Here is a 56,490-nt window from a genome sequence, read left to right on the forward strand (position 1 = left end):
CGCCCGATGATCGTCCCGACGGTCATCCCGGTCTAGCTTCCGGTCTTCGTCATGAGGGGCCCCGCATGGACTTCACGTCCATGAGGGGCCCCTCATGGCTTTCCGGCGCACCACCTTGGCCAGCCCGAGGGCGAAGGCGATGGTGGCGGTCTGGCGGAGCAGGGCGCGGCGTGCCCGGCGCTGGTCGGCTCGTGTCGGTTTCATGCTTACCCCCAAGCGGTCGGGCTCCAGTGTCGCGCGCGGGCCGGGCGCGGACATCCCACTTCAGGCCACTGGCTCATCCCACCCGGGTATGAGCGGCCGCTGTTAGGCCGTCTGGACCACGAGCCGGTGGATTGCCGGGCGCTAACCTTGATCCCCACCCCGCCTCGCCGAAGAGAGGCCGCGCCGATGGGACGCCACTCGCCGGACGGACGACGACGCCGGCTGCTCGTGCCCGCCCTCGCGACCGGTCTCGTGGTCGTTCTCGGGGCCGCGGCCTGGGTCACCGTCTCGGCGGTGCGGTCCCGGCCCACGTGCGAGCAGCCCGCCAAGGTCCTCGTCGCCGCGTCCGCCGACATCGCGCCCGCGCTTTCGATCGTGGCGCGTGGTCTCGACCTCCGCTGCGGCAGCGTCGAGGTCCAGACCAGGGAGGCGGCCGCCGCGGCCGAGCAGCTCGCCCTGTCCGACGGCAGCCCGCGGCCGCAGGTGTGGGTGCCGGACTCGACCCTCGCGCTGCGCCGCGCCCACCAGCTCGGCGCGGCCGACGTCCCCGAGTCCGGGGCGTCGATGGCCAGTTCGCCGGTGGTGCTGGCCGTCGCCGAGGACGTCGCGAAGGGCATCGGCTGGCCCGACCACCAGCCCACCTGGGCGGAGGTCCTGGGCGCGCAGGGTGCCGTCCCGGGGATGTCGGACCCGGCGCGCGACTCGGTCGGCGCGATGGCGCTGCTCGGCTTGAAGGAGAGCGTCCGCGCGGCCACCGAGCCGGCGGGCGCGTACGTCGCAATGCTGCGGCGGGTCTCGGCCAACACGCTCGGCGCGGAGACGGACCTGATCGCGCGGCTGCCGGGCTCGGGCGCCACCGGCGGCACGGCCGCGGTGACGATGTTCCCCGCGTCGGAGAACTCGGTGCTGCGCCACAACATCGAGGACGCGACGTCGCCGCTCGTCGCCGTCTACTCGACCGCGGTGCCCACATTGGACTACCCGTTCGCCGAGCTGGGCGGGATCACCCCACAGCAGCGGCCGATCATCGAGGCGCTCCGGGAAGCGGCTCTCGGCGACGCGGGCGCGGACGCCATCGCGAAGACGGGCCTGCGCGCGGCGGGCGGCCAGGCGCTGCGCGACCACGACGACGACCGGAGGGTGTCGACGTCCGGTTTCCGGGCGGCGAACCTGCCGGCTGCGGGAGCCGTCGACGAGCTGCTCAACCAGTGGGCCGGGATCAACCTGAGCGCGCGGGTGCAGGTGCTCGTCGACGTGTCGGGGTCGATGAACGCGCAGGTGCCGGGGACCGGGCTGAACCGGATGCAGCTGTCGATGCAGGCGACGGCGAAGGCGCTGCACCTGTTCAAGCCCACGACCCAGCTGCGGATGCTGGCGTTCTCGACGCGGCTCGACGGCGACAAGGACTACCGCGAGCTGCTGCCGATGGCGTCGGTGGCCCAGCACCTGGCGACCGGTGCGCTGGACAAGCTGGCCCAGGTGAAGGCCACCCCGAACGGCGGAACGGGGTTGTACGACAGCGTCCTGGACACGTACCGCACCGCGCGCCGCGAGTGGGAGCCGGGCCGGCTCAACCTGGTGATCGTCCTGACGGACGGCCGCAACGAGGACCCACACGGAATCGCGCGCGCGGACCTGCTGGCCGAGCTGGCGAAGCTCCAGGACCCCCACCGCCCGATCCCCCTGATCGGCGTGGGCATCGGCCCGGACGCGGACAAAGCGGAACTGGACCAGCTGACCAAGGCAACGGGCGGCCAGGCGTTCGTGGCCCCGGACCCGGCCAAGATCACGGACGTGTTTTTCGGAGCCCTGAGCCGAATCGCCGGCGGCTAGGGCGTGTCTGCTCGTTATTCGACCTCTTGGGCCGAGGATGGGCGACGTGGCACGGCCGACAGCTCGGGTACTGACGTTGCTCGAGTTGTTGCAGTCCGGTGGCACCCGTACCTCTGCCGAGCTGGCCGAGCGGCTGAACGTGGATGGACGCACGGTGCGCCGCTACGTGGAGCACTTGCGTGACCTCGGCATTCCGGTGGATTCCGTGCGTGGTCGTTACGGCGGCTACCGACTGGCGCGCCACTACCGGATGCCTCCGTTGATGCTCACCGACGAGGAAGCGCTGGCGGTCGTCTGGGGGCTTCTGCTGACAGGCCGGCCGGGGTCCGGTCCGGCCTCGATCGGTGACGTGGAGGCCGCCACCTCGAAGGTCCGCCGGGTACTGCCCCCGGCCCTGGCACGGCAGATCGACGCAGTGGTCGAAACCGTGAATTTCACCGGCGGCCGGATCGGCGAGGCCGAGCGCACCGGGGGTGGCGAGGAGGCAAGCGCGAGAGTGCTTCTCGGACTGGCGCAGGCGGCGCGGGACCGGCGTCCGATCGCCTTCGACTACCTGCCGCGGCACGGACCCGCACGGTCGCGCACCGTTCATCCGCACGGCATCGTTGCCGTGCACGGGCTGCTCTACCTCACCGGCCACGACGTCGGGCGCCAGGCGGAGCGGACGTTCCGCCTGGACCGCATCGCCGGTCTGCGCCTGCTGGAGGGCACGTTCGAGGTGCCGGACGACCTGAACCCGGTGCAGCGGGTCGTGGGCCCGCTCGGGGCGGGTCCCGGGCGACATGAGGTGTCAGTGCTCGTCGACGCCGAGGCAGTGCAGGTGCGAGCGTTGTTCCCGGAGACGCTGGCATCGGTCGAACCGGTAGCCGGCGTCGCCGGAAATGGTCGGTGGCTGAGAATTTTCGTCCGTGCGGAACGTCTGGAATGGGTCGCGGGAAGGTTGGCCGCGCTCGATCGGCCGTTCGTCATCGAGCAGCCGAAAGCTCTGCACGGAGTCGTTGCCGCGCTGGGACAGAAGCTGATCGCCGCGGCGATCGTCGATCCCGGTGGCGACTCGAGCTAGGACCGCGTGGGCGGTGGCATCTGGGGTGTCCGGTTCTGCTGCAGTTGCCGCGCCTGCGGCGTGACCGGCGTGTAGAGGTTGACGAGCGACCCTTCGGGGTCGCGGATCAGAACGGACATGTTGCCCCAGGGCATCATCGTGGGCGCCTGCACGACGTCGAGGCCATCGCCGAGTTCGGTCTTCATGCGGGCAAGCAGGGATTCGACGTCCTCCACGACGAACTCGACGATGGCGGTGCGGTTGGCGGCCGCTCGCGGTGGGTTGTCCGTGATGAAAGCGACCCGCTCCGGCGCGCTGAGCGCGAATGTCGCGGACGGTGTCACCAGCTCGACGAAGTCGTCGGTCAGGTACTGCGGGGTGGCGCCGGTGAGGACCTCGTAGAAGCGGACGAGTCGCGGTAGGTCGTCGGTGATCACGCGGACGGAGGCCAGTTGGACGGTGTTCGTTGTCATGATCACGACGCTATCGCGAATACCGGACACAACCTGTCCGGCTTCCCGGCACGGTCAATCACTCGTGACGCCCGATCGCCGGCGGCTGATGAAGGCGTACACCGCCAAGATCACCGCCAAGCTGACCAAGCTCAGATACAACTGGGCCCGCGTGTCCTCGTCCACGAACAGCATCGACGCCACCACGACCAGCGTCATGGCCAACGTCAGCCAGCTCAGCCACGGATACCCCCACATCCGCAGCTTCAAGAGCTCAGGCGACGAAGCCTCCAGCTGCCGGCGCATTCGCAGCTGGGAGCCGCAAATGATCGCGTACACGAACAATGCCACCGCGCCCGCCGAATTGATGATGAAGTAGAAGATCTTGTCCGGGGACACGTAACTCATCACCACCGCCACGTACCCGATCGAGGTGGACGCCAGGATCGCCTTCCACGGCACCCCGCGTGCGTTCGTGTGCGCCACCCACGTCGGGGCCCAGCCGTGGCGGCGCAGCGCGAACAACATCCGGGATGCCGTGTACAGCCCCGAATTCAGCACCGACAGCGCCGCCGTCAGGACGACCGCACTGACCACTGTGGACGCCGCCGGGACGCCGAAACGGCCGAACGCCGCCGCGAACGGGCTCGTCTCGCTCGGGATCTCGCGCCACGGGGTGATCATCACCAGCAGGGCCACCGAACCCACGTAGAACACGATCACGCGCCAGACGATCGTCGACGTCGCCTTGCGGACCGCCGTCTCCGGCTGGTCGGACTCGGCCGCCGCGATCGTCACGATCTCCGCGCCGAAATACGAAAAGATCACGATGACCACGCCGTGGACGACCGAAAACCCGCCGTGGGGCACGAAACCGTCGAGGCCGATGTTGCCCACCGAGAAATGCGCGCCCGGCCAGAGCCCGAGCACGAACAGCAGGCCCAGTACCAGGAACACCACGATGGTCGCGACCTTGATCGACGCCAGCCAGAACTCCGTCTCGCCGAACGACCGCGCCGACGCCAGGTTGGTCGCCGTCAGCAGCAGCATCAGCGCCAGCGAGAACACCCATTGCGGCACACCGGGAATCCAGCCCTGCAGGATCTTCGCGCCGGCCACCGCTTCGAACGCGACCACGCCGACCCAGAAGTACCAGTACAGCCAGCCGATCGTGAAGCCCGCCCAGCCGCCGAGCGAGTCGCGCGCGTACTCCATGAACGAGCCGAGCGCCGGCGCCGCCGTCGCCATCTCGCCGAGCATCCGCATGACGAGCACCACGAGCAGCCCGCCCAGCGCGTACGAAAGCACGGCCGCCGGGCCGACGGTGCTGATCACCGCGCCGCTGCCGATGAACAGGCTCGCGCCGATGATGCCGCCGAGGGCGATCATCCGGACGTGCCGCTGCCGCAGCTCGGGCCGCAGCCCCGACGTCGTCATGGTGTGGAATTCTCGCATTCCGACGTCACTTCGTGAAGAACTCAGCTCGTCAGGATCGCCGACTTCCGCTGCACCAGGAACGCGCCGGCCAGCAGGATCGCCGAGCCGAGCAGCTGCGGCCAGGTGAGCTCCTCGCCGAGCAGCGCCCACGCCGTGACCGTGACGATCACCGGCTCGACCAGGCCGAGCACGCTCGCCACCGACGCCGGCAGGTGCCGCAGCGACGAAATCCCGAAGACGTAGGCCAGCACGGTGGCGACCAGCACCAGCAGGACGAGCAGGAGCCACACCGGCGGGCGCCAGGGGCCGAACGCGACGTCCGTGCCGAGCAGCCCGACCGGCCACGTCCACGGCGGCGCGACCAGGCTGACCAGGACCGCGCCGATCACCATGCCCCAGGTGACCAGGCCCAGCGGGTCGATGTCGGCCACCGCGCGCTCGCCGAGCAGGAAGTACCCGGCCGAGCACAGCGCCGCGCCGAGGCCGGCGAGCAGTCCGAGGCCGTTGAGCGTGACCCCCTGCCAGACCTGGGCGACCAGCGACAGCCCCGCCATGGCCAGGGCGATGCCGCCCCACACCGACCGCGGCAGCCGGTGGCCCCGCACGAACCGCACCCACAGCGCGATGAGCACCGGCGAGATGAACTCCAGCAGGATCGCGATGCCGACCGGGATCCGGCCCGCGGCGACGAAGTACAGCAGCTGCACGCCGGCGACGCCGAGCAGGCCGTACCCGGCCAGCACAGGCAGCTCGCTCCGGCGCACCCGCAGCTTCCGCGGCGCCACCAGCGCCACCCCGGCGAGCAGCACGAGCCCGGCGACCCCGATCCGCATCGCGGCCACCTGCTCCGGGCTGAACCCGGCGGACATCGCGGACTTGCCCAGCGTGCCCGACGTGCTGAAGAACAGCGCCGCGAGCAGCACGAGCGTGGTCCCGCGGCCGCGGTGGGCGACCCGGGGAGGTGCGAGGACGGGCAGCTCGGTGGTCACCACCGCGACTCTAGGGCCCGCGGCGTGACTACCGAAACGGGTTTTCCGGTTATTCCGCCCGCTTCAGCCCGGTCGCGACGTGCGTCGTGATCGTGGCCAGCCGCCGCCCCTGGACGCGCAGCGCGCCGAGGGCCAGGTCGTCCGGCGCCGCCGACTTGCGCGACACGAACGAGCCGCCGTACGGGTTGCCGGACTCCATCAGGTGCGGGTCGGTGTAGCCGAGCGGGACGACGATCGCGCCCCAGTGGTAGAAGACGTTGTTGATCGCCAGCAGCGTCGACTCCAGGCCGCCGTGCCGGGTGGACGCCGTCGTGAACGACGTCGCGACCTTGTCGGCCAGCTTCCCCTTCGCCCACAACCCACCCGTGCTGTCCAAGTAGGACTTCAGCTGGGCGGCCGGGCCGCCGAACCGGGTCGGGCTGCCGAAGGCGAGGCCATCGGCCCACACGAGGTCGTCGAGCGTGGCCAGTGCGTGGTGCGGGCCCGAGTCGATCCACGCCTGCCAGCGCGGGTTCTGCGCGATGGCCTCGGCGGGCACCGTCTCCGGCACGGTCCGCACCCGCACCTCGGCCCCGGTCTCGCGGGCGCCCGCGGCGAGCGCCTCGGCGAGGGCGGCCGTGTTGCCGGTCGAGCTGTAGTAGACGACGAGTATCCGTGTGCTCACGTCCGCCGACTCTAGGCGTGCCGCGGCGGGCGTCTCAGGATCCGGACTTGGGCTTCCACGGGCTGACGGTGTCGGTGGGCCGCGTCGGGTCGTGGAACCGCGGCCGGTCCAGCTCGCCCGCGCGCAGCGGGACCAGGCCGTCCGTGATGGCCTGCATGATCTTCGCGTGCGCGCGCACGCCGGCGCCCGGGCGCTCCGGCTCGACGTCCGACAGGTCGACCGGGTCGCCGAAGTGCACCCGGAACTTCGGGCGGCGCAGGGGCGCGCTGAGCCCGGAGCGGGCGAGCGGGAGCAGGTCGGCCGGGCCGTTGACGGTCTCGGTGCCCCAGTAGACGGCCTCGTGCGCGCCCCACTGGCTGATCGGGATCACCGGCACGCCCGCGGCCAGCGCGAGCCGCGCCGCGCCGGTCTTGCCGCGCTCGGGCCACAGGCCCGGGTCGTGGCTGATCCGGCCCTCCGGGTAGACGATGATCGGCTCGCGCGTGGTCTTGAGCGCTTCGACGGCCTCGGCGAACTGCCCGACGGCGGTCGCGGCGATCTTCCGGTCGACCCGCAGGTGGCCGCTGACCCGCAGCGCCGGCCCGATCACCGGGGCGTCGAGGATGCCGCCGGCCAGCATGAACCGCGGGTTGATGCCGATCCGCTTGCACGCGGCCATCAGCACGAACGCGTCGAACACGCCGATGTGGTTCGCGGTCATCAGCAGCGGCTTGCCGCGCAGCTGGGCCGGGATGCGCCCGCTGACGGTCAGCCGCCCGACGAGGTTGACCAGTCCCCGGTCGATGTTCAGCATGGTCCGCCAGAGGGCGGGGGCACGGCGGGGCGGTTCGTCGGTGCGCAGCGCGAGCATGGGGCAGAGCATGGCAGACGCCGATTTCACCCGATTGCGCACTGGCCGGATCGGTTCACCCGGATGGCCGCTCGTGCCCGGGTGTGAGGCAGAAGTTCACCCTGCGCCGAGAGTGGCGCATGTGACGAAGGGCCACGGCCGGTTACCGTGGAACGCATGGCTGGGTCGGCGACGAGGAAGCGAAGTACGGGCAGCGGCGCGAAGGGGGCAGCGGCGCGTAAGCCGCGTACACCCGCGAAGCCACGTACGTCCACCGCGCGCAAGCCCGCCCCCCGCTCGCGCCGCAAGACGCCGGGGCTCTTCGGCAAGGGCGTCCGCGGCACCTGGAACCTGCTGGCCAAGGGCATCGGCACGCTGGCCAGGACCGTCGGCCGCACCCGGGAGCTGGAACCCGAACACCGCCGTGACGGCCTCGCGCTCGGGCTGATGGCCCTGGCCATCGTCGCCGCGGTGGGTGTCTGGTGGCGGGCGGCCGGGCCGATCGGGGCCGGGGTCGAGATCGCCACCCGGACCGTCCTCGGCGCCGGGGCCGTCACGCTGCCGCTGGTGCTGGTCGTCGTCGCCGTCGCGCTGATGCGGTCCGAGCCGCACCCCGAGACGCGGCCGCGGATGGTGATCGGCACCATCATGGTCGTCCTGTCCGTGCTCGGGATGCTGCACATCTTCACCGCGCTCCCGGACACCAACGACGGCCGGATGTACGCCGGCGGCATCATCGGCGCCTTCTCCGGCGGCCTGCTGACCATGGGCGTCACCACCTGGGTCGCCGTGCCGCTGCTCATCCTCGCGCTGGTCTTCGGCGTCCTCGTGTTCACCGGCACCCCGGTCCGCGAGATCCCGCACCGGCTGCGCAACTGGGGCCTCGACGAAGAAGAGATCGCCGAGGCGGACCAGAAGGCCGGTTTCGCCACCGACGAGGAGGCCGTCACCGAGGCCGACCCGAAGGCCGCGCGCCTGCGCAAGCCGTCGCGCCGCCGCCAGAGCAGCGCCGATCACGAAGGCGAGCAGCTCGACCTCGACGCGATGCTGGCCGAGGCGCCGACCCCGATCAAGCCGCCCAAGGCGAGCACGGTCGTGCCCAAGCCGGCCGAGGTGCCCGAGAAGAAGCCCAAGAAGGCCCCGGAGCCGCCGCTCGCGGTCACGCGGACCGTCGAAGGCGACTACCTGCTCCCGCCGCCCGACCTGCTGAAGCTCGGCGACGCGCCGAAGTCCCGCAGCAAGGCCAACGACGCCATGATCGAGGCGATCACCGGCGTGCTGGAGCAGTTCAGCATCGACGCGCAGGTCACCGGCTTCACCCGCGGCCCGACGGTCACCCGGTACGAGGTCGAGCTGGGCCCGGGCGTCAAGGTCGAGAAGATCACCGCGCTGACCAAGAACATCGCCTACGCCGTGGCCACCGACAACGTCCGGCTGCTGGCGCCGATCCCGGGCAAGTCCGCGGTCGGCATCGAGGTGCCGAACTCCGACCGCGAGATGGTCCGCCTGGGTGATGTGCTGCGCGCGCCGTCCACGGTCAAGGACAACCACCCGATGGTGATCGGCCTCGGCAAGGACATCGAGGGCCACTTCGTCACGGCGAACCTGACGAAGATGCCGCACCTCCTGGTCGCCGGTTCGACCGGTTCCGGTAAGTCGAGCTTCGTCAACTCGATGCTGGTGTCGCTGCTCGCGCGGGCGACGCCGGACGAGTGCCGGATGATCCTGATCGACCCGAAGATGGTCGAGCTGACGCCGTACGAGGGCATCCCGCACCTGATCACGCCCATCATCACCCAGCCGAAGAAGGCCGCCGCCGCGCTGGCCTGGCTGGTGGAGGAGATGGAGCAGCGCTACCAGGACATGCAGGTCAACAAGGTCCGGCACATCGACGACTACAACAAGAAGGTCAAGTCCGGCGAGATCACCGCGCCGCCCGGGTCCGAGCGCGAGTACCGGCCGTACCCGTACATCATGGCGATCGTCGACGAGCTCGCCGACCTGATGATGACCGCCCCGCGCGACGTCGAGGACGCGATCGTCCGGATCACCCAGAAGGCCCGCGCGGCCGGCATCCACCTGGTCCTCGCGACGCAGCGGCCGTCGGTCGACGTCGTCACCGGCCTGATCAAGACCAACGTGCCCTCGCGGCTGGCCTTCGCGACGTCGTCTCTGACCGACTCGCGGGTCATCCTCGACCAGCCGGGCGCGGAGAAGCTCATCGGCATGGGCGACGCTCTGTACCTGCCCATGGGCGCCGGCAAGCCGGTCCGCATCCAGGGCGCGTTCGTCGGCGACGAGGAGATCTCCGCCGTCGTCAACTACGCGAAGGAGCAGGCGCAGCCGGACTACCAGGACGGCGTCACCGCGCAGAAGGCCGGCGAGAAGAAGGAGATCGACCCGGACATCGGGGACGACCTGGACGTCCTGCTTCAGGCGGCGGAGCTGATCGTGACGTCCCAGTTCGGCTCGACGTCGATGCTCCAGCGCAAGCTGCGGGTCGGGTTCGCCAAGGCGGGCCGGCTGATGGACCTGCTGGAGAGCCGGGGGATCGTCGGTCCGTCGGAGGGCTCGAAGGCCCGCGACGTGCTGATCAAGCCCGAGGAGCTGGAAGGCGTCCTGTTCATGATCCGCGGCGGCGACCCGGTCCCGGCCGACCCGGACGACGAGTAGTGCAACCCGCGGCCGGGCTCGTTCCGTCCTGAGCGCATGGACCCGCAGCGCTTCGCAGCCGGACTGTTCGCCTTCGCCGTTGTCGCGGCGGGTGCCGGGAGCTCGGTCGCGGCCGGGCAGCCGATCCCGGCCCGCCCGGCGGCGCCCTCGACCGTCAACGCCGCGCCGCGGGGTGACGTCACCTTGCGTGTCGGGGAGGAAGCCGCGATCCAGGGGAAGGATCTGGCGGTCCGCTACCTGCGCGTCGTCTCCGACTCGCGGTGCCGCCCGACCATGACGTGCGTCTGGCAGGGCGAGGCGACGCTCGCGTTCCTGCTGAGCGAACCCGGCCGCGGCGAGAGCACGACGGCCGAGCTGCACAGCGGCCCCCGGACCGGCCCGCAGGCGACCTCCTTCGCCGCCGGCCGCGTCGAGCTGGTGTCGGTGAGCGAGGACGGCCTGGCGGCGACGGTCCGGGTCAGCTGAGGGGCGTACCCCAGTGGTCGAGGAAGGCCACTTCGGACAGCGGTGTGCGCGGCGCCGGCTTGAAGTCCGGCACCGTCGTGTACGCCACCGGCAGCAGCCCGACCTGCGTGTGGCCGTCCGGGATGCCGAGGATCTCCGCGGCTTCGGCCTCCCGCGCCAGGTGGTACGTCGTGAGCGTCGAGCCCAGCCCGCGCGAGCGCAGCGCCAGCTGGAAGCTCCACACCGCCGGGAAGATGCCGCCGTAGAAGGCCGCGTCGACCGCGTTGTTGCCGGTCGGGCGGCCGGCCACGACCGGGATCACGAACACCGGGACGCGCTCGATCACGTCGATCAAGTGCCGCCCGGAGGCCAGCGCCCGCGAAGGCGCGGCACTCGCCCGTTCCGCCAGGTAGGCCTCGCCGACTTCGCGGAAGATCGCGCCGAGCCGGTTCTTCACGTCCTGGTCGCGCACCACGAGCCAGCGCCAGGCCTGGACGTTGCCGGGCGTCGGCGCCTGCAGCGCCAGGTTCAGGCACTCCTCGATGACCTCGGGTTCCACCGGCCGGTCGAGGTCGAGCTTCCGGCGGACCGCGCGGGTCGTGCTGAGCAGGTGGTCGATGTCCATGCACCCATCCTGACGGGCCCGGGCCGGTTGCGCGGCCCGGGCCGCCGGCTCAGCCGCCGAACTTGCGCACGGCCTGGTAGTACGTCCAGGCCGCGCCCTTGCAGGCGATGTTCGAGCCGCACACGCTCTTCAGGTCCGAGTACAGGTTGTCGTCGATCTTCAGGCGGTTCGCCTCGGTGAACCGGCCCTGCTTCTTGTAGTTGCGGTAACCGAAGTCGTGCCGGTGGCAGCCGGGCAGGAACTTCCAGCCGAACGGGTTGTCCGGCGCCCACGAGCAGCCGTCCGAGGACCAGTCGAGCTGGCCGTTGTAGGGCGCCTGGCCCCGGATCGTCTCGAAGTTCGAGAGCGACGTCGAAAAGAGGTACTGGTCGGTGACCGTCGGGATGTCGACGGCCGCCGCGGTGCCGGCGCCCAGCAGGGCACCTCCGCCGACAGTCGCGGCCACCGCGATGGTGGCCCCCAGGTTCCGCAGAGTCGTGCGCATTTTGTGCGTTCCTCGCTGATCAGGTGGGGAATTGACCTGATCATCGTGGGACACCCAGGTGGCGCGCGTCACCGCCCGGAAGGATGTTAAGGGGAAACCTTCAGAATCCGGGCGGTGAATAGGGGTGGTCAGAGCTCGAGCAGCATCCGCGAGTTGCCGAGGGTGTTCGGCTTGACGTACGGCAGGTCGAGGAACTCGGCGACACCGGTGTCGTGCGAGCGCCGCATCTCCTCGTAGACCTCGTGCGAGACCGGCGTTCCCTGGATCTCCACGAAGCCGTGCCCGGTGAAGAAGCTCGTCTCGAACGTCAGCACGAACAGCCGCCTGAGACCCAGCTCACGCGCCTCGTCGATCAGCCTGCTCACCAGGACCCGCCCGACCCCCTGGCCGCGGACGGCCTTGTCGACCACGACGGTCCTCAGCTCGGCGATGTCCTCCCAGAGCACGTGCAGCGCGGCCGCGCCGGCGACCTCGCCGTCGACCTCGGCGACCCAGAACTCCTGGACCGCTTCGTACAGCGTGACCAGGTCCTTCTCCAGCAGGACGCGGCCGGCGTCCGAGTCGACCAGGGCCTTGATCTTGCGGACGTCGGCGATCCGCGCGCGGCGGACGGCGGGGGAGGCGGACGGCACGATCGTCAACACTGCCACATCACCCGGCGCCGGCTTCTCCGGCACGACCGGGCCACGCCGTCGTCGGCCCGCCCGGGACCGGCGGCTACCCTGAACGTCGTGCCTTCTCCTGCCGTTGACCCTGCCGCCACCCGACGCGTCTCCCTGCTGACCCTGGGCTGCGCCCGCAACGAGGTCGACTCGGAGGAGCTGGCGGGCCGGCTGGCGGCCGGCGGCTGGGAGCTGGCGGCCGATCCGGAGGACTCCGACGTCGTGGTGGTCAACACCTGCGGCTTCGTCGAGTCGGCCAAGAAGGACTCCGTCGACACGCTGCTGGCGGCCTCGGACACGGGCAAGAAGGTCGTCGCCGTCGGCTGCATGGCCGAGCGCTACGGCCACGAGCTGGCCGACAGCCTCCCCGAGGCCGACGCGGTGCTGGGCTTCGACCACTACGCCGAGCTTTCCGACCGGCTCGACGACGTCGTCGCGGGCCGCAAGGTCGCCTCGCACACGCCGGGCGACCGCCGGAAGCTGCTGCCGATCAGCCCGGTCCAGCGGCCCGCCGCGGCCGAGACCGTCGAGGTCCCGGGCCACGCGCAGCACGGCTGGGGCCCGCGGGTGCTGCGCACGCGCCTCGACGACTCGCCGGTGGCCGCGCTGAAGATCGCCTCCGGCTGCGACCGGCGCTGCTCGTTCTGCGCGATCCCGTCGTTCCGCGGCTCGTTCGTCTCGCGGCAGCCCGACGAGATCGTCGCCGAGGCGATGTGGCTGGCCGAGCACGGCGTCAAGGAGCTGTTCCTGGTCAGCGAGAACTCGACGTCCTACGGCAAGGACTTCGGTCGCGACGGCGCCACCGCGCTGGAGCGGCTGCTGCCGAGGCTGGCCGAGATCGACGGCATCGAGCGCGTCCGCGTCTCCTACCTGCAGCCGGCCGAGACGCGCCCGCAGCTGGTCAAGGCCATCGCGACCACGCCGGGGGTCGCCGAGTACTTCGACCTGTCGTTCCAGCACTCCAGCGAGCAGGTGCTGCGCCGGATGCGCCGGTTCGGCTCGACGGACTCGTTCCTGGCGCTGACCGAGCAGATCCGCGAGTACGCGCCCGAAGCGGGCATCCGCACCAACGTCATCGTCGGGTTCCCCGGTGAGACCGAGCACGACCTCTCCGAGCTGGAACGCTTCCTGACCGGCGCGCGCCTCGACGCGGTCGGCGTCTTCGGCTACTCCGACGAGGACGGCACCGAGGCCGAGACCTTCGACGGCAAGCTCGACGCCGACGAGGTCGCCGCGCGCGTCACCCGGATCTCCGCGCTGGTCGAGGAGCTGACCGCGCAGCGCGCCGAGGACCGGATCGGCACCTTCGTCGACGTGCTCGTCGAGCTGGACGACGACGGCGAGCTCACCGGCCGCGCCGCGCACCAGGCCCCCGAGGTCGACGGCGAGTGCGTCATCCTCGACGCGCCGGAGAAGACCGAGGTCGGTGACTTCCTGCGTTGCGAGGTCGTCGACTCGGCGGGCGTGGACCTGGTGGTCCGCGCGGTACCGGACGCCGACCGGTGAGTGCGCTCCCCAGCGACGCCGCCGACGAGGGCCTGACCCACGCCACCGGCGACGCGCCCGCGCAGGTTCCCGAGCCGACCCCGGTCCCGACCCTGAACCTGGCGAACCTCCTGACGCTCTCGCGCCTGGTGCTGGTGCCGCTGTTCGTCGTCGCGCTGTTCACCGGCGACGGCCACGACACCACCTGGCGCGCGATCGCCACCGGCCTGTTCGCCGTCGCCTCTTTCACCGACCAGCTCGACGGCTGGGTGGCGCGCCGGTACGGCCTGATCACCGACTTCGGCAAGATCGCCGACCCGATCGCGGACAAGGCGCTGACCGGCGCCGCGCTGGTGGGCTTGAGCGTTCTCGGCGAGCTGGGCTGGTGGGTCACGATCGTCATCGCGGTCCGCGAAATCGGCGTCACGCTGCTGCGGTTCTGGGTGATCCGCCACGGCGTGATCCCGGCCAGCCGCGGCGGCAAGGCCAAGACGATGGCCCAGATCGCCGCGATCACCGCCTACCTGCTGCCGCTGCCGGCCGGTGCCGACCCGGTCCGCTGGGCGCTGATGGGCCTGGCCGTGGTGCTGACCGTGGTGACCGGCGTGGATTACCTGGTCCGGGCGGTGCGGCTGCGCGCGGCCGGGCGTCGCGTCACCGGGAGCTGACGGTGCCCGACGTGCCGCGGACCCCGGAGCGACCGGGCTCCGCCGACGAGCAGGCCGCCGCGCTGATCGCGGCGCTCACCGGGCGGGGCGAGACCGTCGCGGCCGCCGAGTCGCTGACCGCGGGGCTCGTCTGCGCCACCCTGGCCCGGGTGCCGGGGGCGAGCGCGGCCCTGCGCGGGGGACTGGTGGTCTACGCCACCGAGCTGAAGACCGCGCTGGCCGGGGTCGACGCCGCGCTGCTGGCCGAACACGGCGCCGTCCACCCGGAGGTCGCCGCCCAGCTGGCCGAGGGCGCCCGCGAGCGGTGCGGCGCGACCTGGGGCCTCGGGCTCACCGGCGTGGCCGGGCCGGCCGCCCAGGACGGCGTCGAGCCGGGCACCGTGTACGTCGGGCTCGCCGGGCCGGGAACACGCCCACCGCGCGGAGCCTCGTTTGTCACAGTCCGTACCCTGGCCCTGCGCGGCGACCGGGAGATGATCAGGACCGAATCGGTCCGGGCCGCGTTTTCCCTGCTCGGGGAACATCTGACGTGAATCGGGCGTTCGCCCTTGGCGTACGGGCACACCAACTCCTGCGCTCGGGGCGCCGCTCTGGGTAACGTAGGGGGTACTTGTACGGAAGGGAGGCGCGTGATGACCGTGCTGTTGCGTGAGGCGATCGGTGATCGGCTCCGTCATGCCCGCACCAACCAGCGTCGTACGCTGCGCGACATCTCCCGCGCCGCCAGGGTCAGCCTCGGCTACCTCTCGGAGGTGGAGCGAGGCCAGAAGGAAGCGTCGAGCGAGCTGCTCGCGTCCATCTGCCAGGCCCTGGACCTTCCGCTCGGCGAGCTGCTGCACAAGGTGGCAGCGGACGTTTCGGCCCTCGACAACGTCGAGGTCGCACCGGTCGACGAGCGGATCGGGGACGGCGCGCCCCGGGAGAAGGTGTCCGAGCGGGGCGCCAAGGCCGCCGCGGCCGGCATCGAAGGCGGCCGCCTGATGTCGGAGCTGATCGGCAACGACCTCGCCGACCTGCGGGTTTCCCCGGCGCCACGGATGAACACGACGCTGCGGACGACGATCGGACAGCCGAAGCTGGCCTCAACCATCGCCGCGTAAGTCATACGCACACGACCGACGGCCCCGGGCAACCCGCCCGGGGCCGTCGGCGTCGGGCGGTGCTCGTCGGCTCTTCCGGCCCGCTGAGCTGGCCTTTCCGGCCGCTGAACCAGCCTCTTCCGGTGGCCCAAGCCCTTCCGGCCTGCCGCTCGTGCCTCCCACCGGGCCCGGTTTCCGGCTACTCCGCCAGACCGGATTTCGGGCGTCGGCGCCGGGCAACCCGCCCGGGGCCGTCCGCGTTACCTACGGGGGTGATCAGGGGCGAACCCTGAAATCCCCCGGGGTCGCCTGGAACGGACGTGGCCGACCTGACACGATGGAACCCAACGCCGGGGTCGGTGCGTTGCATGTGCAGGGGAGCGACGCCCCACCCCGAGTACCTAGGCCCGTGGGACGCAAGAAGGCAGGCGGAGGAGATGGCCAACCCGTTCGTGAAGTTCTGGAAGTACATGATGGCGGCGTTCTCGTCGAAGATCGACGAACACGCCGACCCGAAGGTACAGATCCAGCAGGCCATCGAGGAGGCGCAGCGCAACCACCAGGCGCTGACGCAGCAGGCCGCCTCCGTGATCGGCAACCAGCGGCAGCTGGAGATGAAGCTCAACCGGCAGCTCGGCGACGTCGAGAAGCTGCAGGCTTCCACCCGCCAGGCCCTCGTCCTCGCGGACGAGGCCCGCTCGAAGGGTGACGAGCAGAAGGCCGTCGAGTTCGAGAACGCCGCGGAGAGCTTCGCGACGCAGCTCGTCACGGCCGAGCAGAACATCGAGGACCTGAAGACGCTGCACGACCAGTCGCTGCAGGCGGCGGCCCAGGCCAAGAAGGCCGTGGAGCGCAACTCGCAGATGCTGCAGCAGAAGCTGGCCGAGCGCACGAAGCTGCTCTCGCAGCTGGAGCAGGCGAAGATGCAGGAGCAGGTCTCCGCTTCGCTGAACCAGATGAGCCAGCTGGCCGCGCCGGGCAACACGCCGTCGCTGGAAGAGGTCCGCGACAAGATCGAGAAGCGCTACACCACGGCTCTCGGCTCCGCGGAGCTGGCGCAGAACTCGGTCCAGGGGCGCATGATGGAGGTCCAGGCCTCCACCACGCAGCTGGCCGGTCACTCGCGGCTCGAGCAGATCCGCTCGTCGATGCGCGGTGACTCGGTCGCCCAGGTGACCGACGGTGGCGCGGCTCAGAAGCCGGCGAGCAGCAGCTCGGCCGACATCCAGCGCGAGATCCAGGCGCGCGTGCAGGCCGAGCAGGGCAAGAACCCGGCCTGACGCGGGCCGTCGAGTTCGGAGGGGCGAGCATGGGGCAGCAGGGCAGGCGACGCGACTTCGGCGAGTTCAGCGCGAAGCTGGAGAAGCACATCGAGAAGCTGCCCGACTACGCCGTGCGCGCCCAGGAAAAGCTCCAAAAGGTGCAGAAGTACTTCCCGCCGGCCGACCAGGCCGGCGGGAAGGCCGCACCGCCCCAGCGTGCCCGGCCCAACCCGCTGCAGCGGCCGCCGGTGCGGCGGCCCGACATGTCGGCGACCTTCTCGTCGGTGGCGAACCAGGTCCCGGCCTTCGCCGAGGCCCGGGCCAAGTGGGACCGCTGGAACCACCCGGCCGCGAAGCACGAACGCCGCAAGCGCCGGACGTCGCGCGCGATGACGCTGTGGATCCTGCTGACGATCCTGTGCGGTGTCCTCGCCGTGTCCGCCGGGCTCGGCTGGATGAGCGCGACCGGTGCCCCGATGATGCCGCAGGCGATCATGGCGTTCGCCGGCGCCGTCGTGTTCGGCACGTTCGGCGTCCGAAGCGGACTCAAGCTGCGGGAACTGAAGCGCACCCCGCTCCCGGCCGCGCCGGCCGGCCCGCCGCCGCTGCCGCCCGCGGGGTCCGCCGCGCGTGAGCCGATGGAACGGCTGGCGGAGTGCGAGGCTTCTTTGGGTGAGCTGCTGCGTCAACTTTCCGTGCCGTCGTCGGTGGGCACGGCACCGGTGTCCGAGGTGTCCGTCGCGGACGCCGGGCAGACCGCGACCGAAGCCGCCGCCGCCCTGCGCGGCCTGGCGGCCCGCATCCAGGCGATCGAGCGCGGCCGCAACTCCGCCCCGGCCCGCGAGCAGGCGGCCCTGGACGCGGCGGTCGGCAAGCTCCGCGAACAGCTCGACGACGGCCTCGAGGGTTTCCGCGGCCTGGTCGCCGCGGCCGGCCACACGGTCGCCGCGTCGAGCGACGGCCTCGTCACGTCCAAGCAGGCCCTCACCGACGCCACCGACCGCCTGGCCGGCCTGGCCATGGCCCTGCGCGAACTCTCCTGACCCCCGCCCCGGCGTGATCCCGGGGCCGACACGCGTGATTGCGGAGTCGACACGCGTGATCGAAGGGTCGACACGGCAAGACGGGCACAGCCGCGGCGTGTCGACCCCCTGATCACGCGTGTCGACCGCCCAATCACGCGTGTCGACCCCCTGATCACGCGGATTCCGCCTTCGCTGGGCCGTTGGAGTTTCAAACTCGGCCGTTCGAGTGCCGCATCCGGCGGAATCGGGACTTCGTCACCCGGCGTGCGTGATCGTGCGTTTCACCCCGGCGTCGCCCCCTGTTCACCTGTGGGTGCCGAAACCCGCGCGTAATCGGAAACACCTGCCTACGGAAACGTCGACCGCCTAACGTTTCTGTCATGCATGCAGAGGTGTCACTCGCCGGGAGGCCCGCCGTGCTTTGAGGATCGCCGGTGCCGACCGTACACAGTGGACTTTCTCGACCGCCGAGGAAAGGACGCCCCGTGAACACGCTCCCGCCGGACTCCGATCCCGCACCGCCGACCCCGCCCACCGCCTCCCAGCGCGTCATCGCGGCCTTCGAGCGCCTCACCGAAGCCAACCGTCCCGAGCTCTGGTCCACCCTCCGCGCCGTCGAAGACGTCCTCGTCGACGCCAAGGCCGTCGAAGAACGCGTCCAGGCGGGGGAGGACCTGCCGCTGGCGGGCACCGTCTTCGCCGTGCCGGAGCTGATCGACGTCGCCGGGCAGCCGTCCGGCCGCTCGGTCCCCGAAACCAGCGCCACGATCGTCGCGCGGCTGACCGCGGCCGGCGCCGTCGTGCTCGGCAAGACGGGCGCGGCCACCGTGGCTTCGGCCTGGGACCGCACCAAGACCGGCGGCCGCGGCGCGGCGGTCGCCGTCGCGCTGGGCATCGTCGACCTGGCGTTGAGCACCGCGGGGCCCGTCCCGGCGGCCCTGAACGCCGTCGTCGCGCTGAAGCCGACCCGCGGCCTGCTGCCGATGACCGGTGTCCGCTCCTCCGAGGCCGTCTCGGTGTACGCGACCGGCCTGGTCGCCGGCCGCCGCGCGCTCGCCCTGATGACCGGACCGGACGGCATCTCCGCGGCCCGCACCTGGCCCGCCGACGTCCGCCTCGGCGCCGGCGAGCACCCCCGCGTCGCCTACGCCCGCGGCCTGCCCCTGGGCCCCGCCGCGGCCCTCGCGTTCGAGAACACCGTGAAGCTGCTGACCGCGGCGGGCGTCGTCCTCGAACCCGTCACCGTCTCGGGAGGGGTGCCGGACGGCTTCGACGCGCTCCTGCTGCCCACCGTGCCGGACCACCCGGAGCTCGCCGAGGCGCTGGCCGACCCGGCCGCCGTCCACCACCGCCTGGCCGGCTGCACCGCCTTCGCGAACCTGCTCGACGTCGCGGCGGTCACCGTCCCGGTGCTGCCGGGCGACAAGCGGCCGTTCGGCGTCACGTTCCTGACGCGGGCGTTCGAGGACCAGATCGGCTTGGACCTCGCGACGGTCTGCACGGACGAGCCCATGACGCCTTACCCGGAGCCGGGCGAGGACGTCGTCGTGTTCGGCGCGCACCTGCGCGGCCAGCCGCTCAACGCCCGGCTCACCGAGCTCGGCGCCCGGTTCACCCGGCCGGTTCGGACCACCGAGAGCTACCGGATGGTGTTGCTGGACACCGAACCGCCGCAGCCGGGTGTGCTCGACCACGCCGAGGGCAGCAGCCTCGACGGCGAAAGCTGGCGGCTGTCCCCGGCCGCGTTCGAGCGGTTCGTCACGACGTTGAAGGAGCCGTTCGTGCTCGGCCGCGTCGAGCTCGACGACGGCTCCCGGCCCTTGGCGGTCCGCTGCGCCGAGACGGCGGACGGGACCGGTCTGGACCGCTACGAATCCTGGCGCGGCTACGTCCGGTTCACCTCTACCGCCGGGCTGCGAGCCCCCGGCTGACCCGGCGCACCAGGCCCGGCCCGTGCAGCGCGAACCCGCTGTAGAGCTGCACGAGCGACGCCCCCGCGTCCACCAGGCGGACGGCGTCGTCCGGGCCCATGATCCCGCCGACGCCGATGATCGGCAGGTTCCCGCCGGTGTGGTCGTGCACGAAGCGCACGACCTCGGCCGCGCGGGCGGTCAGCGGCCGGCCGGACAGTCCTCCCGCCTGTCCGGCCAGGCTGCTCTCCGCGGGCGAGATGCCGTCGCGGGCGAGCGTCGTGTTCGTGGCGATGATCCCGGCGACGTCGTGCTCGAGCGCGACCTCGAGGAGCTCGGCCAGGGCGTCGTCGGTCAGGTCCGGCGCGACCTTCACCAGGACCGGGGTCGGCGTGCCCGGGCCGGCGAGCTCCGCGGACGTCGTGCGCAGCTCGCCGAGCAGCTCCCCGAGCGCGGCGCGGTCCTGCAGCTGCCGCAGCCCCGGGGTGTTCGGTGAGCTGACGTTGACGGCGAAGTAGTCGGCGTAGGGGTGCAGCGCGCGCAGGGAGAAGCGGTAGTCCTCGACGGCGTCTTCGAGGGGCGTGACCTTCGACTTGCCGATGCTGATCCCGAGCGGCACGGCGGGTTTCCCGTCGCGGGCGAGCTTGGCCGCAAGCGCTTCCGCGCCGTCGTTGTTGAAGCCCATCCGGTTGATCACCGCGTCGCTGGCGGGGAGGCTGAACAGCCGCGGCTTCGGGTTGCCCGGCTGGGCCAGCCGCGTCACCGTGCCGACCTCGACGAAACCGAAGCCCAGCGCGGCCCACGCGGGCAGCGCGCGGCCGTTCTTGTCCATCCCGGCGGCGAGGCCGACGCGGTTGGGGAACCGCAGGCCCAGCACGGTCACCGGGTCGTCGACCCGCAGGGCGCCGCCGAGCGCGGGTGCGGCCTTGCCGAGCCGGGCGAGGACGCGGACCGTGCGCTCGTGCACCAGCTCGGGGTCGTGGTAGGACAGCCGGTACAGCGCCGGGCGGACGATCTTGTCGAAGAACACGTCCCCATGCTGCCAAATCGCGTGAACCGCGCGACCGGAGCGTCACGTCCGCGTGAAGCGGGCCACTACTCGCCGGCGGCCTGGAGGTCCTTCCACTCGTCTTCGAGCATCGCGTAGACCAGCTCGTCGGTCCACTCGCCCTTGACGATCTCGTTCTCCCTCAGGTGCGCTTCCCGCCGCATCCCGAGCCGCTCCATCAGGGCGGCGGACGCGCCGTTGCGGCCGTCGCACCGGCCGATGATGCGGTGCAGCCCCAGGTCCTCGAAGCCCAGCCGCAGCAGTTCCGTGGTCGCTTCAGCGGCCAGGCCCTTGCCGTGGTGGTCCGGGTGGAAGACGAAGCCGATCTCGCCCTGCCGGTGCTCGCTGCTGAGCCACTCCAGGTTCAGGTCGCCGATCAGCTGGCCGGTCGCGGCCAGCTCGACCGCCACGGCCAGGAACTGCCCTTCCTTGGTCAACGTCGAGCTGTGCACCCGTTTCGCGAGCGCCGCGGCCGATTCGGCGCGGCTGCGCGGGCCCCAGTAGAGGTAGCGGGCGACGTCGGCGCGGGACTGGAAGGAGTTCAGCGCGTCGAGGTCGTCGGGCGTGAACGGGCGCAGGAGCAGCCGAGCCGTGGTGACCGGGTAGTCGGGCCTGAGCATGCTTCCAGGCTAGCGACCTTCAGCCGTCCGGGGGACAGAACGGCGTAGTGCGTTCGTCGAATCCTGGCGTCGGATCGCCGGACGGTCGTCCCGGGTCGCCGGGTGGCGTGACCTGCACAAATGAGCGCATTAAGGAACCCCCGGGGTGTCTCTCGAACGTCGTGAAACGCTCGAGCCCGAGCCGGACTGGTGCTCGGAAACCCCGGGGGTACGGTGACTGCCTGGTATTCGCTATCAGGCATCACGTGGAGCAGGCGATGAGCCGAAGGTGGCTCAGCTGTAACGCTGCTCAAAGTCCTCCACGTGCCATCCGCTAGCGGACAGCCACCTCACAAGTCCTGTTGGAATACAACTTAGGACCACCTCCTCTCTTGTGTACTGCCACGCTAGGCGAACTTCCCGGTGTCCGGCAACGTGATTTTCGAGATCCCGGTCCGGTCCGGCGGCCTTTCGCCCAGCGCGAACAGCGGCTCAGCTCGCGGGGGAAGGGCCGTGCTGGTCCTTCGGGCAGAACCACGTCGGCCGCCGCTGGACGTCGTACCCCTGCGTGCGGACCAGGAGCTTGCCGCCGCAGCGGAAGCAGCCCTGACGGGTGCGCTCGTAGACCCAGTTCTTGCGGTTGCGATCGAGGTGGCCGGTGGTGCTCTGGTCGAAGCGCCCGGCGGTCGCGTTGACCAGCAACAGCTTGCGGGCGAGCGCGACCGTGGCCCGAGCGTCCACTTCGGACACCGGCGTCCACGGGGTCACGCCGAGGAGGAAGGCGATCTCGCACTTGTAGAGGTTCCCGACGCCCGCCATCACCCGCTGGTCCAGCAGGGCCAGCCCGAGCTCGCGCTCGGGTTTCGCGGTCAGGTTCGCGACCGCGCGATCGGCGTGCTCGTCCGTCCACTGTGGATCCAGCAGGTCCGGGCCGAGGTGCGCGACGAGGTCGTGTTCCTTCGGCGTGGCCACGAGCTTGAGGTCGTGGACGCGGAAGCCGATCACCTGGACGTCGGCCGCGGTCAGCACCACGCGGGCGTGGTGGCCGGGCCGGCGCCACTTCGCGCCCGCCGGGTAGACGTCCCACATGCCGTCCATCATCAGGTGCGAATGCAGGGTGAGGTCACCGGAGAAGCGGGTGAACAGGTGCTTGCCGACCGTCCCGACGCCGAGCACCTCACGCCCGGACAGGTCCACAGTGGCCAGTTGTGGCACCCGGAACTGGCCGCGCAGCAACGTCTTCCCGGTCAGCGCCTCGCGGACCCGCTTTCCGACGAGGTAGACGGTGTCACCTTCGGGCACGGCTCACCCCGTGGTTTCGGATACCTCGGCGGGAGCCTCCGGGGTCTCCGGCGCCGGGCCTTCGGGCCAGTCCGGGCCCTCGGGCTCTTCGCCGGCGATGCGGTGGCGACCCGCCCGGTTGGAGCGGAGGATCTTGGCCAGCACCATGTTGAACGTCAGCGCGATCTCCTGCGCGCCGGGCGAGTGCCACTCGTGGATCGGGCTGCACGCGCCCTGGGCCTGCTGCACCGCCAGCCGGTCGGTGATCGCCGTCGGCATCACCAGCGAGCCGAAGTTCTCGCGCAGCTCGGCGATCCGGAACTGGTGCTCGTAGGACCGCACGCGCAGCTTGTTCACCAGGACGCCGATCGCGCGCAGGTCCGGGTTGAGCTCCTTGCGGATCTTCTCGATCGCTTCCAGGGCCCGGTGCGCGCCGGCGACCGCGTAGATCGTCGGCTCGGTGACGATCAGCGCGCTGTCCGCGCCGACCAGCGCCGACTTCGTCAGCCGGCCCAGCGACGGCGGGCAGTCGAGGATCACGAGCTCGTACGGCGTTTCCCGCAGCGGCGTGCGGTGCAGCTCGTCCAGCGCGCGGGAGAAGTTGGCCAGGCGCTCGCTGTCGGCGTCGGGATCGTTGAGCATTTCCAGCTCTTCGGTGCCGACGAGGACGTCGACGTCCTCGCTCCAGACGCTCGGCGCGATGGCGCGTTCCAGCATCTCGCGCGTCGGTGTCTCGAGCACGTCGGCGAGGGTCGCGTCGGTGTACGGCGGGTCGAGCGAGGTCGTGGCGTTGCCCTGCGGGTCGAGGTCCACCACCAGCGTCCGCGTGCCCCTACGCAGGGCGGCGGACGCGATACCGAGAGCGACCGTCGTCTTGCCGACGCCTCCCTTGAGGCTGAGTACGGCGACCGTGTGCACGAAGACCAGCCTACGGGTGCGCGCGAGGGCCGCCGCCGGGCAAGGGGCGTTCACTCGAAGGGAGGAGCCGGGGAGGGGGACCGGGGCGGGCATTACCCTGTGCGGCATGAAGACGGACACCGTGGCCGCCCGGGGTTCGGGCGCCGTTCGCCGAGTGCTCGAGGCCGAGCTGAAGGCCGCCCGCGCCCGGGGCGCCGAGCACCCCCTCGTCGTCGACGTGGGCGGCGGCAGCGGGGGCTGGGCGGTGCCGTTCGCGGCCGCGGGCTGCCGGGTGACCGTCGTCGAGCCGAGCCCGAACGCGCTGGCCACGCTGCAGCGCCGGGCCGAGGAAGAGGGCGTCTCCGAGCTGATCACGGTCGTCGCGGACGACTCGGACGCGCTGGGGCGGTACGTCGAGGCCGGCTCGGCCGACCTGGTGCTGGCGCACGGGCTGCTGGAGATCGTCGACGACCCGGCCGCGGTGCTCACCGCGCTGGCCACGGCGGTCGCGCCCGGTGGAGCGGTGTCGGTGCTGGTGGCCAACCGGCACGCGGCGGTGCTGAACCGCGCGCTCTCGGGCCGGGTGGGGGAGGCCCAGCGGCTGCTCGAGAGCGCGGACGGTATCGCCCCGGGCGACACGGTGCTGCGGCGGTACTCCGCTTCCGGGCTGCGGGCCGACCTGGAGGCCGCGGGCTTGGACGTGACGCTGCTGCAGGGCGACCGGGTGATCTCGGACCTGGTCGGCGGCGACGTTCGCGAGGACGAGCTGGCGGAGTTCGAGCGGGTGGCGGCGGGGTCGCCGGCACTGCGGGACATCGCCGGCCGGCTGCACGCGGTCGCCCGGCTTTCGTAGCGGATTTCCGCCGTGGTGCCGGCGGTCGCCGAAACTGTCGGTGGTGGCCGGTAGCGTCCCGGGCGTGGGGCGAAATGCTGAGCTGCCGGGCGGGATGGGCCGGTTCCGCGTCCGGCCGGGGGAACCGCCGCCGGACGACACCGGGTGCGGGATGCTGCACGTCGACATGGACGCGTTCTTCGTGTCCGTCGAGCTGCGCACCCGGCCCGAGCTGGTCGACAAGCCGGTCGTCGTGTCGGGCGGCGGGCCGCGCGCCGTCGTGGCCGCGGCGAACTACCCGGCGCGGAAGTTCGGCGTGCGCTCGGCGATGCCGTTCTCGACGGCGAAGCGGCTGTGCCCGCACCTGATCAACATCCCACCGACCGGCGGGCTCTACGGCGAGGTCTCCCGCGGCGTGATGGAGATCTTCCGCGAGCTGACCCCGCTGGTCGAGCCGTTGAGCCTGGACGAGGCGTTCCTGGACGTCAGCGGGGCTTTGCGGCGCCTGGGCGCGACACCGGCGTCGCTGGGCGCCCGGATCCGCTCCCGGGTCGAGGCCGAGCACGGGATCACCTGCTCGGTGGGCGTCGCGAAGGTCAAGTTCGTCGCGAAGCTGGCGTCGGGCATGGCAAAGCCGGACGGCATGGTCGTCGTGCCCGCGGCGGAGACGCTGGCGTTCCTGCACCCGCTGCCGGTGTCGGCGCTGTGGGGCGTCGGCGCGCGCACGGAGGAACACCTGCGGCGGCTCGGGCTGGGCACGATCGCCGACGTCGCGGCGTTCCCCCCGGAGCGGCTGAAGAAGTCGCTGGGCGTGGCCGCGGGCGAGCACCTGTACCGGCTCGCGCACGGCGTCGACGAGCGGTCGGTGGTGGTCGACTCACCGGAGAAGTCGATCGGCGCGGAGCACACGTTCGACGTGGACCGGCATTCGCGTGCCGAGCTGGGTCTCGAGCTGCTGCGCCTGGCGTCGCGGGTGGGGGCGACGCTGCGGGAGCGGGGCGTACGCGGCCGGACGGTCTCGATCAAGGTCCGGTTCGCGGACTTCCGCACGATCACCCGCGCCCGCACGCTGGTCTCGGCGACCGACGTGGCGCGCGAGATCCACGCGGTGGCCGTGGCGTTGCTCACGGAGCACGCGCCGACGGGAGCGGTCCGGCTGATCGGGGTGCGTGTCGAGGGGCTCGACACGGGGGAGGAGGGGGAGCAGCTGGTGTTCGACTCCCCGGAGCCCCGGTGGCGCGACGCGGAGGTGGCGGCGGACGTGGCGCGGTCGAAGTTCGGGTCGGCGGCGGTGCGGCCGGCGTCCCTGCTGGGGCCACGGGAGAATTGAGGCGGCCGGAGCGGGCGCGTCGGTGCGCCGGGCTCGGTTTCGCGGTGAAGTGATCGTGGAGTTCGTCTGCCGGCAGGCGGCTCGATCGGCGTCGCGCACTCCGCGTGATCTTCGGCTCGGTGACGTTCCCCCACATCGCCACGCAGGCCGTAAATCGGTCACTTTCGGTGTCGGTGACCGTCCGCAACCCCTCTCCGGCGGGATTTAGCCCAATTCGATCCCTACTGGATGCGGGATCGGGTAGTCGTCCGGGCGCGGGCCTCGTATCCTGGACAGTGCCACCCCGCCTGGGGTTGGCTGTTGGGTCCAGAACGTTGCGCGGCCCGGCGCCCGCGACAGCTGTGCCGGAGGAGGAAAGATGCCACTCTCCGAGCATGAGCAGCGGCTGCTCGATCAAATCGAGCGCGAGCTCTATGCCGAGGACCCCAAGTTCGCATCCACGGTGCGTGGCACCCGGTTGCGTCGCCCCGCTCGCCGACGGCGTATCCAGGGCATCGCCCTGTTCGTAGTGGGCGTGGCCCTGCTGGTGCTGGGCGTGGTGGTGCCGCAGTTCCGGGTGGCCGACATCCCGCTGATCAGCGTGCTCGGGTTCCTCGTGATGTTCTTCGGGGTCATGTTGGCCGTCACATCGATCCGGCACGGCGCCGAATCGGACGGCAAGGGCGGTGGAGCGAGATCTCGCGGGGCCAAGCAGTCGGGCCGCCGCAGCTCCTTCACCCAGCGGATGGAAGAGCGCTTCCGCCAGCGCTTCGAGGAGCAGTAGCGCCGCAAGACCATCGAGATCCGCGTCACGCCTCCCCGGGCGGGACGCGGATCTTCTTGTGTGCTCACCCGGTTTCGCCGCTCCCGCACCGCCCGCGGTGACAACGGGTGACGCCCGGGCGGGTGATCGACGTGATCAGACCCGGAACTCACGTGATCAGAGAGGTATCTCGCGTGATCGAGCGGGCATCACGCGTGATCCGAGGGGCATCAGCGCGATGCCCCTCCAGACACACGTGATGCCCCTCCAGACACACGTGATGCCGGTCTGATCACGCGAGATGCCTGGTGCCGCACACCTCAGTCGCGGTTGCGGAAAAGGGACTTCGGGAACAACCGGCCCTTCCAGGACAGCGGGGCGTTCCGGTGGAGGCTCCGCCGCAGGTGGTCGAACGCCGGGGGGAGCGTCGGGTCGGCGTCGCCGTTCTCGCCGTACCAGGACTTCTCCACCACGCCGATCACCGTGCGCAGACCGTCGCGGCCTTCGTCGTCCAGGTGGTGCTTCGCCGCCAGCTTCTGACCCGCCACGCGGACTGTGTCGCTCGGCGGGATCGGCAGCCCGCGGTCGGCGCACTCGGCCCGCAGCTCGGACCACGCCGCGTCCGCCGCACCCGGGCGCTGCCCGACGATCTCCTGCAGCCGGCGGCGCCGTCCGACGTCGCGAGCCGCCGACGGGCCCAGCAGCCCGGCCAGCAGCAGCACCACGAGCAGGCTGAACCACCAGCCCACCTGCCACGTCAGCACGCCGAGCACCGCCATCCACAACGCGGCGGCGATCAGCGGCAGCCAGTTCTTGAGCACCGCCCCGAGCCCGGTGGCCGCGGGCTCGCGGTCCGGCCGGCCGCGACGCCCGCCGGCCACCACCAGGATCGTCGCCGCCAGCGCGAGCGCCGCCAGCACCCCCGCGAGCACCCACACCCAGGTCGGCGTGCCGTCGTCGACCGCCTGCGGGCCCTGCGCCTGCGGGTTCTGCTCGGTGTCCCGGGGCGCGCCGGTCGGCGCGGCGCTCGACTGGACCGTGCTCGGCGCGATCTGGGTGTCGTCGGGCTGGTTGCCGTCCTGCGAACCGGCCTGCAGGTACGACGGGGTGATGCCGCGGCCGTCCGACAGTGGCGTCGGGTCGAACGTCACCCAGCCCTTGCCGCCGAAGTACGCCTCGACCCACGCGTGCGCGTCCTGGGTGCTGATCGACAGGTAGTCGTTGACCGGCACCCCGGGCGTGAACCCGATGGCCACTCGCGACGGGATGCCCGCGACCCGCAGCATCACGGCCATCGCCGACGCGAACTGCTCGCAGAAGCCGCGCTTGCCGTTGAGGATGAAGTCCGCGAGCGCGTCGGCGTCGTTCGCCGGCGCGGTCTTCGTGTCGTAGACGAACCCGTTCTGCGCCGTGAAGTACCGCCAGATCGCCGACGCCTTGTCGAAGTCGTTGGACGCGCCCTCGATCAGCTGCTGCGTCTTCGCGCGGACGCGATCGTCGACGCGGTCGATCTGCGTGTAGCGCGGCGGCAGGTCGTCGACCTGCGGGGTCACGCGCAGCTCCTGGGCCGTGGGCTCCTTCAGCGACGCGTATTCGGTGTAGGACGGCGGAGCCTCGCTGCGCGTCGTGAACACCGTGCCGCTGACCTGGTCGTAGAGGTAGCCGTTGGGGGCGCCGTCGATCACCCGCGGCGCGCCGTACACCGGCAGCCAGTTGTCGCGCCAGCTGGCCGGCTCGACGTCGATCTTGCGCGCGGCACCGCTGCCGTCGTCGCCCGGGGCGGCCGGCAGCTGCGGCCCGACCGGGACGCCCTGCTGCGAACGGCCTTCGTCGTGCAGGCCCCAGCCCTTGTTGGGGTAGTAGGTGTCCAGCGTCATCGCGCGCATCAGCCGCCGGTCGGTGCCGAGGCCGCGGACCTTGAACAGCTCGCGGTTGGACCCCTGGTCGAGCATGCCGCGCAGCTCGGTGAACGGCTGGATGCCGAACCCGCCGGCGCCCGCGCCGGGGCCGTCGCCGCCGTTGCCGAACGGGATCCGCCCGACCGTGCCGACCCAGGTGATCGCGCCGCCGAAGAGACCGAGCACGATCGCCGCGGCCACGACCGCGACCGGCGCGGACAGCACACCCGGCTTGCCGCTGCGCCCGGGTGCTTCCCGGGTCCGCCAGCGTCGGTGCCGGTGGTTGCCGTCGACGGCCAGCAGGCCGGCGAACGCCGCCCCACCGAGCAGGAAGGTCCACCACGGCAGCATTTCTTCGCTCAGCGCGGCGGGCACGGCGTAGACGCAGAGCAGCACGAGCCCGGTCGCGGCGGGGGCCGCGGCGGCCACCGTCAGCGTGTCGACGAGCACGGCGACCAGGCCGACGAGGATGGTCACCAGGCACAGGATCGGCTGGCTGCCCTCGACCGGCGGCAGCCCGACGCGAATCTGCTCGGCGGCGGCCGAGAGCGTGTTCCCGATCTCGCCGAACGCCTCCGGACCGGGGATGACCTGCAGGATCCCGTGCGTGGTGAACGCGCCGGTGATCAGGAAGAGCAGCACGAGCAGCTGGCCGAGGCCGACGAGCACGGTCGGCACCTGCAGCGACCGCAGCGCGAGGCCGGTCGCGGCGATCAGCAGCACGGCGACGAACAGGTAGCCGAACCAGGCCAGGCCCGAGACGACGCTGGTCACGGAGGTCGCGGCGCAGAGCGTGGCAATCCCGGCGGCGGACGGCGCGAGCAGGCTGCCCCGCCAGGCGGAGAGCGGGTGCTGCGAGGAGGGGCGCTTCGCCGGGCGCGGCGGGGCGGCGGTGCTCATCGGGAACCGCCGATCGGCGCTGGGGTGGCGGGGTGGTGGTCGCGCGGGCTCGTCGTGAGCCGCGGGACGGTGCTCACCGGGAGGCCGTGCCGGGCTTGCGTGCTCATCGCGGACCGCCGATCAGCGTGCCGCGGCGGGCGCCGCTGCGGCACAGCTCTGCCCACACCTGGGGCATCGGCGAACCCGGCCCGGCGATCACCACGCCCCAGCCGGACGCGCGCAGCAGCGCCGCCGAGTCCTCCGTGGCCGCCGCCCTCTGCTCCGGTGCGGTCACCCCGGCCGACCAGGTGGGCGTGTCGAGCAGGACAGCCAGGCTGCGGATGCCGCGCGGGCGGAACTGGGCCAGCTCGTGCACCGCCTCCGTGCTGACCGTGCCGAGCACCGCGATCATCTCCTGGCCGTCGGCCGGGTCGCTGGCCAGCGTGATGTCGCGTTGGTGGGCGGGCTGCAGCGCGGCCAGCGCGTCGAGCACCACGTGGTCGTAGTGGTCGCCGCCGTCGCCGGGGGTGTCGGCGAGCGTCACGCCGTGCTCGCTGACCAGGCGGACGCGGTGCCCGGCCCGGCGCAGGTGCAGCGCGGCCGACGCGGCGAAGGACACCGCCCACTCCAGGCTGGCGGCCGGGCCGCTGCCGTGGTGGGCGGCCGCGCGGTGGTCGAGCAGCACCGTCGTGCCGCCGCGCCACGGCCGTTCCTCGACGCGCACCATGATCTCGTCGCGGCGGGCTGTCGAGCGCCAGTGGACCTTGCGCAGGTCGTCGCCCTGGCGGTACTGGCGGACGATCACGTCGGCCTCGCCCTGCCCGGCGTGCAGCCGGACCGTGCCGTCGTCGCCGACGCCGATGCCCGCGCCGCTCGGCAGGCCCCACAGCGGGACCACCCGGGGCACCACGACCAGCCGCGAGTGCCCGATCAGCTCGCGCTCGAACTCGCACAGCCCGAAGGGGTCGGTGATGGTCGCGCGCAGCGGCCCGACCTGCTGGATCCCGCGCAGCACCGGCTGCAGCGGGTAGCGCAGCGCCACCCGCCGGTCGTGCGGGAGGCGTTCGACGACGAACCGCGGCCGCGAGCCCAGCGCGTACGGCACGCCGTCCTCGAGGAGGATCTCGCCGGCCGGCAGCCGCCCGCTGCGCCACAGTTCCAGCTGCACCTCGCCGGCGCCGCCGACCGCGACGCGCTGGGGGTGCAGCGCGCGAGTGGCGCCGATGCGCAGCCGGGTCGCCGAGATGAACACGGCGACCAGCAACGGCAGCGCCACCACGAAGACGGCGACCCGCAGCAGGTCGCGTTCGTTGAGCACGAACGAGCACACCGCGGCCGCCAGCCCCGCGGCCAGCAGGCAGCGGCCGCGGGTGGTCAGGCCGGACAGGGCACGCAGCACGTCGTCCTTCTCCCCTTCGAGGGCGGTTACTGTGCAGTTGGTGCCAATCCGACCACAGTCACGGCCGGATGGCTTTTGCGGCGATGGACAAGTTCCGCTCCGGGGCCGGCCTACTTTTGGGTCGGATTTGCACCGGGCCGCGAGCCCTGCGGCACCGGCACCCGGTGCAGCACCGCCCGCACGACGTCGGTCGCCGACCGGCGCGCCGCGTGGGCCTCGGTGGTCAGCACCAGGCGGTGCGCCAGCACCGGCACGGCGACCGTGTGCAGGTCGTCCGGGACGACGTAGTCGCGGCCCGAAAGCGCCGCCTGCGCCCGCGCCGCGCGGACGAGGTGCAGCGTCGCGCGCGGGGACGCGCCGAGCCGGATCTCCGGGACCTGGCGGGTGGCCGAGACGACGTCGACGGCGTAGCGGCGGACTTCCGGCGCCATGTGCACGCCGCGGACCGTCTCGATCAGCCGGTGCACGGTCTCGCCGTCGGAAACCGGCTGCAGGTCGTCCATCGGGTTGTGCCCGGCGTGCTCGTCGACCATGGCCAGCTCGGCCTGCTGGTCGGGGTAGCCGATGGAGACCCGCGCGGTGAACCGGTCGCGCTGGGCTTCCGGCAGCGCGTAGGTGCCTTCCATCTCGATCGGGTTCTGGGTGGCGATCACCATGAACGGCTCGTCGAGGTGGTACGTCGAGGTGTCGACGGTGACCTGGTGCTCTTCCATGCACTCCAGCAGCGCCGACTGCGTCTTCGGCGAGGCGCGGTTGATCTCGTCGCCGACCACGATGTTCGCGAACACCGGGCCGGGCCGGAACTCGAACCCGCCGCTCTGCCGGTTGTAGATGGATACGCCGGTGACATCGCTCGGCAGCAGGTCCGGGGTGAACTGGATGCGGCTGACGGTGCAGTCGATCGACCGGGCGAGGGCCTTGGCCAGCGACGTCTTGCCGACGCCGGGCACGTCCTCGACCAGGAGGTGGCCTTCGGCGAGCAGCGTGACCAGCGCGATCCGGATGACGTCGGGCTTGCCGACCAGCACCCGCTCCACGTTCGCGGCGATGCGCCGCGCGGTTTCGTGCAGTTCGTCCAGCGACACTCTCGCGGGACGGCCGGCGGCCCGGCCGTTACCCGTGGACTCCGCCGGGTAAGGCGGCCGTCCGGATGCCTGCTCGCCCGATCCGGGCGCCGCAGACTGGATTCTCGACGTCACTCGACCTCCTGGTGGCGCATGGCCGCGCGCACTGTGCGCACCGCCGGGCCCGAACGGCCCCCATCGCTGCTGTCCGCGCGCAGCGACCAGCCTTCCATCCAGTGTGTCAAACCCGGGCGAACCTGGGGGCGGAACCCCGCGAAGCCCGGGGCATCACGCCCGGCACGTCGGTTGATGACACTGCGCAAGCAGCGACGATACCCCGAACGGGTGTGTTGTCACCCGATTCTGGGCGCTCCCGCTGACACCCCGCTCTGTTCTATGCTCCGATACGAGTTCGCCCGGCTACAGAGAGGCGTAACCGCTCATGAGCGAGGTGCGGCAGCAGTCGTACGACGTCCGCGGGTTCGCGGTCGCGCCCGAGCTGGCGACGGACGCCTACGCGAAGATCGGCGCCCTGCAGGACGTCGTCGGCGAGATGGTCCGCGAGGCGAAGGTGCTCGGCCGGACCGTGCCGCTCGGCGGCGGGTACGCGGGGGAGATCGGCAAGTTCATGGCCGAGTACGGCATCGGCGGGCGCGGCTCGGCCGTGCAGCAGCTGACCGCGTTCGGCAAGGAGCTCGAGACGTTGAAGCACCGGATCGGCACGGCGCTGGCGAAGTACCAGCACGCCGACGAGCAGGCGGCCGAAGGGGTGGACTGCACGGGTGGCTGACCGGATGCGACTGCTGTGGGTACCCGTCTTTCTCGTGCTGGTCGCCGGGTGTGGGCAGCAGCGAGCCGCCGAGCCGGCCGCCGCCGGGCACGCTTCGGCCCTCGCCTCCGCGACGGCCGGGAAGCCGCCCGTCGTCGCGTGGACCGGCCTCGCCGCGATCGACCCCTGCACGCTGCTGGACCCGCAGGACCGCTCGACCGCGGGGGTGAGCGTCCTGGGCAAGCCCAAGGAGATCGCCGGCGCCCGCGCGTGCGACTGGACGGTGCCCGGCACCTTCGGCGTCACCGTGACCCTCAGCGAGACCGACGGCCTGGCCGACCTCGAGGTCGCGAAGAAGACGGCCACGAAGACCAAGGTCGGCACCCACCCGGCGCTGCAGGTCGCGGACAAGAAGGCCGCCGACGGCACCTGCGCCGTGCTGCTCGGGGTGGGCGACGCCGCCAGCGTCCAGATCGACGTCAGCAACACCGGCTTCTCGGACACCCCGCTCGCGTGCCGCCGCGCGGGCACGGTGGCCGGGCTGGTCGAGCCCAAGCTGCCCTGAACCCGGGAGGTGCGCCGTGTCCGAACCCCCTGTGCCCGCCGCGAGGTACGAGGCCTACAGCCACGAGGCGATGGCCGCGGAGGTCGAGCGGGACAACGACCCGGTCGCCGCGGGCGAGGCGGCCGCGCGCTGGGAGGGGCTGGCGAAGCGGCTGCACGAGTCGACCGCCGACCTCGCCGGGCTGATCGCGTCCTCGCAGGAGAACTGGCGCGGCGCCGCGGGGGACGCGGCGCGCGAGGCCGTGAGCCGGGCCGCCCGGTGGCTTTCGCACTCGGCCGCCGTCTCGGCGTCGGTGGGCGGCGCGGTCGGCGCGCAGGCGGACGCGGCCGCGCGGGCCCGCGCGGACATGCCGCCGCCGGTGACCTACGACCCGGCGTCGATGATCCGCGACGCCGCCTCGTCCGGGAACGTGCTCGTCCTGGCCGGGCTGGCCGACGAGATGGCGGCCCGCCGCGCCGAGGCGGAAGCCGCGCGGCAGAAGGCGATCGACGTGCTGCGGACCCGCGACGCGGCCCTGCGCGGCCACGTGCCGGCCGAGACGTTCGCGGACCCGCCCACGCTGGGGCCGGCTTGATCCGCGTCTCGGCGTCGGCGTTCGACATCCTCTGGACCGACCTCGGCCACGACCGTCCGCCGGAGCCGCTGACGGTCCGCAGCGTCGGCGGGACCGACGAGGAACGCGCCGAGGTGCGGAAGGCGGTTTACGAGAACCTCGCCGAGCGCGGTCTGTACGACGGCTCGCTGGCACCGGAGCTGGCCGCGCGCCTGGACCTGCTGGCGGGCGGCGAGGTGTTCGTGGCGTGCGAGGCGCTGGCGGACATGACGGCACCGGCCCCGTTCCGCGCGGTGACGGCGACCCGCGGCCGCCGCGGCGTGCTGGCGACCCAGCCGGAGCAGACGATCGGCCTGGACTCGATCGGCTCGGGCGAGCTGTGCACGGCACTCGTCGACGTGTTGCCGGAGTTGACGGCGGGGCCGGGCTACGGGGTCAACCTCGCGGCGTCGGCGCTCGCGGAGGCTTCCGGCCCGGCTTCGGGTTCGGCTTCCGCTTCCGCGCAGCAGCAGGAGGTCCTGGCGATCCAGGCCCGGCCGGTGTACGCGGCGGGACAGTTCAGCGTGAGCCGGCGGGCGGCGTCGGGCCGAGTGTCCCGGGTGGGCGGGCTGACGTGGTTCGACACGGACGTCGGGGCGTACTGCGCGACCAAGACGCCGGGGCGGGGTGGGCAGGAGTGGGTGAACGTGACCCCGGTCGACAGCGCCCGGCTCGCGTCCCGCATCGCCTCCCTCCTCACCCCGGAAGACTGAGCCCGCGGGGGCATCACGCGTGTCCAGCGAGGCATCACGCGTGATTGAAGGGGCATCACGCGTGACTGGAGGGGCATCACCCGTGATTGCGGGGTCGACACACTGCGGCGGTGCCGTGTCGACCTCCGGATCACGGGTGATGCCTGCTGGGTCACGCGTGATGCCCGGCTGATCACGTGGGGGTCCCCACTGGGACCCACCTCTTGCCCCCACCGGGCCCCACCCGGGCTCCCCACCGGGCCCCACGGAACAGCCTGTGGGTTCTTTCGCGGCCGTTATGCGGACGCATGGGGTACAGCTGAGGTTGCTCCGGCCCCCGGCGCGGGGGATCTTGGGCACCGTGCCCCACCGCACCCCCCACCGGCCCCCACCCTGCTGACCTGCGCAAACAAAGCACTCGACGGAGTGAGTCGCCGGTTTCACGCGTTGACTGTGGTGAAAAGTGGGGTACGGTGGTGGCCAGTGGGGCGGAAGGGAAGCCCCGTAGCCGCAGTCAGTGGTCCGCCACCGGTCGCGGTAGGGAGGTGGAGGCCGTGTTCCTCGGCACCCACACCCCGAAACTGGACGACAAAGGGCGGCTCGCGCTGCCCGCGAAGTTCCGTGACGCCTTGGCGGGTGGGCTGATGGTCACCAAGGGGCAGGATCACTGCCTCTTCATCTTCCCCCGTGCCGAGTTCGAGCAGATGGCGCGCAAGGTCGCCGACGCCCCGTTCACCAACGAGGCGGTCCGGGCCTACCAGCGCTACCTGTTCGCGGGCACGGACGAGCAACGACCGGACGGCCAGGGGCGCATCAGCATCGCGTCCGAGCTCCGCCGCTACGCGGGGCTCAGCAAGGACTGCGTGGTGATCGGGGCGATCACCAGGCTCGAGATCTGGGACGCCCAAGCGTGGCAGGGCTACCTGGAAGAACACGAAGACAGCTACGCGAAGGCTCGAGAGGAAGTACTGCCGGGCGTCTTCTAGGCGTGCGGTCGCGGTGCACCTTCGTCGTCGGGGGACGAAGAGGTTCGCCGCCCGCGCCGTGGGAGACGCCCACCCGGATGCCGTGAGGCCTCTGTCCGCTCAACAGCCCTGGTGCACCTTCCCCGGTACCAGGTCGGCAGCGGGCGGACAGGGACCTGACGGCATCCGCCATATTTCCCCCGGGCCGACCAGGCGAGAAAGGGGGAGGGAACATGACGGCACCCGAACACGTCCCGGTGCTGCTCGACCGCATCGTCGAGCTGTTCACTCCCGTGTTCGCCGAGCGCGACGGCGTCCTCGTGGACGCGACCGTCGGCCTCGGCGGCCATTCCGACGCCCTCCTCGACGCCTTCCCGCGCATGCGCCTCGTCGCGCTCGACCGGGATCCGGCCGCGCTGGAGAAGTCCGGCGAACGCCTCGCCCGCCACGGCGACCGCGTCCACCTCGTGCACACCGTCTACGACGGACTCCCCGAAGCCCTCGCCGGGCTGAAGATCGCCAAGGCCGACGGCATCCTGTTCGACCTCGGCGTCTCTTCGATGCAGCTGGACCGCGCCGAGCGCGGCTTCGCCTACTCGAAGGACGCGCCGCTCGACATGCGGATGGACCCGACCACCGGGTTCACCGCCGCCGACGTCCTCAACACCTACGCGCCCGGCGAGCTGATCCGGATCCTGCGGGACTACGGCGAGGAGCGGTTCGCGCAGCGGATCGTCCGGTCCGTCGTGAACGCCCGCGAGAAGGAGCCGTTCACCATGAGCGGCCGCCTGGTCGAGCTGCTCTACGACGCCGTGCCGGCGGCCAGCAGGCGGACCGGCGGGCACCCGGCCAAGCGGACGTTCCAGGCGCTGCGGATCGAGGTCAACGGCGAGCTGGAGGTGCTCCGCCGGGCCATGCCCGCCGCGCTGGGCGCGCTCGCCGTGGGCGGGCGGATCGTCGTCGAGTCCTACCAGTCCCTGGAAGACCGGCTGGTCAAGCAGGCGCTGGCCGAGCTCGCGAAGTCCCGCACCCCGGAGGGACTCCCGGTCGAGCTGCCGGGACACGGACCGGAGCTGAGGCTGCTGACCCGGGGCGCCGAAAAGGCCGGCGAAGAGGAGACCGAACGAAACCCGCGCGCCGCTTCGGTGCGGTTGCGGGCCGCAGAGAGGATCGGAGAGCCGCGATGACCGCTCCCGCGAAGTCCCGCCGCCCGGCCGCGCCGGCGACGCGGGGCCGCAGCGAGGCCGCCCGCACCTCGACCACCGTCGAGCCGGACCCGCAGACCACCGAGCCGGGCAAGGCCGCGCCGCGCCGCGCGTCGCGAGGCCGCACGTCCGCGGCCGAGCGTGCCTACGCGCGCCGTGCCCAGCGAGCCGACCTGCTCAAGGAGCGCGAGCCGCGGCCCGCGCCGAAGACCGCCGAGCCGGGCGAGGCTCGCGAGTCCACGGTCCGGCTCAAGCTGCGCCTGCCGAAGTCGCGCGCGTCGTTCGTGCTGCTGATGATGGCGCTGCTGGCCGCCGGCGTGGCGACCACGCTCTGGCTGACCACGCAGGCGATCGCCGACTCCTACCGGCTCGAGCAGTTGCGCACGACCAACTCGAACCTGGCCGAGACGAAGGAACAGCTGCAGCGCGACGTCGCGAAGGCCGAGTCGCCCGCGTCGCTGGCCCCCGCGGCCCAGCAGCTGGGCATGGTGCCGGGCGGCGACCCGGCGCGCATCCTCGTGGGCCCGGACGGGAAGACCTCGCTCGTCGGCGAGCCCAAGAAGGCCAAGGCGGACGCGCCGGCGGTGCCCGTCGCGCCGCCGGCCGCGCCCGCCGCGGGCACGCAGTCGCAGCAGGGCGTGCCGATCGAGGGCGACCAGCCCGCCGTGCCCGCCGACGAGCAGCCCGCGCCGCCGGCGCAGCCCGGAGGCGGCCAGTGATGGCTTCGAGCCGGGGACAGGCCCGCGCGCGCACCACCGGGAGCGCGCGGCGGACCTACGCCGCCGGGACGCGCAGCGCGACCGCGCGCCGGGGCAACGGCGGGAACCGCAGCCGGTTCTCCGCCGTGCGCCTCATCCTGGTCGCCCTGCTGCTCGTCGCCGGCGTGAAACTGGTGCAGGTGCAGTGGTTCGACGCTGCGGCGCTCTCGGCCGCGGCCGAGAAGCAGCGCGCCCAGACCATCGACATCCCCGCCCAGCGCGGGTCCATTGTGGACCGCAACGGCGCCAAGCTGGCGTTCAGCGTCGAGGTGCGCTCGCTGTCGGTGAACCTCAAGGCGCTGCACAAGAGCATGGACGACTTCGCCACCAAGAACCCCGGCACGAAGAAGACGTTCGACGCCGAGACCGCCGCGGCCGCGAAGTACATCGCCGCCAAGGTGCCGAACCAGCTGACCGAGCAGCAGCTGCTGGACCTGTTCCACAAGCAGGCGTCCTTCACCTACCTCGAGCACAACGTCGAGCCGTCGGTCGCCGCCGACATCGTCAAGAAGTTCGCGTGGATCGGCGTCGAGAAGCGCGCCCTGCGCGAGTACCCGGGCGGCAGCCTCGCGTCCAACATCGTCGGCGCCGCGAACTGGCGCTCCGACGACCCGGACGTGTCCAAGCACAACCTGCACGGCCTGGTCGGGCTGGAGCAGCTCCGCGACAACGACCTGGCAGGCACCCCGGGCCGGATGCTGGTCAACACCAAGAACGGCAGCGACAACGTCGTCATCCCGGGTACCGAGCGCGATCTGCAGGCCGCCGTGCCGGGGTCGGACCTCGAGCTGACCATCGACTCCGACCTGCAGTACGAGGTGCAGCGCCAGCTTTCGGACTACGTCCAGCAGTCGCACGCCAAGGGCGGCCAGGCGGTCGTCATGGACGCCAAGACCAGCGAGGTCTACGCGCTGGCCAACAACACGTCGTTCGACCCCAACGACCAGTCCACCTGGACGGCCGACGACCTGGCCAACCCCGCGGTCACCACGCCGTTCGAACCGGGTTCGGTCAACAAGATCGTCACCGCAACCGGGGCGATCGACTACGGCATCGCGACCCCGGAGTCGACCGTCCAGGTGCCCGGCCAGCTGCAGGTCGCCGACAAGACCGTGCACGACGCCTGGACGCACGGGACGCAGACGTTCACCACCACCGGGATCTTCGCCAAGTCGTCCAACATCGGCACGCTGCTGCTGGCGCAGAAGATCGGTGAGGACCGCTACCTCGACCTGCTCAAGAAGTTCGGCCTCGGCCAGCGCACCGGCGTCGGCCTGCCCGGTGAGAGCGCGGGCCTGGTGCCGCCGCGCAGCCAGTGGTCGGCGACGACCTTCGGCAACCTGCCGATCGGGCAGGGCCTGTCGATGACCGTGCTGCAGATGGCCGGGCTGTACCAGACGATCGCGAACGACGGCCTGCGCGTCGAACCCCGGATCGTCAAGGCGAAGGTGAACCCGGACGGCACGACGGTGCCCGAGCCGGCGCCGAAGACGGTGCAGGTGGTGCCCCCGCAGACGGCGAAGACGGTGCGCGACATGATGCGCGCGGTCGCGCAGAACGGCAAGGGTGTGCAGAAGGGCACCGCGCCGACGGCGGCGGTCGAGGGCTACCAGGTCTCCGGCAAAACCGGCACCGGCCAGCAGATCGACCCGCGGAACAAGGGCTACAGCGACCACCTCTACAACATCACCTTCGCCGGCATCCTGCCCGCGGACCACCCGAGGTTCGTGGTCGGCATCCGGCTGGACGCGCCCGACACGACGCTGCCGGTGGGACACTCCGCGGCGCCGCTGTTCCACAGCATCGCCTCGTACCTGACGCAGCGGTACCAGATCCCGCTGTCGGACGGGCCGTCGCCGGAGGTCCCGCTCATCGTGCCGTAGGCACAGTCCGTGAAGGCCCCCTCACCTGCGTGAGGGGGCTTTTCCGCGTCCAACGTCCACATCGGTCCCAAGCGCCGGGGAAAGTGTTGCGGCGCAACGGGGTGCGGGCCGCCGTCTAGCACATCTGCCTCAGCCGCGCGCAATCGCCGTACCGCGTGCGGGCCCCCCGAACGCCCGCCGGTAGCCTCTTGGCCGTGTCCGTGTCATCGTCCAGTTCCCAGGTGCCGGAAAGCCCGGTGAAAGCGGTCCCCGCGCCGCCGCGCCCGGCGCGCATCGACCCGGTCCCGCTGGCGACCCTCCTCGCCAGGGCGGACGCGCGGCTGATCGCCGACCGTCCCGACGCCGCCGAGCTCACCGTCACCGGCACCACCCTGCGCGCGCAGCACGTGCTGCCCGGCGACCTCTTCGCCGCCCTGCCCGGCGCGCGGGCCCACGGGGCCGACTTCAGCGACCAGGCGATCGCCGCGGGCGCCGTCGCGGTCCTCACCGACGCCGACGGGGCCGAGCGCCCCGCGCTGCGCGACGCCGGCGTCCCGATCCTCGTGCACGCCGACCCGCGCGCCGCCCTCGGCGAGATCGCCGCCTGGATCTACGGGGAGCCGTCGCTGCGGCTGGCCGTCCTCGGCGTCACCGGGACCTCGGGCAAGACCACGACGTCCTACCTGGTCGACGCCGGCCTGCAGGCGGCCGGTCTGACCACCGGCCTGATCGGCACCGTGGAGACCCGGATCGCCGGTGAGCGGCTGGTCAGCGGGTTCACCACGCCGGAGGCGCCGGACCTGCAGGCGCTGCTCGCGGTGATGCTGGAGCGCGGCGTCACGCACGTGCCGATGGAGGTCTCCAGCCACGCGCTCGCGCTGGGCCGCGCCAACGGCACCCGGTTCGCGGTCGGCGCCTTCACCAACCTCTCCCAGGACCACCTGGACTTCCACAAGGACATGCAGGAGTACTTCGCCGCGAAGTCGCTGCTGTTCGACGGCCGCTCGACCACCGAGGTCGTCGTGGTCGACAGCGCCTGGGGCCAGGCCCTGCTCACGCCGCAGACGGTCACGGTGACCACCGACCCCGGCACCGACGCGGCGTGGAAGGCCACCGACCTGCAGGCCACCCCGCACGGCGAGCAGACGTTCACCCTGCACGGCCCGGACGGCCTCAGCGCGCCCGCGCGGATTCCGCTGCCCGGCGAGTTCAACGTCGCCAACGCCGTGCTCGCCGCCGCGATCCTCAGCACGGCCGGGGTGGGCCTCGAGCACATCGTCGCCGGGCTCGCCCAGGTGCAGGTGCCGGGCCGGATGGAACGCGTCTACGTCGGCCAGGAGTTCACCGCCGTCGTCGACTACGCCCACAAGCCGGCCGCGGTCGCCCAGGGCCTGGACGCGCTCCGGGCTCGCACCGAAGGCCGGATCATCACCGTGCTCGGCTGCGGCGGCGACCGCGACACCGCCAAGCGCCCGATGATGGGCGAGGCGGCGGCCCGCCGCAGCGAGGTCCTGATCGTCACCGACGACAACCCGCGCTCCGAAGACCCGGCGGCGATCCGTGCCGCGATGCTCGCCGGCGCCCGCGCTGTCGGGCCCGCCGAAGGTGGCGAGATCGTCGAAATCGGCGACCGCCGCGAAGCCATCGAGCACGCCGTCGCGCTCGCCGGGCCGGGCGACATCGTCTTCCTCGCCGGCAAGGGGCACGAGTCCGGCCAGGAGGCCGGCGGCGTCGTGCACCCGTTCTCCGACCGCGACGAGCTGGCCGCGGCCATCCGCAACAAACTCGAGGTGAGTGTGTGATCGTGCTCAGCCTGGCCGAGATCGCCGACGTCGTCGGCGGCCGGCTGCACCGCGCCGACCCGGGCACGCAGGTGACCGGCAGCGTGGAGTTCGACACCCGGAAGCTCACACCCGGCGGCCTGTTCGTCGCCCTGCCGGGGGAGAAGGTCGACGGCCACGACTTCGCCGCGCAGGCCGTCGAGGCCGGTGCCGTGGCCGTGCTGGCCGCCCGCGAAGTGGACGCGCCCGCGATCGTCGTCCCGCCCCTGGCCCCGGGCGAGGCCCACGAGCGGTCGGTCGCGCTGACCGGCGACACGGACGGCTCCGGCGCCGCGGTGCTCGCCGCCCTGGCCAAGCTCGCCCGGTTCGTCGTGCAGCGCCTCTCCGAGGGCACCCTGACCGTCGTCGGCGTCACCGGCTCGTCCGGCAAGACGTCCACGAAGGACGTCATCGCGCAGCTGCTCGAGCCGCTCGGCCCGACGGTCGCGCCGCCCGGGTCGTTCAACAACGAGCTGGGCCACCCCTGGACCGCCCTGCGGGCCGACGCGCGGACCCGGCACCTGGTGCTGGAGCTGTCCGCGCGCGGGCCGGGGCACATCGCCCACCTCGCCGAGATCGCGCCGCCGAAGATCGGCGTGGTGCTCAACGTCGGCACCGCGCACGTCGGCGAGTTCGGCTCGCGCGAAGGCATCGCGAAGACCAAGGGCGAGCTGGTCGAGGCCCTGCCCGAGGACGGCGTCGCGATCCTCAACCTCGACGACCCGCTGGTCGCCGCCATGGCGAGCCGCACCAAGGCCCGCGTCGTGTTCGTCGGCGAAAGCGCCTCGGCGCAGGTCCGCGCGGAGAACATCACCCTCGACGACGAGGCCCGAGCGTCCTTCCGGCTGGTCACGCCGGCCGGCGAAGCCGACGTCACGCTGCCGCTGCACGGCGAGCACCACGTCGGCAACGCGCTGTCCGCCGCGGCCGTCGCCCTCGAGCTGGGCTCGACCCCGGCCGAGATCGCCACCGGGTTGTCGAACCTCGAACGGCGCTCGGCGCGGCGCATGGAGGTCGTCACCCGGCCCGACGGCGTCACGATCCTCAACGACTCCTTCAACGCCAACCCCGAGTCGATGCGGGCCGGCCTGAAGGCCCTCGCGGCGATGACGCGGGAGAGCGGCCGCCGGTCCTGGGCCGTGCTCGGCGTGATGGGCGAGCTCGGCGCGGACGCGGTCACCGCGCACGACGAGATCGGCCGCCTGGTCGTCCGGCTCAACATCGCCAAGCTCGTCGTGATCGGCCCCGAGGCGGCGGCGATGCACCAGGGCGCGCACCAGGAAGGCTCCTGGGGCGAGGAATCGACTCTGGTACCCGACGTCGAGGCCGCGATCGCCCTGCTGCATGATCAGCTCCGCCCGGGGGACGCAGTGCTGGTGAAAGCCTCCAAGGCCGCCGGCCTCTGGCGGGTCGCCGAAGCCCTGCTCGAACCGCGGGAAACCGACAACTCCGAGAATCGCTCGAACGGTGGTGACGCGTGATCAGCATCCTGATCGCGGCCGGGGCGGGCCTGCTGATCTCCATCCTGCTCACGCCCTACCTGATCCGGGTGTTCTCCCGGCAGGGCTTCGGCCAGGAGATCCGTGAGGAAGGCCCGCAGGGACACAAGTCCAAGCGCGGTACGCCGACGATGGGTGGCGTCGCGATCATCATCGCGATGGTCGTCGGGTACTTCGCCGCGCACTTGATCAACTGGATGTTCAACTCCCGCAGCGGCGCGCCGACGGCCTCCGGGCTGCTCGTGCTGATGCTCGCGGTGGGCCTGGGGATCGTCGGGTTCCTCGACGACTTCATCAAGATCCGCAAGCAGCGCAACCTCGGGCTGAACAAGACCGCGAAGCTGGTCGGCCAGCTGGTGGTCACCATCGCCTTCGCGGTCCTGGCGCTGAACTTCGCGGACTCGCGCGGCATCACACCGGCGTCGGAAAGCCTTTCCTACGTCCGCGACCTCGCGCTGATCACCTTCCCCTCGGTGATCTTCGTGATCTTCTGCTACATCGTGATCTCCGGCTGGTCGAACGCGGTGAACTTCACCGACGGTCTCGACGGCCTGGCCGGCGGCTCGGCGGCGATGGTGCTGGCGACCTACGTCGTGATCGCGTTCTGGCAGGAGCGGCTGAACTGCGCCAACGGCCCGGCGCCCGCCTGCTACGACGTCCGCGACCCGCTCGACCTGGCGGTGGTCGCCGCCGCGGCCGCCGGCGCCTGCGTCGGGTTCCTCTGGTGGAACGCGGCCCCGGCGAAGATCTTCATGGGCGACACCGGCTCGCTGGCTCTCGGCGGCCTGGTCGCCGGGCTGTCGATGACGACCCGCACCGAGCTGCTCGCCATCGTCATCGGCGGCCTGTTCATGGTCGAGATGATCTCGGTGGTCGCGCAGATCGCGGTGTTCCGGACGACCCGGCGAAGGCTGTTCCGGATGGCGCCGTTCCACCACCACTTCGAGCTCGCCGGGTGGGCGGAAACCACGGTGATCATCCGGTTCTGGCTGCTGTCCGCGATCTGCTGCATGTTCGGGCTCGGCCTGTTCTACAGCGAGCAGCTGGGCTTCGGCGGCTGACATGGACATCGCCGGTCGTCACGTCCTGGTCGCCGGTGCGGGGGTCACCGGCAAGTCGATCGTGCCCGTCTTGGTCGACCTCGGCGCTCGCGTCACGGTCACCGACGGCAACGCCGAGCGCCTGGCCGAGCTGGACGGCCTGGGTGCCGAGCTGGTGCCCGGGCTGACCGAGCCGCCGTCCGACGTCGTCCTGGTCGTCACCAGCCCCGGCTGGCGGCCGACGTCGCCGCTGCTGGTGGCCGCCGCCGAGGCGGGTGTCGAGGTGATCGGCGACGTCGAGCTGGCCTGGCGGGTCGGGCAGCTGCGCGAGCACCCGCCGTCGTGGCTGGTGGTCACCGGCACCAACGGCAAGACGACCACCGTCGGCATGCTGGAGTCGATCCTCAAGTCGGCCGGCTCCAACGCCGTGGCCTGCGGGAACATCGGCTACGCGGCCCTCGACGCGGTGCGCGCGGGCTACAACGTGCTGGCCGTGGAGCTGTCGAGCTTCCAGCTGCACTGGTCCTCGACCCTCGCCCCGGACGCGGCCGTGGTGCTCAACCTGGCCGAGGACCACATCGACTGGCACGGCTCGATGGACTCCTACGCCGCCGCCAAGGGCCGCGTGTACACCCGCGCCAAGGTCGCCGTGCACAACGCCGACGACGAGTGGTCGACGCGGATCGCCGGCGAGCACGCGCCCGAGAGCGCCCGCCGCGTCGGCTTCCGGCTGGACACCCCGGCCGCCGACGAGCTGGGCCTGGTCGAAGACCTGCTGGTCGACCGCGCTTTCGTCGCCGACCCGGCGAACAGCGCCGAGGAGCTCGCCACGCTGTCGGACGTCCGCCCGGCCGGCCCGCACAACGTCTCCAACGCCCTCGCCGCGGCCGCGCTGGCCCGGGCCCACGGCGTCCCGCCGGAGGCCGTGCTGAAGGGCCTGCGCGAGTACCAGCCGGCGCCGCACCGGGCCGTCGAGGTGGCCGAGGTCGCCGGGGTCCGGTACGTCAACGACTCGAAGGCGACCAACCCGCACGCCGCCGCCGGGTCGCTGCGCGCGCACCGGAGCATCGTCTGGATCGCCGGGGGTCAGCTCAAGGGCGCCTCCGTCGAAGAACTGGTGAGCAGTATCGCGGGCCGTCTCCGCGGAGTCGTGCTACTCGGCGTCGATTCACCCGTGATCGCCGCCGCTGTTGCGCGACACGCGCCCGATGTCCCGGTGAACAGCCTCCGTCCGGGTGACCATGAACCCATGACTGCGGCGGTGAGTGCGGCCAGCGCGATGGCCCGGCCTGGTGACGTGGTGCTGCTCGCACCCGCCGCGGCGTCGTTGGACATGTTCCGCAACTACGGTGAGCGCGGCGACGCGTTCGCCGCGGCGGTGCACGTCCTCCGCGACGACGCGGCGGGGGAGCCGAGTGACGGTAGCTGAGCCCAAGCCGAAGGTCCCGCCGAAGCGCCCGCGCCGCGAGCGCAAGGAGAGCGGCTTCGTCGCGTTCCGCACCGCGCTGACCGCGTGGCTCTCGCGTCCGCTGGCGTCGTTCCACCTCGTGCTCGCGCTGACCGGGGTGCTCACCGTCATCGGCATCGTCATGGTGCTCTCGGCGTCGTCGGTCGGCTCGTACAACCCGAAGACCGGCAGCGGCGTGTACGCCCTGTTCACCAAGCACCTGGTGTTCGTCGCGCTCGGCGGCGTGGTGTTCTGGCTGGGCATGCGGGTCAAGCTGGAGCGGATCCGGCGGATGTCGGCCACCGCGACGGTGATCTGCCTGGGCCTGCTGGTGCTGGTCCTGACGCCGCTGGGCTCGACGGTGAACGGCTCGCAGGGCTGGTTCCGGATCGGCGAGTTCACCTTCCAGCCCGTCGAGGCCGCGAAGGTCGCGCTGGCGTTCTGGGGCGCGCACATCCTGGTGATCAAGTACAACGTGATCCACCAGTGGCGGCACCTGCTGGTGCCCGTGGTGCCGATCGCGCTGCTGATGTTCGCCCTGGTCATGCTGCAACCGGACCTCGGCGGCACGGTCACCCTGGCCGTGGTGCTGCTGGCCCTGCTGTGGTTCGCCGGCGCTCCGAAACGGCTGTTCGGCGTGATCCTCGCGGGCGGCCTGGCCGGCGTGCTCGTGCTCGCCCTCATCGCGCCCTACCGGCTCGCCCGCGTCATGTCGTTCCTCTCACCGGACGCCGACACCACCGCCGAAGGCTTCCAGGCCAACCAGGCCAAGCTGGCGCTCGCCGACGGCGGGCTGTTCGGCAAGGGCCTCGGCCAGGGCGCGGCCAGCTGGAACTACCTGCCGAACGTGCAGAACGACTTCATCTTCGCCCTGATCGGCGAGGAGCTCGGGCTGATCGGGTGCGTCGTCGTGCTCGCCCTGTTCGCCGCGGTCGCCGTCGTGGGCCTGCGGATCGCCACCCGCAACATCGACCCGTGGATCCGGATCGTCTCCGGCACGCTGACCGTGTTCCTGGTCGCGCAGGCCGGCATCAACATCGGCTACGTCGTCGGCCTGCTGCCCGTCACCGGCGTCACGCTGCCGCTGATCTCCTACGGCGGCACCTCGCTGGTGATCACCATGCTCATCATGGGCGTGCTCGCGAACGCCGCCCGGCACGAACCGGAGGCGGTGGCCGCACTGCGCACACAGGGGCCGGGTAAATTCGGACGCCTGCTGCGGCTGCCCGCGCCCGATCCGTACCGCCCGCCCGCCACCCGCAAGGGTGCGGCGCGCACCGGGGCGAAGGCGGCCAGGCCCGCGCCCCGTGCGGCGCGGCCCGCCCCGGCGCAGGAACGACGCAGGTCGGTCCGCGAGCCGGTGCGCCGCAGCGCGGCACGGACGAGCACGGCCACGTCTCGCGGCGGGGCCGCGCGGACAACAGCGAGCCGTGGTACCCGGAGTACCGCGAACCGGAGAGGTCATTGGTGAGCAAGCCCGTCAAGGGAACCGAGCGGTCTGCCGCGGGCAAGGGGCCCGTGGTCGTGGTCGCCGGTGGTGGCACCGCAGGACACATCGAACCCGCCCTCGCCCTGGCCGACGCCGTCATGCGGCTGCGCCCCGACGCGACGGTCGTGGCGCTGGGTACCGAGCGCGGCCTGGAGAACAAGCTCGTCCCCGCCCGCGGTTACCCCCTGGAGCTGATCCCGCCGGTGCCGCTGCCCCGCAAGCCGACGCCGGAGCTGCTGCGGCTGCCGCTGAAGGTGCGCGACTCCGTCCGCAAGACCCGTGAGGTGCTGGACCGGGTCGGCGCGGACGTCGTCGTCGGCTTCGGCGGCTACGTCGCCCTCCCGGCCTACCTCGCCGCGCGCGGACGCGTCCCGATCGTCGTGCACGAGGCCAACAAGTCGGCGGGCCTGGCGAACAAGGTCGGCGCGCGGTTCGCCAAGCGCGTCGCCGTCGCCGTCCCGGGGACCCCGCTGCCGAAGGCCGAGGTCGTCGGGATCCCGCTGCGTCGGTCGATCACCTCGCTGGACCGCGCCGCGCTGCGCGCCGAGGCCCGCGAGCACTTCGGGCTGGACCCGGACGCGCCGACGCTGCTGGTGTTCGGCGGTTCGCAGGGCGCGCAGTCGATCAACGCCGCGGTGTCCGGCGCGGCCAAAGACCTGGCCGACGCCGGGATCGGCGTGCTGCACGCGCACGGGCCGAAGAACACGCTGGTCGTCCAGGAGTTCCCGGGCAAGCCGGCGTACGTGCCGGTGCCGTACCTGGAGCGGATGGACCTGGCCTACGCGGCCGCGGACGTCGCGATCTGCCGCTCGGGCGCGATGACGGTCGCCGAGGTGACCTCGGTCGGGCTGCCCGCGGTGTTCGTCCCGCTGCCGATCGGCAACGGCGAGCAGGCGTCCAACGGCCGGCCCGCCGTCGACGCCGGTGCCGCGCTGATGGTCGAAGACGCCGACCTGACCCCGGCCAAGGTCGCCGAGCTGGTCGTCCCGCTGGTCGTCGACGCCGACCGCGTCGCGAAGATGAGCGCGGCGGCGGCGGGCATGGGCCACCGCGAGGCCGACGAGACCCTCGCCCGCATCGTCTTGGAGGCCGCCGGTGCCTGACTTGCCTGAAGAGCTGCGCCGGGCGCACCTGATCGGGATCGGCGGCGCCGGCATGTCCGGCATCGCGCGGATCCTGCTGGCCAGGGGCGCTTTCGTGTCGGGCTCGGACGCCAAGGAGTCGCGCGCGCTGCTGTCGCTGCGGGCCCAGGGCGCCGAGCTGTTCGTCGGCCAGGCCGCCGAGAACCTGACCGCCCTTTCCGAGCCGCCTTCGTCGGTGGTCGTCTCGACGGCCATCAAGGAGACCAACCCCGAGCTGGCCGCGGCGCGGGCCGCGGGGATCCCGGTGCTGCACCGGGCCCAGGCGCTGGCCGGGCTGATGGAAGGCCACCGCGTCGCCTGCATCGCGGGCACGCACGGCAAGACGTCGACGACGTCGATGCTCACCGTGGCGCTGCAGCGCTGCCGGCTCGACCCGTCGTTCGCCATCGGCGGCGACCTCAACGAGTCCGGGGCCAACGCCCACCACGGCGAGGGCGGCATCTTCGTCGCCGAGGCCGACGAGAGCGACGGCTCGTTCCTGACCTACTCGCCGTCGGTCGCGGTCGTGACGAACGTCGAGCCGGACCACCTGGACCACCACGGCACCGCCGAGGCCTACACGAAGGTGTTCACCGAGTTCGTGGGCCGGATCGTGCCGGGCGGGCTGCTGATCGTCTGCGGGGACGACCCCGCGGCGGACGAGCTGGGCAAGCAGGCCGCGGAGCTGGGCGTGCGCGTGCGCCGCTACGGCCGCACGGTCACCGACGAGGGCGACGCGCGCATCCTCGACTACGCGCCGGCCCCGGACGGCGGTGTCGTCCGGCTCGCGCTGGACGGTTCGGAGCTGTCGGTGCGGGTCGCCGTGCCGGGTGAGCACATGGCGCTCAACGCGGTCGCGGCGCTGCTGGCCGGGCTGGAGCTGGGCGCGCCCGCCGACGGTTTGGCGGAGGGCCTGGCGGCCTTCGGCGGCGTCCGGCGGCGGTTCGAGTTCAAGGGCCGGTCCGGCGACATCCGCGTCTACGACGACTACGCCCACCACCCGACCGAGGTCGACGCGCAGCTGCGCGCGGTGCGCACCGCGGCCGGGTCCGGCCGGGTCGTCGTCGTGTTCCAGCCACACCTGTACTCGCGGACGAAGCTGTTCTCGAAGGAGTTCGCCGCGGCGTTGTCCTTGGCCGACGAGGTCGTCGTGCTGGACGTCTACGGCGCCCGCGAGGAGCCGGAGCCGGGCGTGACGGGCGCGCTGATCGCCGACGCGGTGACCGTGCCGGTGCACTACGAGCCCGCGTTCGACGTCGCCGCTCGGCTGGTCGCCGGCCTGGTGCGCGGCAGCGACCTCGTCGTCACCATGGGCGCCGGGGACGTGACGCAGCTGGGCCCGGAGATCCTCGCCGAGCTGGACAAGCGCTGAGCCGATGAGTCCGACCAGGGAACGCCGCCGTCCGTCCGAAGAGGACGAACGGGATCGCGCCGCCCTGGCGCGGGAACGCCGGGGGCGGCGCTCCGACGAGGAACGCCGCCGCACCCGCGCCGCGCGCCCGAAGACCGGCCCGCGCCCCAAGACCGGTGCGCGCGCCCGGCCCACCCGGCAGGTGGAGATCCGCCGCCGGTGGGTCGCGCTGCTCACCGTGCTGACCGTCGTCGCGTCGGTCTACCTGCTGTTCTTCAGCTCGATGCTCGGCGCGAAGGAGGTCGCGGTCAGCGGCTCGCGCACGGTGACCGCCGACCAGATCCGCGCGGTCGCGGCGGTGCCGATGGACAAGCCGCTGCTGCGGCTGAGCACCGACGAGATCCGCGACAAGGTGGCCGGGATGCCGGGCATCGCGACGGTCGAGGTGTCGCGGTCGTGGCCGAACACGGTCGAGATCACGGTGACCGAGCGGACGGCGATCGCGTTCTTCGACAGCGGCCCGGGCGGCGACGGCGTCCACCTCGTCGACGGCGGCGGCGTGGTGTTCAAGACGGTCCCGGCGCGGCCGGCGGGGCTGCCCGAGCTGAAGCTGCCCAAGGTGTCGGCGGACGACCCGGTGACGCGTGCGGTGACCGCGGTCCTCGGGGTGATCCCGGAGCAGCTGCTGAAGCAGGTCACGACGGCGACGGCGAGGACCCCGGCGAGCGTGGAGTTCACGCTGTCGAGCGGGAAGATCGTCCGCTGGGGGACGGCGGAGCAGACGGACCGCAAGGCGAAGGTCCTGGCGGCGCTGCTCACGCAAGACGGCAAGGTCTACGACGTCGCGGCGCCCGAGCTGCCGACCATCACCTCCTGATCTCTCGTTTGCGTGCGCCAGGGTTCTCGTATGCCGTACGATCTCGTACGACATACGAGAACGAGGAGGGTGTCATGACGATTCTGGTGACGGGGGCGACCGGCAGCGTGGGCCGCCTGGTGGTGGACGAACTGCTGGCCTTGGGGGCGCCGGTGCGGGCGCTGACCGTCGATCCCGAGCGCGCGCACCTGCCTTCGGCCGCCGAAGTCGTGGTCGGTTCGCTCGCGCGGCCGTCGACAGTGCCCCTCGATGGTGTCGACGCCGTGTACCTCGCCCCGATGGCGCGGACCGTCCGGCGGTTCTGCGAGCTGGCCACCGAAGCCGGCATCAAGCGGGTCGTGGCGCTGTCGGGCAGCAGTGTCGGCGACGACCACGAGGGCTCCAGTGGCAACGAGTACGGCACCGTGGAAGCCGCGGTCCGGGAAGCCGGCTTCGCGTGGACGTTCCTGCGGCCCGGCGTCTTCATGAACAACACGCTCGACTGGGCGCCCATGGTCCGCGCGGGCGAGGTCGCCGTGGCCTACGGCGACGCGACGCAGACCCCGATCGACCTCGGGGACATCGCCGCGGTGGCCGCCCGGGTGCTCACCACCGAAGGCCACGTCGGCGCCACGTACGTCCTCAGTGGACCGGAGGCGATCAGCCCGCGGGGGCAGGTCGCGACGCTGGAGTCCGTGCTGGGAAAGGAAATCCGGTTCCGCGAGCTGACCCGTGACGAGCAGCGCGCGCAGTGGGTCGGGTACGGCGTCCCGGAGCAGGCGGTCGACTGGATCCTGGACGGCTTCGAGGAAACCTTGCGGCACCCGCAGGTGCCGACCGGTGTGGTCGAAGAGCTGCTGGGCCGTCCGGGGACGACGTACGCGGAGTGGGCCGCGGCGAACCGGGAGGTGTTCGGCTAGACCCGGGTGCGGGTCATCCCGGCCAGGCCGAGCAGCGGGAGGACGCCGGCGAAGACGACGACCGCCGTCCAGCCGCCGAGGTGGTAGGCGATCGAGCCCGCCTGGGAGCCGATCGCGCCGCCGATGAAGAACGTGCCCAGGTACATGCTGTTGACCCGGGCGCGGGCGGACGGGTCGAGCTGGTAGATCGTGTGCTGGCCGGTGACCAGCGTCGCCTGGACGGCCATGTCGACCGCGATCGCGGCGATCGCCAGCAGGACGACGCTGTGCGCGCCGAACCCGGCGAGCGCGAAGGCCGCCGCGCAGAGCACGAAGGCGCCCGCGGTGAGCCGGCGGCCGTGGCCGTGGTCCGACCACCGCCCGGCCAGTGGCGCCACCGCGGCGCCCGCCGCGCCGGCGAGTGCGAACAGGCCGACGCCGAGCTGCGTGTAGTTGAACGGCGGGGCGGTGAGCACGAAGGCGATCGTCGTCCAGAACGCGCTGAACGCCCCGAACATCGCCGACTGGTACAGCGCGCGGTGGCGCAGCGCGGGGTGCTTCTTCCACATCGCGAGGGTCGAGCGCAACAGCTGTCCATAGGGGACGTCGGTCTTGGGTGCGCGGCGCGGCAGGATCAACCGCAGCACGACGGCGAGCGCGGCCATCGCGGCCGCCGAGATCAGGAACACCACGCGCCAGCTCGTCACCTCGGCCAGGAAGCTGGCGACCACGCGCGAGAGCAGGATGCCGAACAGCAGCCCGCTCACGACGCGCCCGACGATCCGGCCGCGGATGGCGTCGGGGGAGATGTCGGCGGCGAACGGGATGAGGATCTGCACGACCACCGACGCGGCCCCGACGACCAGGGAGGCGATGAGCAGCACGGCGAACCCGGGGGCGAGCCCGGTGACGACGAGGCCGGCGCAGGCGACCGCGAGCAGCGTCGCGACGAGCCCGCGGTTCTCGAGGCGGTCGCCCAGCGGGACGAGCAGCAGCATGCCCGCGGCGTAGCCGATCTGGGTGGCGGTGACGACCCCGCCCGCGGCGGCCTCGCCGACGCCGAAGGTGTGCCGCAGCTCGGCGAGCAGCGGCTGGGCGTAGTAGAGGTTGGCGACGGTCAGTCCACAGGAGGCAGCCAGCAGCAACACGAGCCAGCCGGGCGGCGCTTGCTGCTTCGTGTCCGTCATGCGTGCCCCCTTGTGGAACCGGTTTGATCGGTTCCCGACGGTACCAGTCAAACCGGTTCCGGAGTACTGTGACCCTTATGACGGAACGATTCCGCGCGGGAGCGGGCAGACTGTGCCTCGACTTCATCCGGACGTTGCGCTACCGGGGGACGCCGGCGGAGCTGGAAGAGCTGCCCGACGAGGCGGCGTGGGGAGCGTGGATCGACGAGTTCGGCCCGTTCTCGTCACCGGTCCGCCCCCTCGCGGTGGGTGACGCGCGCGAGGCGCGCGAGGCGATCCACGCGGTGCTCACGTCCGCGGTGCGCGATCCGGTCCGCCGTCGCTTGAACCGCTTCGCCGCGCTGCCGGTGCCCGCGCCGTCGCTGGCTCCGTCGGGCGAATTGCGGTGGCAGGCCGCGGATCCCGCGGAGGCGATGCTGGCCCTGCTCGCCCGGGACGCGCTGGATCTGGTGACGTCCCCGCAGTTCGCGCGCGTGCGCCGCTGCGCGGGAGAGCGGTGCGGGGCGCTGTTCCTGGACACGTCGAGGCCCGGGACGCGGCGGTGGTGCTCGATGGAGATCTGCGGGAACCAGGCGAAGAAGTCGACTTATCGAGCCAAGGTGCACTGACGCGGCTGGTGCACCGACGCGAAACGGCCCCCTCGGCGAAAAGGAGGGGGCCGTTCGCGACGAGCCTCAGACGAGGGCCGCGTCCAGGGTGATCGTCGTGCCGGCCAGTGCCTTCGACACCGGGCACGTCTTCTCGGCCGTCTCGGCGTACTCCGCGAACTGCTCCGCGCTCACGCCGGGCAAAGAGGCGCGCAGCGTGATCGCGATGCCGCTGATCTCGAAGCCGCCGCCGGCGGCCGGGCCGAGCGTGACCTCCGCGCTGACGTCGATCGAGTCCGCCGTCAGCTTCTGGGCCTCCAGCACGCCCGACAGGTTCATCGCCAGACACGACGAGTGCGCCGCCGCGATGAGCTCCTCGGGGCTCGTCTGGCCGTCCGGGTTGCCCGCGCGGGTCGGGAACGAGACGGAGAACGTGCCGGCGTTGGACGAGTCCAGGGTGACCTCGCCCTTCCCGTTCTGCAGTCCGCCGACCCAGTGGGTGGTCGCGTCACGGCTGGGCATCAGGGCCTCCATGTGAGTAGGCGGCGGCTGAAGCCGTCAGCCGCCGCAGGGTGGCGATGAGGTGCCGCCGCTCGGTGTCGTCGAGGCCCAGCGCGCAGCCGATCGCCGAAGGAACACCCGCGGCGCGCGTGCGCACCGCCCGGCCCTCCTCGGTCAGGCTGATCACCACGGTGCGTTCGTCTTCGGGCAGGCGCGCCCGCGTGACCAGCCCGTTGGCCTCGAGTCGTTTGAGCAGCGGGGAAAGCGTGCCGTAGTCCAGGTGCAGCGCCTCGCCGATCTCCTTGACCGGCCGGACGTCGGACTCCCAGAGCACCAGCAGCACGAGGTACTGCGGGTAGGTGAGCCCCAGCTCGCCGAGCAGGGGACGGTAGGTGTCCGTCACCGCACGCGACGCCGCGTAGAGCGCGAAGCAGGCTTGCTCGTCCAAGAGGAACTCATCCGGCACGCCGATAAACCTAGCCCACGATTACATCGTGCGCAAGGTATCGGAACTGTCGGACCCCTCTGGCAGAGTCCGGCCCATGACCGAACGACCGCAGCGCCCGGAGGTTCCGCTCACCGGCGGCGAGCGCGAAATCCTGACCGGCCTGCTCGACTACCACCGCGCCACCGTCGCGTGGAAGTCCGGCGGGCTGACCGAAGCCCAAGCCCGCCGGGCGCACCTGCCCAGCGAGCTGACGACCGTCGCCGGCCTGGTCGCCCACCTCACCCTGAACGAGTGGTTCTGGTTCGCCGTGGTCGTCGGCGGCGAAGAAGACACCTGGGAGGCCAAGCTCGAGCAGGACCCGGACGCCGAGTTCCGGGTCCCGTCCGGGACGACCCTCGAAACGCTGCTCGCCGACTACGAGAAGCAGTCCGCCCGCAGCCGCGAGATCGTCGCGGAACACGGCCTGGACGACGAGGTGACCCACAAGGACGAGACCTTCAACGTCCGCTGGGTGCTCGCGCACATGATCGAGGAGACCGCCCGGCACGTCGGCCACCTCGACGTGCTGCGCGAGCTGACCGACGGGCTCACCGGGGAGTGACCTTCTTGGGCGGCAACGGGAAGAACCCGCTGGTCCGCTCGACGTAGTGCGCGTACGCCGGGCGCGTGCGCGCCATCCCCTTCTCCAGCATGGGTTTCCCCGTGCCGCGGGCCAGGGTGAACGTCATCGCCACGGGGGAGAGGATCGTCAGCGCGCCCGGCCACGTCGAGCAGGCGAGCAGGTAGAGGCCCCACCACACGCACGCGTCGCCGAAGTAGTTCGGGTGCCGCGTGTAGCGCCACAACCCCGTGTCGAGGACCTTGCCCTTGTTCTCCGGGTCGGCCTTGAAGCGGCGCAGCTGGTCGTCGCCGATCGTCTCGAACCCGAACCCGACCAGCCACACCGCGATGCCGAGCCAGCCGAGCACCCCGATCCCGGTGCCGTACATCGCGAACTGCACCGGCAGTGACACGAAGTACAGGATCAGCCCCTGGAACAGGTATACGCGCGTGAAGATCCGGAGCGGCTCCTGCCGCATCCGCGCGTACCGCGGGTCCTCGGGCAGCTTGTGGTTGCGCAGGTGCAGGTGCAGCGAGAGCCGCCCGCCCCAGACGACGGTCAGCGCCGTGACCACCAGCCGCAGCGTCAGCGGCCCGTCGCCGAAGGGGAACGCGGCGAGCGCGACGATCGCGAACCCGAGCCCCCAGAACGTGTCGACCGTGTCGTAGCGCTTGCGCGCCCGCGCGATCCCGAAGGTCAGCACCACCGCCACGAGCGTGACGCCGGCGGTGAAGAGCAGCGTTCCGCCAAGCGCCATCAGAGCCACTCCCGCGTCGCCGGCATGCCGCTCGCGCCGTGGTCGTCCGGTCGCACGCTCAAGATCTGGTCCACACCCATCCGGTTCTCCTCGAACGCCAGCGCCCCGCCCACCAGGTACAGCCGCCAGACCCGCGCGCCGGTCTCGCCGATCAGCGCGACGACGTCGGCCCAGTTCTCCTCCAGGGTGTCGGCCCAGGCCCGCACCGTCCAGACGTAGTGCTCACGCATCGCGTGCACGTCCCGAACCTCGAGCCCGGCGTTCTCCAGGTGCTCGACGGTCCGGCCGACCGGCCGCATGGTCATGTCCGGGGCGATGTAGCGCTCGATGAACGCGCCGCCGCCCGGGGCGACGTTCCCGCGGGACATCTGCTGGATCAGCACCCGGCCGCCGGGCCTGACCATCTTGCGCAGCGTCGCCGCGTACGTCGGGTAGTTCACCTCGCCGACGTGCTCGCCCATCTCGATCGACGCCACCGCGTCGAACGGCGCGTCCGGCAGCTCGCGGTAGTCCTGGCGCCGGACCTCGACGCGGTCTTCGAGGTCGTGCTGCGCGAGCCGGCCGCGGATGTGCTGCAGCTGCTCGGCCGAGAGCGTGATGCCGACCGCGTGCACGCCGTGGTGCTTGGCCGCGTGGACCAGCAGCGAGCCCCAGCCGCAGCCGATGTCGAGCAGCCGCATGCCCGGCCGCAACCCCAGCTTGCGGCAGATCATCTCCAGCTTGTCGTGCTGTGCCTGCTCGAGGCTCTGCGACTCGGCGGTGAAGTACGCGCTGGAGTAGGCCATCGACTCGTCCAGCAGCAGCTGGTAGAACGCGTTGCCCAGGTCGTAGTGGTGGGCGATGGCCGACTTGTCCCGCAGCAGGCTGTGCAGCTTGCCCGTCAGCCGGGCCTCTTCGGCCGGCGGCTTCGGCGGCGGCCCGACGACGCCGAGGCGAGCGGCGAGGGAGGCGGCTTCGGCCCAGTCGCGCGGGCCGAGCTTCACTCGGTTGAGCTCACCCGAGCGGGTGAGGTCCCAGATCCGGCGGAAGCCGTCCGCCAGATCTCCTTCGACGTCGAGATCACCAGTGACGTAGGCGCGGGCGAGACCCAGCTCACCCGGCGCGAAGAGGAGACGGCGGAGGGCGCGGCGGTTGCGCAGCACCACCGTGGGCGCGTCAACTGGGCCGGCGCGGGTTCCGTCCCAGGTCCGCAAGCCCACGGGGAGCTGCCCGCCGAGCAGCTTTTCGGCGAATGAGGCGAGGCGGTGCGCGGTGGTGTTCGGCATGTCCGGGATTCGCTCTCTCCTGCGCGGTGGATTGGTGCCGGGTCCATCCAATCCACAACCGGGGCGGCGGCGAATCACCGGTGTGGAGATCACGGGAGAACGCATCGCCGTCATCGGCAGCGGGGTGGCCGGGCTGACGGCGGCATACCTGCTGCAACGCAAGCACGAGGTCCTGCTCTTCGAGTCCGACGACCGGCTCGGCGGGCACGCGCACACCCACGACGTCCCCAGTGCCCACGGCGGCACCATCGGGGTGGACTCGGGGTTCATCGTCCACAACGAGCGCACGTACCCGACGCTGCTGAGGCTGTTCGCGGAGCTCGGCGTGCGCACCCGCGACACCGAGATGTCGATGAGCATCCGGTGCGACGGCTGCGGCCTGCAGTACGCCGGCGCGAAGGGGCTGCCGGGCCTGTTCGCCCAGCGCGGCAACCTCGCGCGGCCCCGCTACCTGCGGATGCTGGCCGAGGTGAAGAAG

The 56,490-nt window shown here is 72.0% G+C and carries 56 protein-coding genes (2 of these 56 only partly in view); 35 read left to right on the forward strand and 21 right to left on the reverse strand.

Going from position 1 to position 56,490, the window contains the following annotated elements:
• A protein-coding gene (locus AA23TX_RS29155) for a ribonuclease J (RefSeq protein WP_196425578.1) crosses the window boundary here: on the forward strand, positions 1-36 show its 3' end. The gene continues 1,662 nt to the left of window position 1, outside the view; the window shows 36 of its 1,698 coding nt (coding positions 1,663-1,698); its start codon lies off the left edge, out of view; it ends in the stop codon at positions 34-36.
• 36 nt (positions 37-72) lie between these two features.
• On the opposite strand, the gene AA23TX_RS50810 is transcribed toward AA23TX_RS29155, so the two are convergent.
• Positions 73-204, reverse strand: a complete 132-nt coding sequence (locus AA23TX_RS50810; protein WP_277875425.1) for a hypothetical protein — start codon at positions 202-204, stop codon at positions 73-75.
• Between the two features lie 186 nt (positions 205-390).
• Here AA23TX_RS50810 and AA23TX_RS29160 point away from each other — a divergent pair, with 186 nt between their 5' ends.
• Both AA23TX_RS29160 and AA23TX_RS29165 read left to right on the forward strand, forming a co-directional pair.
• The gene (locus AA23TX_RS29160; protein WP_196425579.1) at positions 391-2,037 is read left to right on the forward strand and encodes a VWA domain-containing protein; all 1,647 of its coding nucleotides are present in this window, start codon (positions 391-393) and stop codon (positions 2,035-2,037) included.
• Between the two features lie 46 nt (positions 2,038-2,083).
• On the forward strand, positions 2,084-3,100 hold the full coding sequence (locus AA23TX_RS29165; protein ID WP_155545984.1) for a helix-turn-helix transcriptional regulator: 1,017 nt from the start codon (positions 2,084-2,086) through the stop codon (positions 3,098-3,100).
• Here AA23TX_RS29165 and AA23TX_RS29170 read toward each other — a convergent pair.
• The 5 genes from AA23TX_RS29170 to AA23TX_RS29190 are packed head-to-tail and all read right to left on the reverse strand — an operon-like array spanning position 3,097 to position 7,471.
• Entirely contained in the window at positions 3,097-3,552 is a 456-nt protein-coding gene (locus AA23TX_RS29170) for a VOC family protein (RefSeq protein WP_230862755.1), read from the reverse strand. The two genes, AA23TX_RS29165 and AA23TX_RS29170, sit on opposite strands and share 4 nt — an antisense overlap.
• Positions 3,553-3,606: 54 nt before the next feature.
• Positions 3,607-4,968 (reverse strand): amino acid permease, encoded by a 1,362-nt coding sequence (locus AA23TX_RS29175; RefSeq protein ID WP_155545985.1) that lies wholly within the window; start codon positions 4,966-4,968, stop codon positions 3,607-3,609.
• Positions 4,969-5,009: 41 nt separating this feature from the next.
• A complete protein-coding gene (locus tag AA23TX_RS29180; protein WP_155545986.1) occupies positions 5,010-5,957 on the reverse strand; it encodes an EamA family transporter in 948 nt (315 codons plus the stop codon).
• Between the two features lie 49 nt (positions 5,958-6,006).
• Complete coding sequence (gene wrbA, locus AA23TX_RS29185) at positions 6,007-6,621, reverse strand: NAD(P)H:quinone oxidoreductase (RefSeq protein WP_155545987.1); 615 nt, start codon at positions 6,619-6,621, stop codon at positions 6,007-6,009.
• Between the two features lie 34 nt (positions 6,622-6,655).
• A complete protein-coding gene (locus AA23TX_RS29190) occupies positions 6,656-7,471 on the reverse strand; it encodes a lysophospholipid acyltransferase family protein (protein ID WP_230862756.1) in 816 nt (271 codons plus the stop codon).
• Between the two features lie 156 nt (positions 7,472-7,627).
• Here AA23TX_RS29190 and AA23TX_RS29195 point away from each other — a divergent pair, with 156 nt between their 5' ends.
• Both AA23TX_RS29195 and AA23TX_RS29200 read left to right on the forward strand, forming a co-directional pair.
• Complete coding sequence (locus tag AA23TX_RS29195; protein WP_155545989.1) at positions 7,628-10,123, forward strand: DNA translocase FtsK; 2,496 nt, start codon at positions 7,628-7,630, stop codon at positions 10,121-10,123.
• Between the two features lie 36 nt (positions 10,124-10,159).
• Positions 10,160-10,588: a hypothetical protein gene (locus AA23TX_RS29200; RefSeq protein WP_230862757.1), complete on the forward strand. Its 429-nt coding sequence runs from the start codon at positions 10,160-10,162 to the stop codon at positions 10,586-10,588.
• Here AA23TX_RS29200 and AA23TX_RS29205 read toward each other — a convergent pair.
• From AA23TX_RS29205 to AA23TX_RS29215, 3 genes are all read right to left on the reverse strand, one after another.
• Entirely contained in the window at positions 10,581-11,192 is a 612-nt protein-coding gene (locus AA23TX_RS29205) for a nitroreductase family protein (protein WP_155545990.1), read from the reverse strand. The genes AA23TX_RS29200 and AA23TX_RS29205 overlap by 8 nt on opposite strands.
• A 49-nt stretch (positions 11,193-11,241) precedes the next feature.
• On the reverse strand, positions 11,242-11,676 hold the full coding sequence (locus tag AA23TX_RS29210; RefSeq protein WP_155545991.1) for a phospholipase: 435 nt from the start codon (positions 11,674-11,676) through the stop codon (positions 11,242-11,244).
• 128 nt (positions 11,677-11,804) lie between these two features.
• Positions 11,805-12,308: an amino-acid N-acetyltransferase gene (locus AA23TX_RS29215; RefSeq protein ID WP_155547387.1), complete on the reverse strand. Its 504-nt coding sequence runs from the start codon at positions 12,306-12,308 to the stop codon at positions 11,805-11,807.
• 99 nt (positions 12,309-12,407) lie between these two features.
• Here AA23TX_RS29215 and rimO point away from each other — a divergent pair, with 99 nt between their 5' ends.
• The 7 genes from rimO to AA23TX_RS29250 all read left to right on the forward strand — a co-directional run bounded on the left by rimO (position 12,408) and on the right by AA23TX_RS29250 (position 19,788).
• A complete protein-coding gene (gene rimO, locus AA23TX_RS29220) occupies positions 12,408-13,844 on the forward strand; it encodes a 30S ribosomal protein S12 methylthiotransferase RimO (protein ID WP_155545992.1) in 1,437 nt (478 codons plus the stop codon).
• Positions 13,841-14,491, forward strand: coding sequence for a CDP-diacylglycerol--glycerol-3-phosphate 3-phosphatidyltransferase (gene pgsA, locus AA23TX_RS29225; RefSeq protein WP_155545993.1), 651 nt, complete (start codon positions 13,841-13,843; stop codon positions 14,489-14,491). The genes rimO and pgsA overlap by 4 nt, the downstream gene beginning before the upstream one ends.
• A gap of 2 nt (positions 14,492-14,493) precedes the next feature.
• Complete coding sequence (locus tag AA23TX_RS29230) at positions 14,494-15,024, forward strand: CinA family protein (RefSeq protein ID WP_230862758.1); 531 nt, start codon at positions 14,494-14,496, stop codon at positions 15,022-15,024.
• Positions 15,025-15,123: 99 nt separating this feature from the next.
• Entirely contained in the window at positions 15,124-15,591 is a 468-nt protein-coding gene (locus AA23TX_RS29235; protein ID WP_196425580.1) for a helix-turn-helix domain-containing protein, read from the forward strand.
• A 416-nt stretch (positions 15,592-16,007) separates the two neighbouring features.
• A complete protein-coding gene (locus tag AA23TX_RS29240; protein ID WP_155545995.1) occupies positions 16,008-16,850 on the forward strand; it encodes a PspA/IM30 family protein in 843 nt (280 codons plus the stop codon).
• A gap of 29 nt (positions 16,851-16,879) precedes the next feature.
• Positions 16,880-17,875, forward strand: a complete 996-nt coding sequence (gene pspM / locus AA23TX_RS29245) for a phage shock envelope stress response protein PspM (protein WP_155545996.1) — start codon at positions 16,880-16,882, stop codon at positions 17,873-17,875.
• 467 nt (positions 17,876-18,342) lie between these two features.
• The gene (locus AA23TX_RS29250) at positions 18,343-19,788 is read left to right on the forward strand and encodes an allophanate hydrolase-related protein (RefSeq protein WP_155545997.1); all 1,446 of its coding nucleotides are present in this window, start codon (positions 18,343-18,345) and stop codon (positions 19,786-19,788) included.
• Here the strand turns inward: AA23TX_RS29250 and AA23TX_RS29255 are convergent.
• The 4 genes from AA23TX_RS29255 to AA23TX_RS29270 all read right to left on the reverse strand — a co-directional run bounded on the left by AA23TX_RS29255 (position 19,760) and on the right by AA23TX_RS29270 (position 23,613).
• Entirely contained in the window at positions 19,760-20,797 is a 1,038-nt protein-coding gene (locus AA23TX_RS29255; RefSeq protein WP_155545998.1) for a quinone-dependent dihydroorotate dehydrogenase, read from the reverse strand. The two genes, AA23TX_RS29250 and AA23TX_RS29255, sit on opposite strands and share 29 nt — an antisense overlap.
• Positions 20,798-20,862: 65 nt before the next feature.
• The gene (locus AA23TX_RS29260) at positions 20,863-21,435 is read right to left on the reverse strand and encodes a GNAT family N-acetyltransferase (protein WP_155545999.1); all 573 of its coding nucleotides are present in this window, start codon (positions 21,433-21,435) and stop codon (positions 20,863-20,865) included.
• Between the two features lie 471 nt (positions 21,436-21,906).
• Positions 21,907-22,716, reverse strand: a complete 810-nt coding sequence (locus AA23TX_RS29265) for a DNA-formamidopyrimidine glycosylase family protein (protein WP_155546000.1) — start codon at positions 22,714-22,716, stop codon at positions 21,907-21,909.
• Between the two features lie 3 nt (positions 22,717-22,719).
• The gene (locus AA23TX_RS29270) at positions 22,720-23,613 is read right to left on the reverse strand and encodes a ParA family protein (protein WP_155546001.1); all 894 of its coding nucleotides are present in this window, start codon (positions 23,611-23,613) and stop codon (positions 22,720-22,722) included.
• A gap of 106 nt (positions 23,614-23,719) precedes the next feature.
• Here AA23TX_RS29270 and AA23TX_RS29275 point away from each other — a divergent pair, with 106 nt between their 5' ends.
• From AA23TX_RS29275 to AA23TX_RS29285, 3 genes are all read left to right on the forward strand, one after another.
• Positions 23,720-24,445 (forward strand): methyltransferase domain-containing protein, encoded by a 726-nt coding sequence (locus AA23TX_RS29275; protein WP_155546002.1) that lies wholly within the window; start codon positions 23,720-23,722, stop codon positions 24,443-24,445.
• A 94-nt stretch (positions 24,446-24,539) separates the two neighbouring features.
• Complete coding sequence (dinB, locus tag AA23TX_RS29280; protein ID WP_155547389.1) at positions 24,540-25,754, forward strand: DNA polymerase IV; 1,215 nt, start codon at positions 24,540-24,542, stop codon at positions 25,752-25,754.
• Between the two features lie 358 nt (positions 25,755-26,112).
• Positions 26,113-26,517: an SCO2097 family morphological protein gene (locus tag AA23TX_RS29285; RefSeq protein WP_155546003.1), complete on the forward strand. Its 405-nt coding sequence runs from the start codon at positions 26,113-26,115 to the stop codon at positions 26,515-26,517.
• Positions 26,518-26,816: 299 nt separating this feature from the next.
• Here the strand turns inward: AA23TX_RS29285 and AA23TX_RS29290 are convergent, their stop codons facing one another.
• The 3 genes from AA23TX_RS29290 to AA23TX_RS29300 form a co-directional block, all read right to left on the reverse strand.
• Positions 26,817-29,294, reverse strand: a complete 2,478-nt coding sequence (locus AA23TX_RS29290) for a transglutaminase TgpA family protein (RefSeq protein WP_155546004.1) — start codon at positions 29,292-29,294, stop codon at positions 26,817-26,819.
• Positions 29,295-29,397: 103 nt separating this feature from the next.
• Positions 29,398-30,672, reverse strand: coding sequence for a DUF58 domain-containing protein (locus tag AA23TX_RS29295; RefSeq protein ID WP_155546005.1), 1,275 nt, complete (start codon positions 30,670-30,672; stop codon positions 29,398-29,400).
• 110 nt (positions 30,673-30,782) lie between these two features.
• Positions 30,783-31,871 carry an AAA family ATPase gene (locus AA23TX_RS29300; RefSeq protein ID WP_196425581.1) on the reverse strand — a complete coding sequence of 363 codons (1,089 nt, stop codon included), beginning with the start codon at positions 31,869-31,871 and terminating at the stop codon, positions 30,783-30,785.
• Positions 31,872-32,178: 307 nt separating this feature from the next.
• Between AA23TX_RS29300 and AA23TX_RS29305 the strand changes: the two genes are divergently transcribed.
• From AA23TX_RS29305 to AA23TX_RS29385, 17 genes are all read left to right on the forward strand, one after another.
• Positions 32,179-32,526, forward strand: a complete 348-nt coding sequence (locus AA23TX_RS29305) for a hypothetical protein (protein WP_155546006.1) — start codon at positions 32,179-32,181, stop codon at positions 32,524-32,526.
• The gene (locus AA23TX_RS29310; protein WP_230862759.1) at positions 32,519-33,070 is read left to right on the forward strand and encodes a DUF3558 domain-containing protein; all 552 of its coding nucleotides are present in this window, start codon (positions 32,519-32,521) and stop codon (positions 33,068-33,070) included. Before AA23TX_RS29305 ends, AA23TX_RS29310 begins: the two co-directional genes overlap by 8 nt.
• Before the next feature lie 16 nt (positions 33,071-33,086).
• On the forward strand, positions 33,087-33,644 hold the full coding sequence (locus tag AA23TX_RS29315; protein ID WP_155546007.1) for a PPE domain-containing protein: 558 nt from the start codon (positions 33,087-33,089) through the stop codon (positions 33,642-33,644).
• The gene (locus AA23TX_RS29320) at positions 33,641-34,375 is read left to right on the forward strand and encodes an ESX secretion-associated protein EspG (RefSeq protein WP_155546008.1); all 735 of its coding nucleotides are present in this window, start codon (positions 33,641-33,643) and stop codon (positions 34,373-34,375) included. Before AA23TX_RS29315 ends, AA23TX_RS29320 begins: the two co-directional genes overlap by 4 nt.
• Before the next feature lie 533 nt (positions 34,376-34,908).
• Entirely contained in the window at positions 34,909-35,340 is a 432-nt protein-coding gene (mraZ, locus tag AA23TX_RS29325) for a division/cell wall cluster transcriptional repressor MraZ (RefSeq protein WP_155546009.1), read from the forward strand.
• Positions 35,341-35,552: 212 nt separating this feature from the next.
• Positions 35,553-36,506 (forward strand): 16S rRNA (cytosine(1402)-N(4))-methyltransferase RsmH, encoded by a 954-nt coding sequence (gene rsmH, locus AA23TX_RS29330; protein ID WP_155546010.1) that lies wholly within the window; start codon positions 35,553-35,555, stop codon positions 36,504-36,506.
• Positions 36,503-37,243 carry a cell division protein FtsL gene (gene ftsL, locus AA23TX_RS29335; RefSeq protein ID WP_155546011.1) on the forward strand — a complete coding sequence of 247 codons (741 nt, stop codon included), beginning with the start codon at positions 36,503-36,505 and terminating at the stop codon, positions 37,241-37,243. Before rsmH ends, ftsL begins: the two co-directional genes overlap by 4 nt.
• On the forward strand, positions 37,243-39,165 hold the full coding sequence (locus AA23TX_RS29340; protein ID WP_196425582.1) for a peptidoglycan D,D-transpeptidase FtsI family protein: 1,923 nt from the start codon (positions 37,243-37,245) through the stop codon (positions 39,163-39,165). The genes ftsL and AA23TX_RS29340 overlap by 1 nt, the downstream gene beginning before the upstream one ends.
• 236 nt (positions 39,166-39,401) lie before the next feature.
• Positions 39,402-40,946 (forward strand): UDP-N-acetylmuramoyl-L-alanyl-D-glutamate--2,6-diaminopimelate ligase, encoded by a 1,545-nt coding sequence (locus AA23TX_RS29345; RefSeq protein WP_155547392.1) that lies wholly within the window; start codon positions 39,402-39,404, stop codon positions 40,944-40,946.
• Entirely contained in the window at positions 40,943-42,445 is a 1,503-nt protein-coding gene (locus tag AA23TX_RS29350) for a UDP-N-acetylmuramoyl-tripeptide--D-alanyl-D-alanine ligase (RefSeq protein WP_155546013.1), read from the forward strand. Before AA23TX_RS29345 ends, AA23TX_RS29350 begins: the two co-directional genes overlap by 4 nt.
• Positions 42,442-43,524 (forward strand): phospho-N-acetylmuramoyl-pentapeptide-transferase, encoded by a 1,083-nt coding sequence (gene mraY, locus AA23TX_RS29355; RefSeq protein ID WP_155546014.1) that lies wholly within the window; start codon positions 42,442-42,444, stop codon positions 43,522-43,524. Before AA23TX_RS29350 ends, mraY begins: the two co-directional genes overlap by 4 nt.
• Before the next feature lies 1 nt (position 43,525).
• Positions 43,526-44,932 (forward strand): UDP-N-acetylmuramoyl-L-alanine--D-glutamate ligase, encoded by a 1,407-nt coding sequence (murD, locus tag AA23TX_RS29360; protein ID WP_155546015.1) that lies wholly within the window; start codon positions 43,526-43,528, stop codon positions 44,930-44,932.
• Complete coding sequence (ftsW, locus tag AA23TX_RS29365) at positions 44,919-46,421, forward strand: putative lipid II flippase FtsW (protein ID WP_155546016.1); 1,503 nt, start codon at positions 44,919-44,921, stop codon at positions 46,419-46,421. The genes murD and ftsW overlap by 14 nt, the downstream gene beginning before the upstream one ends.
• Entirely contained in the window at positions 46,418-47,542 is a 1,125-nt protein-coding gene (gene murG, locus AA23TX_RS29370) for an undecaprenyldiphospho-muramoylpentapeptide beta-N-acetylglucosaminyltransferase (protein ID WP_155546017.1), read from the forward strand. Before ftsW ends, murG begins: the two co-directional genes overlap by 4 nt.
• The gene (gene murC / locus AA23TX_RS29375; RefSeq protein WP_155546018.1) at positions 47,535-48,932 is read left to right on the forward strand and encodes a UDP-N-acetylmuramate--L-alanine ligase; all 1,398 of its coding nucleotides are present in this window, start codon (positions 47,535-47,537) and stop codon (positions 48,930-48,932) included. The genes murG and murC overlap by 8 nt, the downstream gene beginning before the upstream one ends.
• 4 nt (positions 48,933-48,936) lie before the next feature.
• Positions 48,937-49,788, forward strand: coding sequence for a cell division protein FtsQ/DivIB (locus tag AA23TX_RS29380; RefSeq protein WP_155546019.1), 852 nt, complete (start codon positions 48,937-48,939; stop codon positions 49,786-49,788).
• Between the two features lie 74 nt (positions 49,789-49,862).
• Positions 49,863-50,687, forward strand: coding sequence for an NAD(P)H-binding protein (locus tag AA23TX_RS29385; RefSeq protein WP_155546020.1), 825 nt, complete (start codon positions 49,863-49,865; stop codon positions 50,685-50,687).
• Here the strand turns inward: AA23TX_RS29385 and AA23TX_RS29390 are convergent.
• Complete coding sequence (locus AA23TX_RS29390; RefSeq protein ID WP_155546021.1) at positions 50,684-51,853, reverse strand: MFS transporter; 1,170 nt, start codon at positions 51,851-51,853, stop codon at positions 50,684-50,686. The genes AA23TX_RS29385 and AA23TX_RS29390 overlap by 4 nt on opposite strands.
• 77 nt (positions 51,854-51,930) lie before the next feature.
• On the opposite strand from AA23TX_RS29390, the gene AA23TX_RS29395 reads away from it, so the two are divergent.
• Complete coding sequence (locus AA23TX_RS29395) at positions 51,931-52,461, forward strand: CGNR zinc finger domain-containing protein (RefSeq protein ID WP_155546022.1); 531 nt, start codon at positions 51,931-51,933, stop codon at positions 52,459-52,461.
• Between the two features lie 66 nt (positions 52,462-52,527).
• On the opposite strand, the gene AA23TX_RS29400 is transcribed toward AA23TX_RS29395, so the two are convergent.
• The gene (locus AA23TX_RS29400; protein ID WP_155546023.1) at positions 52,528-52,962 is read right to left on the reverse strand and encodes an OsmC family peroxiredoxin; all 435 of its coding nucleotides are present in this window, start codon (positions 52,960-52,962) and stop codon (positions 52,528-52,530) included.
• Positions 52,949-53,407 (reverse strand): MarR family winged helix-turn-helix transcriptional regulator, encoded by a 459-nt coding sequence (locus AA23TX_RS29405; RefSeq protein ID WP_155546024.1) that lies wholly within the window; start codon positions 53,405-53,407, stop codon positions 52,949-52,951. The genes AA23TX_RS29400 and AA23TX_RS29405 overlap by 14 nt, the downstream gene beginning before the upstream one ends.
• A 76-nt stretch (positions 53,408-53,483) precedes the next feature.
• On the opposite strand from AA23TX_RS29405, the gene AA23TX_RS29410 reads away from it, so the two are divergent.
• On the forward strand, positions 53,484-53,990 hold the full coding sequence (locus AA23TX_RS29410; RefSeq protein ID WP_155546025.1) for a DinB family protein: 507 nt from the start codon (positions 53,484-53,486) through the stop codon (positions 53,988-53,990).
• On the opposite strand, the gene AA23TX_RS29415 is transcribed toward AA23TX_RS29410, so the two are convergent.
• Together AA23TX_RS29415 and AA23TX_RS29420 are read right to left on the reverse strand one after the other, a co-directional pair.
• Positions 53,977-54,747, reverse strand: a complete 771-nt coding sequence (locus AA23TX_RS29415) for a DUF1295 domain-containing protein (RefSeq protein ID WP_155546026.1) — start codon at positions 54,745-54,747, stop codon at positions 53,977-53,979. The genes AA23TX_RS29410 and AA23TX_RS29415 overlap by 14 nt on opposite strands.
• Entirely contained in the window at positions 54,747-56,012 is a 1,266-nt protein-coding gene (locus AA23TX_RS29420; protein WP_155546027.1) for an SAM-dependent methyltransferase, read from the reverse strand. Before AA23TX_RS29420 ends, AA23TX_RS29415 begins: the two co-directional genes overlap by 1 nt.
• Before the next feature lie 82 nt (positions 56,013-56,094).
• Between AA23TX_RS29420 and AA23TX_RS29425 the strand changes: the two genes are divergently transcribed.
• A protein-coding gene (locus AA23TX_RS29425) for an NAD(P)/FAD-dependent oxidoreductase (RefSeq protein ID WP_155546028.1) crosses the window boundary here: on the forward strand, positions 56,095-56,490 show its 5' end (the start). The gene runs 876 nt beyond the window's last position; 396 of the gene's 1,272 nt are visible here — the first part of the coding sequence; it begins with the start codon at positions 56,095-56,097; its stop codon lies off the right edge, out of view.

This window comes from Amycolatopsis camponoti, assembly GCF_902497555.1.
Taxonomy (GTDB): Bacteria; Actinomycetota; Actinomycetes; order Mycobacteriales; family Pseudonocardiaceae; genus Amycolatopsis; species Amycolatopsis camponoti.

Bases quoted from the DNA above. Each gene is read 5' to 3' on its own strand.
- AA23TX_RS29420 (WP_155546027.1), bottom strand. From the start codon at position 56,012: ATGCCGAACACCACCGCGCACCGCCTCGCCTCATTCGCCGAAAAGCTG.
- AA23TX_RS29290 (WP_155546004.1), bottom strand. From the start codon at position 29,294: ATGAGCACCGCCGCCCCGCCGCGCCCGGCGAAGCGCCCCTCCTCGCAG.
- AA23TX_RS29390 (WP_155546021.1), bottom strand. From the start codon at position 51,853: ATGACGGACACGAAGCAGCAAGCGCCGCCCGGCTGGCTCGTGTTGCTG.
- AA23TX_RS29170 (WP_230862755.1), bottom strand. From the start codon at position 3,552: ATGACAACGAACACCGTCCAACTGGCCTCCGTCCGCGTGATCACCGAC.
- AA23TX_RS29415 (WP_155546026.1), bottom strand. From the start codon at position 54,747: ATGGCGCTTGGCGGAACGCTGCTCTTCACCGCCGGCGTCACGCTCGTG.
- murD (WP_155546015.1), top strand. From the start codon at position 43,526: ATGGACATCGCCGGTCGTCACGTCCTGGTCGCCGGTGCGGGGGTCACC.
- dinB (WP_155547389.1), top strand. From the start codon at position 24,540: ATGGGCCGGTTCCGCGTCCGGCCGGGGGAACCGCCGCCGGACGACACC.
- AA23TX_RS29235 (WP_196425580.1), top strand. From the start codon at position 15,124: ATGACCGTGCTGTTGCGTGAGGCGATCGGTGATCGGCTCCGTCATGCC.
- pspM (WP_155545996.1), top strand. From the start codon at position 16,880: ATGGGGCAGCAGGGCAGGCGACGCGACTTCGGCGAGTTCAGCGCGAAG.
- AA23TX_RS29160 (WP_196425579.1), top strand. From the start codon at position 391: ATGGGACGCCACTCGCCGGACGGACGACGACGCCGGCTGCTCGTGCCC.
- AA23TX_RS50810 (WP_277875425.1), bottom strand. From the start codon at position 204: ATGAAACCGACACGAGCCGACCAGCGCCGGGCACGCCGCGCCCTGCTC.
- rsmH (WP_155546010.1), top strand. From the start codon at position 35,553: ATGACGGCACCCGAACACGTCCCGGTGCTGCTCGACCGCATCGTCGAG.
- ftsL (WP_155546011.1), top strand. From the start codon at position 36,503: ATGACCGCTCCCGCGAAGTCCCGCCGCCCGGCCGCGCCGGCGACGCGG.
- AA23TX_RS29175 (WP_155545985.1), bottom strand. From the start codon at position 4,968: ATGACGACGTCGGGGCTGCGGCCCGAGCTGCGGCAGCGGCACGTCCGG.
- AA23TX_RS29210 (WP_155545991.1), bottom strand. From the start codon at position 11,676: ATGCGCACGACTCTGCGGAACCTGGGGGCCACCATCGCGGTGGCCGCG.
- AA23TX_RS29240 (WP_155545995.1), top strand. From the start codon at position 16,008: ATGGCCAACCCGTTCGTGAAGTTCTGGAAGTACATGATGGCGGCGTTC.
- AA23TX_RS29410 (WP_155546025.1), top strand. From the start codon at position 53,484: ATGACCGAACGACCGCAGCGCCCGGAGGTTCCGCTCACCGGCGGCGAG.
- AA23TX_RS29380 (WP_155546019.1), top strand. From the start codon at position 48,937: ATGAGTCCGACCAGGGAACGCCGCCGTCCGTCCGAAGAGGACGAACGG.
- AA23TX_RS29395 (WP_155546022.1), top strand. From the start codon at position 51,931: ATGACGGAACGATTCCGCGCGGGAGCGGGCAGACTGTGCCTCGACTTC.
- AA23TX_RS29195 (WP_155545989.1), top strand. From the start codon at position 7,628: ATGGCTGGGTCGGCGACGAGGAAGCGAAGTACGGGCAGCGGCGCGAAG.
- AA23TX_RS29275 (WP_155546002.1), top strand. From the start codon at position 23,720: ATGAAGACGGACACCGTGGCCGCCCGGGGTTCGGGCGCCGTTCGCCGA.
- AA23TX_RS29205 (WP_155545990.1), bottom strand. From the start codon at position 11,192: ATGGACATCGACCACCTGCTCAGCACGACCCGCGCGGTCCGCCGGAAG.
- AA23TX_RS29385 (WP_155546020.1), top strand. From the start codon at position 49,863: ATGACGATTCTGGTGACGGGGGCGACCGGCAGCGTGGGCCGCCTGGTG.
- AA23TX_RS29285 (WP_155546003.1), top strand. From the start codon at position 26,113: ATGCCACTCTCCGAGCATGAGCAGCGGCTGCTCGATCAAATCGAGCGC.
- AA23TX_RS29400 (WP_155546023.1), bottom strand. From the start codon at position 52,962: ATGCCCAGCCGTGACGCGACCACCCACTGGGTCGGCGGACTGCAGAAC.
- AA23TX_RS29260 (WP_155545999.1), bottom strand. From the start codon at position 21,435: ATGCTCAGGCCCGACTACCCGGTCACCACGGCTCGGCTGCTCCTGCGC.
- AA23TX_RS29190 (WP_230862756.1), bottom strand. From the start codon at position 7,471: ATGCTCGCGCTGCGCACCGACGAACCGCCCCGCCGTGCCCCCGCCCTC.
- AA23TX_RS29340 (WP_196425582.1), top strand. From the start codon at position 37,243: ATGGCTTCGAGCCGGGGACAGGCCCGCGCGCGCACCACCGGGAGCGCG.
- AA23TX_RS29305 (WP_155546006.1), top strand. From the start codon at position 32,179: ATGAGCGAGGTGCGGCAGCAGTCGTACGACGTCCGCGGGTTCGCGGTC.
- AA23TX_RS29200 (WP_230862757.1), top strand. From the start codon at position 10,160: ATGGACCCGCAGCGCTTCGCAGCCGGACTGTTCGCCTTCGCCGTTGTC.